Raw genomic sequence first — 57,383 nt, 5'->3', positions numbered from 1 at the left:
CGTCCACGTCGAGTGAGTCGTGGTCGACCCCGCCGAGCATCGCCCCGACCACCGTCACCGTGCGTCCGCCCCGCTGGTAGGTCGCGGCGAAGAGCAGACAGGCGCCGGCCTCGTCCAGGGTGCCGGTCTTGATGCCCTCCACCCCGTCCATGCCGAGCAACTTGTTCGAGTTCTCGATGTCGCCGACACCCGGGACGGTCACGGACGCGGTGCCGACGACCTCCTTGACCAGGGGATCCGCCAGCGCGAGTTCGCCGAGGTCGACCAGGTCGGTCGCCGTGCTCTGGTTCCGGGGGTCGAGGCCCGTCGGCTCCATGATCGTGGTGTCGTCCAGACCGTGGTCGTCGAGCCAGGTCGCCGCGGCCTTGCGGTAGCCGTCCATCGACCCGAACGCCCAGAGCGCCAGCGAGCCGGCGTAGTTGTTGGCCGACTTCATGAGCATCACCTGGAACGCGCGGTACTCCGACAGCCGCAGGTCGGCCGGCAGTGGCGCCACCTCGCCGTTCTGCGCCGCGTACTGCCCGTACAGCGCCTCCATCTCCGGGGTGAAGTGCACGGTGGGCCCTTGGCGCCCCGGCTCGAGCGGCTTCTGTTCGAGCACCACGAGCGCGGTGACGACCTTGGAGATGCTCGCGATCGACCGCGGCTTCCGGTCGCCGCTGGTCGTCAGGCTCTCCGGGAACCCGTCGGCCTCCACCGCGGTCGCGCCGTAGTCCGGGAACCGGACGTCCGCCGCGCTGGCCGTCGGCGGCCGGTAGGTGGTGGTGCTGGCGGTCGCCGGCGCGAAGGGCACCACCGCGGCGGCCACCAGGAACGCGACGGCGAGCAGGAGCACCGCGATGACGGCGACCGTCACGGGCCTCCGGATCGCGGAGCGGGGACGGCGGACGACGTTCGGCACGAGACCGGATCGTACTGGAGGCGCGGGGCGGGTCCCTGGGTCCGGTGCGGCTCGGCCGCCACTGCAGACGGCGGGGCGCCGGCCTCGGTCGGCCGGGACCTCGAAGACGACCTCGCGGGTCAGTCGTCCGGGTGCAGGCTCGCGTCGGCCGCCCCGGTCCGCCAGGCGGTGAAGTGCACGGTGAGGTCGTCCCGCGACGGCGCGCAGCACATCGGCCCGGCGCCGACCTCGGCGTCCGGGTCCAGCGGTGCCACGCGGACCAGACGCCACGGCTCGTCGTCGACCCGGGCTCGGACGGTCAGGGCATCGCCGGAGCGGCTGGCGCGGATCGTGACGAGGCGGCCGTGCCACTCGGGGACGGGCGCGAGCGACCAGTCGGAGACGCCGCGGGTGACGACGGCGCCGAGGCTGTCCTGGTCGTCACTGCGTTCGACGCCAGCCTTGGTCCAGGTGCTGTCGTCGACCTTGACGAAGATGCCGGCCTGGTCGAACTGGGCGGAGAAGTCCAGGTGGAACGACACCTCCATCGCGGTGTCCTGGGCGAACGGGGCGAGGAGGGCGTGCTCGGTGTCGTGCACGAAGCCGTACGAGGTGGTCCGCCAGGCGTCGCTCTCCTCGACCGCGGTGACGCGCATCCCGTCGTCGGCGACCGACACGGCGGCGGGCGGGTTCGTCCAGGTGCCGATGGACCAGTCGATGTCGCTCATGGCACCGAATCTACGGCCTGACCGAACGACGTCCGGAAGCCGTACCGGGCGGCAAGAGCCACGTCGGGTACCGCCACGAACCCGACAAGCTCCGCTCCGTCGGCCTGCACGGCCGCCCCGGGGACACGGTGCGTGCGGAACGGATCGACGAGTGCCCCGTCAACCTGGAAGCACGGGTCGTGCACGCCCGGCCGCTCGCGCAGGACGGGCCGGACGACGACGCGACCTTCCTGTTCGAGGCCACGGTGACGCGGGTCCACGTCCATCACTCGATCCGCATGGCAGGAACGGCGAACCGAGTCGACCCCGACCGTTGGCGTCCGCTCATCATGAGCTTCCAGCGCTTCTACGGTCTCCTCGGTGAGGTGCACCCGTCCCGACTCGCCAGCATCCCCGAGGAGTGGTACCGCTGACCGTGCCGCCGACTCCGTCAGGACCCAGTCCGGCTACGACCTGGTGTCCACCAGCGCGACGAACCGGCTGCCGACGCCCTCGACCTCGTGCCGGACGAAGCCCACCGTCGGCTCGGGCGCCTGGTACGGCGCGTGGTAGTCGCACATCAGGTGGTCCCAGTCCGGCCACCACTTCTTCGGGCGCGCGTCCTCGGAGTACCCGCAGACCACGCACTTCAGGTGCACCCAGACCTTCTTCGCACCGGTCCGGTTCGCCCGGGACTGCACGAGCCACGCCGGCGGGTCCTGTTCGATCGCGGTGAGCTCGGCCTCGCTGAGGCGCGTCGGGATGCCGTGGTGGGTCGCCATCTCGAGGGGGATGTCGAGCCGGATGGCCGCGTCGCGTCGGGAGAGCATCCGACCAGCCTAGGTCAGCGGACCGGCGCGGCGCGGCAGGTCAGCGTGCCCGCTGTGCGTGGGCGACCGCCCAGAGGCCGACGGCGCTCGCCGCGGCCACGTTGAGCGAGTCGACGCCGTGGTGCATCGGGATCCGCACGGTCGTGTCGGCGGCCGCGACCGCGGCGGGTGTGAGGCCCTGTCCCTCCGTGCCCATGACCAGGGCGACCCGCTCCGGCACGTCGGCGACGAACGCCTCCAGGTCGACCGAGCGGTCGGTGAGCGCCATGGCGGCGACGTGGAAGCCCTGCGCACGGAGGTCCTCCCCCGCGGCCGGCCACTCCCCGATGCGCGTCCAGGGGACCTGCAGCACGGTGCCCATGCTCACCCGGACGCTCCGACGGTAGAGCGGGTCGGCGCAGCGCGGGCTGACCAGGACGGCGTCGGCACCGAGACCGGCGACGCTCCGGAACACCGCTCCCACGTTCGTGTGGTCGACGATGTCCTCGAGCACGACGACGAGCCGGGCGTCGCGCACGACGTCGGCGACCGACGGCAGCTCCGGACGGTGCATCGCCGCGATGGCGCCGCGGTGCATCCGGAAGCCGGTGAGCTCCTCGAGCAGGGCGTCCGACCCGACGAAGACCGGGCCGTCGTGGTCGGCGACGAGCGGCAGCACGCTGTCCAGCCACTTCTCCTGCACCAGCACGCTCCGCGGGGTGTGACCCGCACGGACGGCCCGTTCGATGACCGTGTTCGACTCGGCGATGTACAGCCCGCCCTCGGGTTCCGTGACGCGGCGGAGCGCCACGTCGGTGAGCCGGGCGAAGTCGTCCAGGCGCGGGTCGTCGAGGGAGTCGATGCGGACGGGGTGCACGGTGCTCGTTCCGGTCGGGAGGATCGTGGTCGGTCGCCGACGTCGGCCCGGGGAAGGACCGGGGACGCTCGGCGGTTGAGGGTACCGTGGACACGATGGCGACGAGCGACGGCACAGGGACCACCGCGGGGACCGACGGGACCGTGACGGACGCGAGCGTCACCGACGTCGACCGGGCGGTCGCGGTCCTCCGCGGCAAGCGCGTCGCCGTCCTGACCGGCGCCGGCGTCAGCACCGACTCCGGCATCCCCGACTACCGCGGCGCGGGCCGGGTCGTCCGGAAGCCGATGACCTTCCAGGAGTTCCTCGCCGACCCCGCCAAGCGCCAGCGCTACTGGGCCGGCTCCCACCTGGGCTGGCGGACCTTCGCGGCCGCCCGTCCGAACGACGGACACCGCGCGCTCGCCGCACTCGAGTCCGCCGGGGTCGTCAGCGGGATCGTCACCCAGAACGTCGACGGCCTGCACCTGCGCGCCGGGTCCCGCCGGGTGGTCGAGATCCACGGTTCGATGGACCGTGCCGTCTGCCTGACCTGCGGGCAGGTGTTCTCCCGTGCGGACCTGGCTGCCGTGCTGGACCGCGAGAACCCGTGGATCGACGAACCGGGGTCCGTGCAACTGCAGCCGGACGGGGACGTCGAGATCACCGACGTCGAGCGCTTCCGGGTGCCCGACTGCACGGTCTGCGGCGGCGTGCTGAAGCCCGACGTGGTGTTCTTCGGCGAGTTCGTGCCGGCCGAGAAGTTCCGCGAGGCCGTCTCCATCGTCGCCGAGGCCGACGCCCTGCTCGTGGTCGGGTCCTCGCTCACCGTGAACTCCGGCGTCCGTCTGCTCGATCACGCGACCCGCCGGAAGCACCCGGTCGTCATCGTGAACCGTGGCGGGACGCGCAGCGACCGCCGTGCCGCCGTGAAGATCGACGCCGGCACGACCGAGACGCTGGTCGAACTCGCAGCGCGGCTCACCGCGTCTGCGATGATCGACGGGTGACGACGCTCCTCTACCTGGTCCGGCACGGCGAGACCGACTGGAACCGGCAACGACGCATCCAGGGGTCGACCGACGTGCCGCTCAACGAGACCGGACGACGCCAGGCTGCCGAGACCGCCGTGCTCCTGACGCGTCGGCGGTTCGACGCCGTCGTGTCCTCGCCGCTGTCCCGGGCGCTCGAGACCGGCACGATCATCGCGACGCGACTCGGCCTGCCCGAGCCGTCGACGTACGACGGACTCCGCGAACGCTCCTACGGCGACGCCGAGGGTCTCACGCACCCGGAGATCGAGGCACGATGGCCGCACGACGCGGTGCCGGGCCGCGAGTCCCGCGCCGCCCTGCTCGACCGGGTCACCGAGACGCTCGCCGAGATCGCGGTCCGCTTCGACGCCGGGTCGGTCGTCGTCGCGACCCACGGCGCGGTCATCCGGACCGTCGTGGACGCGGCGGCTCCGGGCACCATCGAGCGTTCGACCGTGCCGATCCGGAACGGTTCGGTGCACTCGTTCCGCTGGGACCCGGAGCGGTTCCGCGCCGAGCTCGTCCGCTCCGACGACCCCATCGAGGACGTCTCGGACGCACCGGGGCGCTACGCCTTCGAGTACCAGAACCCGCTGGAACGCCGGGGCTGACCGCGACCGGTCAGATGCCGGATCCGCCCGTGTAGCCGGTCCCACCGGCGGTCCGTGCGGCCTGCGCCTCGGCGACGCGGAGGTCGTGGTCGCTCGCACCGGAACCGTGCGGCACGCCGGTGTCCGGCAGGTCGCGGAGTGCCCGGGCACGTCGGCGGTCAGCGATCGCCATGGCGGCGCAGACCGCCGCGATCACGGCGATGACGGCGATGAAGACGGCGACGATCATGGTTCCCCCGTTCGACGGGAGGCACGTGCCCCCGTCCGGCTCCACCGTAGCGTGACCGAGAGCGTCCGACCAGGGCGCGGACTACGCTCCGGTGGACGGCGCGGTCCGACGCACGGTCCCGCCCTGCGAGGTGACCCTGTGAGCGCTGCTGGACGGCACACCGACGGACCGGACCGGCGCGGACCGTGGGACGACGACGACGACCTCGATGCCGCGTTCGGACCGGACACCGCCGCCACCAGGGCCTTGACCCGTCCCGAACGCGTGCGCGCCGGGACCGCGGTCGTCGTCGGTGTGGTCGCGGTCGCGGTGGTGCTCGTCGTGGTGCTCGCTGTCATCCTGTCCGGCGTGCAGCGTGGCGTGGGAGGGGTGTTCCCGCAGCCCGAGGCCGATCGTCGCCGCTTCGTCGCCGCCGCGTCGGTCCTGCCCGGCGTCAGCGGCGTCGACAGCGCACGGACGGAGAAGACCTCGTTCGCGGGGTACGACGTCACCGCAGTCGTGCACGCTGAACGGGACCTCGGTGCCGAGGACCGACGGGCACTCGTCACGGCACTGAGCAACGTTGCCGCCGACTCCTCGGGCTCGGGCGTCCGCATCTGGGCGGAACTCGACCTCGGCGTCCTCCGGGTCGGCGTGTCCGACTCGCCCGAGACGAGCCAGCGCCGCCTCCGGATGGCCGACCGGCTCGCGGCGATCGGTGGCGTCGTCGCCGTCCGCTGCACCTTCCTGGACGAGGCGGACGGACGCTCCGACGAACCGTCGGGGCAGCAGGTGATCGTCCGGACGCCTGGCGTCGGGGTCGCCCTCGCGGCGGTCGCGGCGGCCGCGGAGGCAGTCGGGAAGGACGCGTTCCCCGGCGTCCACGTGCAGACGCTCGGCCCCTGACCGGGACACCGTCGCGCGTGCCCTGACGAGCCTCCGGACGTGTCAGCGGCGCCGTGCCGAGCGGTCCGCGACGGCGCGCTCGACGGCCCGGACGACCTGTTCGGCCGAGTCCTGCCACCGGAACCGGGCCGCCTGCGCGACCGACGCCCGCGAGGCGGCGTCCCACCGTGCCTCCAGTCGGCGGACGGCAGCCGCGACGGCGGAGGGCGACGACGGGTCGAAGTACTCGGCGACGTCGCCACCGATCTCGCGGAAGATCGGGATGTCGCTGACCACGACCGGGGTCCCGAGCCCCATCGCCTCGACCAGCGGGATCCCGAAGCCCTCGTCGTACGAGGCGGTGGCCAGGGCGGTCGCGGACCGGAGCACCGCGCGGTACTCCTCGTCGCTCGCACCGTCGTGGAAGACGACGGCTCCCGCCGGTGCCAGTCGGGCGAGGCGGTCCCGGTCCGCATCCGACACGCGGGACATGCAGCGCAGCGTCCAGTCGGGCCCGAGCAGGGGCAGTGCGGCCGCGAGCGTCTCGACGTTCTTGTACGGCATGAACGAGCCCATGTAGACGAGCGTCTTCCGCCGGGGCGCGTCGGGGTCCCGGGGCTCGGCGGGGTCAGCCGCGTTGTACGCGACCGTGACCGGACGGTCGGTCAGCCGGTGCTCGGTGATGAGCCCGGCCGTCGTCTCGGACACGGTGACGACCCCGTCGGCACCGTTGAGCAGCAGCCGTTGCGGCCACCAGGCGAGGTGGAACGCGCGCCACCCCAGCCGGAGCGGCCAGGAGAACTCCCGCGGCGGGGTGCGGTTCCGGTAGTAGATGAGGTCGTGCAACGTCAGCACGAGGGCGTACCGGCGGCCGCGGGAACCCATCGTCTGCATCGGCGAGAAAACGGCGTCGAGACCCAGACGGTTGACCCGACGAGCCACCAGGGGCTCCCCCGCGTCGGTCGGTGCCGGGACGAGCTCCCACGGGAGGCCGGACGGGAGCGACTCGAGCTGGCGTTCGTCGGAGACGAGCAGCACGTGGTCGTGCCGGTCCGGCAGGTGGGCGGCGATGCCGGCGGTGAACCGGCTGATCCCGTCGTGTCGGCCGATGCGGACGTACCGGCAGTCGATGCCGATCCGGAGGCGGGTCACGAGGTCGCCATCCGTCGGAGGACCGCGGCTGCGGCAGCGGCCGGGGTCTCGTAGTGCACGAGGTGTCCGACCCCGGGGACGACGACGAGCTCGGCGTCGGCCAACCGGTCGGCCAGGGCGCGCTGCTCCGGCACGGCCGTGATGTCGTCGTGCTCGGCAGCCACGAGCAGGACCGGCACGGCGATGCGGTCGGCGAACTGTGCGACGTCGTGCGTGACGGAGGTCCGGAACGCCTCGAGCACGCTCGTGCGGTTCGCGAAGGCCGAGAAGTAGCGGTCGTGCTGGTCGTGCACCCACCGACGGAGCGAGGGGCGTCGGGACTTCAGCATCGCGATGCTCATCGCCCGGACGATCACGCGGTTCCGCAGCAGACCCAGTCCGAGCGGGCGTGGGAGCCAGGCACCGAGCCGGTAGTAGGCGATGGCGATGCCGGTGCCGACCGCGCGCGGACCCTGCAGCGCCGGAGCGGCGATCGGGTTCACGAGGACGAGCAGGCGGGTGTCGAGCCCCGCGGCCACAGCGGCCGACACGACGATCGAGCCGAACGAGTGGCCGAGGACGACGGTCCGGCGGTCGAGTCCGAGTGCTGCCCGGAAGCCCTCGAGCCAGTGCACGTAGCCGTCGAGGTCGGACGTCGGCAGCGGGTCGGACACGCCGAACCCGGGCAGGTCCGGCACGATCACCCGGACTCCGCTCGGGTGACCGGCCACCAGGTGCGCGGCGATCGACTCGAGGCCGTGGTGGTCGCCACGGAAGCCGTGCACGGCGAGCACGGTGGCCGGGGTGCCGGCGGACGTGCCGGCAGCGGGGCCGTACTCCCAGAAGTGCGTGGTGCGGTCCGCGACCTGGACCGTGCGGTGCACGACGGGGGTGGCCGCCATCAGCGACTGGTACGGGGACAGCACGGGCGGTTGCATCCGCGCCAGTCTAGGGAACGCGCTCGCGGACGCGGTGTGCGCGTCGGGGGTGGCGCGGCTAGCGTGTCCGGGGCGGCCCTCCTGCTCTGGAGAGGCCGACGACCGACGAGGAGCACGGTGTCCTTCACAGCCCCGATCCAGCAGCCCGGACTGACCCTCGACCCGCTCTGGTACAAGCGCTCGGTGTTCTACGAGTGCATGATCCGCTCGTTCGTCGACTCGAACGGTGACGGCACCGGCGACCTGCAGGGCCTGATCAGCCGGCTCGACTACCTGCAGTGGCTCGGCGTCGACGCGCTCTGGCTGCCGCCGTTCTTCCGCTCACCGTTGCGTGACGGTGGCTACGACATCTCCGACTACAAGGCGATCCTGCCCGAGTTCGGCACCCTCGACGAGTTCCGCGAGCTCGTGACGAAGGCGCACGAACGGAACATGCGCATCGTCATCGACATGGTCATCAACCACACGAGCGACCAGCACGAGTGGTTCCAGCAGTCGCGCGAGGACCCGGACGGGCCCTACGGCGACTTCTACGTGTGGCGGGACACCGACGAGGAGTACTCGAACATCCGGGTGATCTTCGTCGACACCGAAGAGTCGAACTGGACCTTCGACCCCGTCCGTCGGCAGTTCTTCTTCCACCGGTTCTTCTCCCACCAGCCCGACCTCAACTACGAGAACCCGGCCGTGGTCGAGGCCGTCTACGACGTCGTCCGGCACTGGCTGGACCTCGGTGTCGACGGGCTGCGGCTCGACGCGATCCCGTACCTGTTCCAGTCGGAGGAGGGCAACGGCGAGGGCGAGCCGGAGACGCACGAGTGGATCAAGAAGCTCCGCACGATGGTCGACGACGAGTACCCGGGGCGCGTGCTCATCGCCGAGGCGAACCAGTGGCCCCGCGAGACGGCTGCGTTCCTCGGGACGGACGAGGAGCCCGAGTGCCACATGGCGTTCGACTTCCCCGTGATGCCGCGCATCTTCTACTCGCTCCGCGCCCAGCACGCGAAGGAGCTGCAGGCGATCCTCTCCGAGACGCTGGACGTCCCCGAGACCGCCGCCTGGGGGGTGTTCCTCCGCAACCACGACGAGTTGACGCTCGAGATGGTGAGCGAGGAGTACCGGCAGGCGATGTACGGCTGGTACGGCTACGACCCGCGGATGCGCTCGAACATCGGCATCCGACGTCGTCTGGCGCCGCTGCTCGACAACTCCCGCGCCGAGCTGGAGCTCGTGCACGCGCTGCTGTTCTCGCTGCCCGGCTCACCGTTCCTGTACTACGGCGACGAGATCGGGATGGGCGACAACATCTGGCTGCCGGACCGCGACTCGTCCCGCACGCCGATGCAGTGGACGCCGGACCGCAACGCCGGGTTCTCGTCCGCCGACCCGGGCAAGCTGTTCCTGCCGGTCGTCCAGTCCCTGGTGTTCAACTACGCCCAGGTGAACGTCGAAGCCCAGCTGGCGCAGTCCCGGTCCCTGCTGCACTGGATCCGCAACGTCATCCACGTGCGGAAGGCGCACCCGGTGTTCGGCATGGGGTCGATCGCCGTGCAGCAGACCTCGAACGACAGCGTGCTCGCGTTCGTCCGGTCCTGGGCGGGTTCCGGCACCGACCAGCAGTTCGGGCCGAGCGCCGAGGACGTGCTCTGCGTGTTCTCGTTCGCGCACAACCCGACCTCCGTCACGATCACCGCGCCCGAGTACGCCGGACGGCCGCTCGTCGACCTCTTCGGTGGCGGTGCCTTCCCGTCCTTCGACGCCGACGGCTCCGTGACCCTCACCCTCGGCACGCAGGCGTTCTACTGGCTGCACGTCGGCCGGGGTCCGGAGAACGCGAGCGCGCCTCGCGGGGCTGTCGGTGCCGTTGGCTAGCCTGACCGCGTGACCTCCCCCGCTGCCGCGCTCGACACGGCGACCCGGCCCCCGCAGGACCTGACCAGCCGACCGTGGTGGCACGCACTCGGCGTGTTCGACCTCGAGACGACGGGCATCGACGTCGAGACCGCGCGGATCGTCAGCGCACACGTCGGGCTCATCGACATGACCGGTCGTTCGATCGTCGAGGGTGCCTGGCTCGCCGACCCGGGCGTCGAGATCCCGGAGCAGGCCGCCGCGGTGCACGGCATCACGACCGAGCGTGCCCGGGCCGAGGGACGACCCGCCGGCGAGGTCGTGGCGGAGATCGTCGCCGCGGTCGAGGCCGTGTTCGCCCGCGGCATCCCGCTGGTGGTCTACAACGCCCCGTACGACCTGACGCTGCTCGACCGGGAGGCCAAGCGGCACGGCATCGCCTCCCCCGTGATCGGCAACGTGGTCGACCCGCTCGTGATGGACAAGGCGCTCGACACCTACCGCAAGGGCAAGCGGACGCTCGAGGTCGCCTCGCAGCTCTACGGGGTGCAGCTCGACGACGCGCACGACGCCGGCGCGGACGCGATCGCCGCGGGCCGGGTCGCCCAGGCCATCGCCCTGAAGTACCCCGACGAGCTCGGCATCAGTGCCGAGGAGCTGCACCGCAAGCAGGTCGCGTGGTGCTCCGAACAGGCCGCGTCCTTCCAGGAGTACATGCGGGGCAAGCGCGATCCGTCCTTCACCGCCGACGGTCGCTGGCCCCGTCGGCACTCGGCCCCGAGCATGTAGCATTCCGAGCGGGGGAGGGCCGGACCGCGCCGTCCCCTCGACGACCGCACCGCAGGCACCGCCTGCACCGCACGCTCAAGGGGAGATCCGCGCACGTGTTCCTGAAGACCTTCGGGTGGTCCCTGGCCATCACCGTGCTCGCACTGGCCATCGCGCTGGTCTACGGCGGCTGGAGCGCGGTCATCATCACCGCGATCCTCGGCGTGCTCGAGATCAGCCTCAGCTTCGACAACGCGGTCGTCAACGCCCGCATCCTCGAGCGGATGAACCCGTTCTGGCAGAAGATGTTCCTCACCGTGGGCATCGTCATCGCGGTCTTCGGCATGCGCGTGCTCTTCCCGCTGCTCATCGTCGGCGTCACCGCATCGCTCAACCCGGTCGAGGCCGTGCAGCTCGCGCTCGAGAAGGGCCCGATCGACGAGCCCGGCACGTACGCGTACCTGCTGCACGAAGCGCACCCGCAGATCGCTGCCTTCGGCGGCATGTTCCTGCTGATGATCTTCCTCGACTTCATGTTCGAGGAGCGCGACATCCTGTGGCTGCGCTGGCTCGAACGGCCGCTGCTCTTCATCGGGAAGCTCCCGATGGTCAACGTCATCGTCGCCCTCGTCCTCCTGGCGGTCGCCGGCACCACCGCCGGGGACCACCAGTCGACGGTCCTCGTCGCGGGCATCGCCGGCCTCGTCACGTACTTCCTCGTCACCGGGCTCGGCGGGCTCTTCGACGTCGACGACCCGGAGGACGACGGCAACTCGTTCGAGAGCACCGGCGAGATGGTCGCCGAGGCGAACCGCATCAGCAACAAGCGCCGCGTCGGCAACGTCGCCGGCAAGGCCGCGTTCCTGCTGTTCCTCTACCTCGAGGTCATCGACGCGTCGTTCTCGTTCGACGGCGTGATCGGGGCCTTCGCGATCACCGCGGACCCCATCATCATCGCCCTCGGTCTGGGCCTCATCGGTGCACTGTTCGTGCGGTCTCTCACCGTCTTCCTGGTCCGACAGGGCACGCTGGACGAGTTCGAGTACCTCGACCACGGTGCGCACTGGGCGATCGGTGCACTCGCGGCGATCCTGCTCGTCACGATCACCACCGAGGTGAACGAGGTCGTCACCGGCCTCATCGGCGTCGTCTTCATCCTCGCCGCGTTCATCTCCTCGGTGGTCCGCAACAAGCGCAAGGCCGGCGAACACGAGCCGGCAGACGACCACGCAGCCGTCGCCTCCTGACGGTCGCGACCAGGACTGCACCACCGACGAAGGGTTCACCACAATGGGTCTCAGCCTCCAGAAGGGCCAGGCGCTCTCGCTCACGAAGACCGACGGCAGCGCACTGACGCGCGTCCGTCTCGGTCTCGGGTGGGACGCCGTGGCGACGAAGCGCGGACTGTTCGGCGGGAAGAAGACGGCGGACGTCGACCTCGACGCCTCCGCGGTCTTCTTCGGCGCCGACGGCCAGCCCGTCGACTACGTCTGGTTCAACCAGCTCCGCAGCAAGGACGGTTCGGCGCAGCACACCGGCGACAACCTCACCGGTGAGGGCGACGGCGACGACGAGGTCATCCGCATCGACCTCAGCGCGGTGCACGGCGCCGTGCAGCAGATCGTGTTCGTGATCAGCAGCTACAGCCGACAGACGTTCGACAACGTGCAGAACGCGTTCTGCCGCGTGGTCGACGACTCCACCGCCGGCGCCCCCGAGGTCGCCCGCTACCAGCTGACCGACTCCGGCCAGCACACCGCGATGGTCATGGCGAAGGTGTCCCGCACCGGAGCAGGATGGACCTTCACGGCGATCGGCGAGCGTGCCGACGGCCGGACCGTGCAGGACCTGGTCGGCCCCGCGGCCGCAGCGCTCTGACGGCACGAACCCAGACGGAAGGACGATCGATGGCGACCCTCTCGCTCTCCAAGGGCAACAACCTCTCCCTGACCAAGACCGACCCGGGCCTCCGCCGGGCCATGATCGGCCTGGGCTGGGACCCGCGCACGACGGCGGGCGAGCAGTTCGACCTCGACGCGTCGGCGCTGCTGGTCGGGGCGAACGGCAAGGTCCGCTCGAACGACGACTTCATCTTCTACAACCAGTTGCAGTCGATCGACGGTTCGGTCGTCCACCAGGGCGACAACCGGACCGGTGAGGGTGACGGCGACGACGAGCAGATCCTCATCGACCTGGACCTCGTCTCCGCCGACGTCTCCCGCGTGGTCATCGTCGTCACGATCGACCAGGCCGACGCCCGCCACCAGAACTTCGGCCAGGTCCGCGGCGCCTTCTGCCGGGTCGTCAACGACGAGACCGGCAACGAGGTCGTGCGCTTCGACCTCACCGAGGACGCCGCATCGGAGACCGGCATGATCTTCGCCGAGATCTACCGGTACGACGGCGAGTGGAAGTTCCGCGCCGTCGGCCAGGGCTACGCCACCGGCCTCCGGGGCGTTGCCACCGACTACGGCGTCGTCCTCGACTGACGGTCGCGCCACGCGCCTCCCGTCCCCGACGACGCTCCCCCACAACCGAAAGGACCCGATCATGGCCGGACTCTCCCTCAGCAAGGGCGGCAACCTCTCCCTCACGAAGACGAGCCCCGGGCTCACCGTGGCCACCGTCGGCCTCGGCTGGGACCCGCGCACCACGGCGGGCGAGGCCTTCGACCTCGACGCCTCGGCGCTGCTCGTCGGGCCCGACGGCAAGGTCCGCTCGGACGCCGACTTCATCTTCTACAACCAGCCGAAGAGCGCCGACGGTTCCGTCGAGCACAAGGGCGACAACCGCACGGGTCAGGGTGACGGCGACGACGAGCAGATCGCCATCGACCTGCAGAGCCTGCCGGCGGACGTCGACCGCGTCGTCGTCGTGGTCTCGATCGACCAGGGCGAGGCCCGCCGCCAGAACTTCGGGCAGGTCCGCAGCGCGTACTCGCGGGTGCTCGACCAGGACGGCGCCGAGATCGTCCGCTTCGACCTCTCCGAGGACGCCGCCCCGGAGACCGCGATGATCTTCTCGGAGATCTACCGGAGCGGTGCGGAGTGGAAGTTCCGCGCGGTCGGCCAGGGCTACCAGTCCGGTCTCGCCGGCGTCGCGACGGACTTCGGCGTCAACCTCAGCTGACCGGCGCCCCGTCGGCGCCAGCACCACTCGGCAGCACCCGCACCACCCAGCAGGACCCAGCAGTTCCACCTCGTCACAGGAGACCACCGATGCCCGGACCGCTCGCTCCGCCGGAGCCCACCGACCCGTCGCAGGACGCCCTCGTCCTGCGTGCTGCCGACGCCGCCGAGGTCGTCACCCCGGACGACGCTCCGGGGATGGTGCCGGTGGACGCCGACCGGCAGGCACAGATCGCGGCGCAGGCGCGGGAGTTCGTGGAGGAGGTCGCGAGCCTCGACCCGCGCTCCCCCGCCTTCACCGAGAAGGTGGACGGCATCAACGCCATCGCCGGCTCGGAGATCGCGCGCTCCGGCGGGTTCTCGTCGCGGATGCTCGAGCGGTCGCAGTCGTCCGTCGCCGGCGCCAAGCGCTCCGGTGACGACGCGCAGGTGAAGGTCGCCACGACCCTCGGTGACCTCCGCTCCACGGTCGAGGACCTCACGCCGAACCAGGCCGACCTCAGCACCGGTCGGAAGATCCTCGGCATGATCCCGGGCGGCAACAAGCTGGCGAAGTACTTCCAGCGGTACGAGTCCGCGCAGACCCAGCTCGACAAGATCATCAAGTCGCTGATGGCCGGTCAGGACGAGCTCCGCAAGGACAACGCCACGCTCGCGGACGAGAAGGTCCAGCTGTGGGAGACCATGCAGCAGCTGAGCGAGTACGCGGTGTTCGCGAAGGCCCTGGACGCGGCGACGGTCACCAAGGTCGAGAGCCTGCGGAACGGCGGCCGCGTCGACGAGGCGCAGAAGCTCGAGTCCGACGTGCTGTTCCCGGTGCGGCAGCGACACCAGGACATCCTGACCCAGCTGGCCGTGTCGGTGCAGGGCTACCTGGCGATGGACCTGGTCCGCAAGAACAACACCGAGCTCATCAAGGGCGTCGAACGGGCGCGCACGACGACGATCGCTGCGCTCCGCACGGCGGTCGTGGTGGCGCAGGCGCTGGCGAACCAGAAGATGGTCCTCGACCAGATCGACGCGGTGAACAACACCACGAACGCGATGATCCTGCAGACCAGCGAGATGCTGCGCGACCAGACGACGCGGATCCACGAGCAGGCGACGAACTCCGGCGTCAGCGTCGAGACCTTGCAGAAGGCCTTCGACAACGTGTTCCAGACGATGGACGCGATCGACTCCTTCCGGTCCCAGGCCGCGCAGAACATGTCCTCGACGGTCGCGGCGCTCGAGTCCGGCATCCAGCGTGCCAAGCCGTACCTCGAGCGTGCCCGCCAGACCGACGACGACCCCCGATCGGTGACGCGATGACGCCTGCGGTCGACTGCCGTGCGTGATCGCCTGCGCGCACTGTTCGGCCGCGACGACGACGACCCGGAGCGACGGGTCCCGGATCCGGACGCCGAGACCCCGGCGTCGGCCGCGGCCGCTGCGGCGGCGCGGATCGACGTCCGCGGTTCGGGCGGCGCGGCCGACGACGCTGCGGCGGCAGCCGGGCTCGACGACCTCCGGACGATCGTGCGCGCGGCCGGAGCCGACCTGCCGACCGTCGTGTCCTCGCGCGTCCGACACGTCGAGGACCTCCTCCGGGAGGCCGCCGGCACCGTGATCGCACGTGGCGCCTCGACCGAGCAGCGCTACCTCTTCCAGGCGATCGTGAACGACTACCTGCCCACGCCCGTCCGGACCTACCGTTCCCTGCCCGCAGCGGACCGGACCCCGGAGAGCGCCGCCACGGCGACCCTCGCCGGCCAACTCGACGTCGTCGCGGAGACGGTGGAGGACATGCACGAACAGATCAGGAGCGGTGCCATCGCCGAACTCTCCTCGCACGGCCGGTTCCTCCGCGACCGCCTGGGCAACGGTGACGAGGTCCTGCGCCTCCGCGGAGCCGACTCGTGACCGGGCAGCTCGTCCCGGGCGCGAACGCTGCGCTGACCGCCGAGAACCCCGGCCTCAGCGCGGTCGTCGTCGGGATCCACTGGGACCAGATCGCCAGCCGCGGCCCCTCCGCTGAACTCGTCCCGGTCGCCATCGTCTGCGGCCCCGACGGCCACGTGCTCTCCGACGAGGACCTCGTGTTCTTCAACCAGATCGAGAGTGCCGACGCCTCCGTCCGGTACCTGGACGAGTCCGACCAGGAGGAGATCGACGTCGACTTCGCCTCGGTGCCGGACGCCGTCGACAAGATCGTCTTCGCGGTCTACCTCGACCCCGACCCGCGGTCCCCGAAGGACCTCGGCTCGGTCCGCTCGATGTCGGTCCGCGTCTGCGCGCCGGACGGTCGGGAGCTCATCGCGTTCCCGCTGCCGCCGGAGCGGAACCACCTCATCGACGCGGTGATCCTGGGTGAGCTGTACCGCCACCGCTCGGAGTGGAAGTTCCGCGCCGTCGGTCAGGGCTACACGACCGGCCTGACCGGCCTCCGCGCCGACCACGGCATCGGCCGAGCGCGATGACGACGGGGCACCCGTTCCTCCGCCGTCGCGTCCGTCCGACCCCGCCCGGCCAGGAGGCACACCCGACCGCCGCCTCGCACGGCACCGCCGCCTCGTCGGGCACCAGCGCCGCCCACGGCGTACCGATCTCCCGCCCGGCCGCGCCGGCAGCTCCGGCACCCGCCGCGCCGGCGAGCTCCGGTGGCGGGCTGAGCCTGTCCTTCGGCCGTCAGCCCGCGCCGTCGTCGGACCGGACCCCGGCACCACGCACCTCCGCGGCGCCGACGTCTGGCGCAGCCCGCGTGCCCGCGCCGGGCACCACCGCGCCCGCCCAGCCCCGTCCCGACCGCATCGCGCGTCGGCTGGCGGAGCGTGCCTCCCGGATCCGCCCCTTCCCCGCACCCGACCCGCGCGACGTCCGTGTCCTCGGCCCCGAGGACCCCGTGGTCCGCATCGACCGCCGGCGCTCGGCCGTCGGTGCCCTCCGCGTGACCGGTTCGACGAGCGCAGCGTGGGAGTCGGTCGTCCACGTCGTCGGTGGCGCGACCGCGGACGGCGCGACCGCCGGGCGCACCGTCACCACACGGGGCAACCGCCCGCTGGTCGGCTACGACGGCGCCGACGTCCTGGTCGCCCTCCGCCACGTCCGCGAGCTCCGCCGGGCACTCGTGATGGGCCGCGGGCCGGACCGGCTCGTCGTCGCCCTGCACGACGGCACCACCCTCGCGGTCGACCCCGGGGACGCCGACACCATCACGATCCTGGCGCTCTCCGTCATCGACGGCGAACTCGAGCTCCGCGCCGAGCCGTTCCCCAGGGCGACCCACGACGGCGACGTGTTCGCCGCGTTCGGCTTCGTCCTGTCCGCCCCGACCGTCGGAGTCTGATCCGTGCGCCACTTCGCCAACATCGCCGACCAGGAACCGCTGTTCCTCCGACCGCCCGAGGACGTCACACGGGACAGCCCCCAGGACCTCCGCGCGGTGGCCCTCGGCGCCACCCTGTACACGCCGGGGATCCGTCCGGACCTGGTGCGGGACGTCCGCCGGCAGACCGAGCTCGGCGCCGGGTCGATCGTGCTCTGCCTGGAGGACTCCGTCGCCGACGACGACCTGCCCACGGCCGAGGCGAACGTCGAGGCCGCACTCCGCACCCTGACCGAGGAACTCGACTCGGCGACCCTGCCCCAGCTGTTCCTGCGGGTGCGGACGCCGGAGCACTTTGCACGACTGCTCGACCGCTTCGGCAGCCGGGCACTCGATGTCCTGGCCGGGATCGTCCTGCCGAAGTTCGAGAACCCCGACGGTGCCGGTGCCCAGTGGTTCGAGGTGCTCGACGCCGCGAACGAGGGACGAGCCACCGGCCGACGTCTCCTCGTGATGCCGATCCTCGAGTCCCCCGCGATCATGCACCGGGAGTCGCGCACCGAGGCCCTCGCGGACGTCCACGACCTGCTGCTGGAACGGCGGGACGACGTGCTGGCCGTTCGGATCGGCGCGACCGACCTGTCGAGCGTGTACGGCCTCCGCCGGCCCTCGCACCTGACCGTGTACGACGTGCAGGTGCTCGCGTCCGTGATCGGCGACGTGGTGAACGTCCTCGGTCGTGCCCGTGACGGCTTCGTCGTCGCCGGGCCGGTGTGGGAGCACTACCCCGACTCGGACCGGGTGTTCCGCACGCAGCTGCGCACGACGCCGTTCCAGGAGGCCGGGGACCTCAAGCTCCGCCGGCAGCTGCTCCTGGAGGGCTTCGACGGACTCCTCCGCGAGGTCACCCTCGACCGCGCGAACGGACTCACCGGCAAGACGGTCATCCACCCGCGCCACGTGCCGCTCGTGCACGCGATGTCGGTCGTCAGCGACGAGGAGTTCTCGGACGCCTCCGACGTGCTCGCCAACGCGACGGGCGGTGTCGCCGCCTCCCGGTACGGCAACAAGATGAACGAGATGAAACCGCACCACGCGTGGGCGGAGCGCACGATGCTCCGGGCCCGGGCGTTCGGTGTGGCCACCCCGGACGTGACCTACGTCGACCTGCTCGAGCGGAGCCTCCCGTGACCACGACCACCCCCACGGCCGCGCTGCCGACCCCGGACGAGTTGGGCGTGGTCCTCACCGACGCGCCCGCCGTCCCCGGGGCCGCGCCCGGCGTGCCGCTGTCGTCCCTCGTCCGCGTGGCGCTCCGACGGAACCCCCGACGCGCGCACCTGCTCGTGTCCACCGTGCTCGCGAAGCACGTCCCGACCGTGCCCGCCGTCGCGCTCCTGGCCGGTGAGGCCCTCGGTGCCCGGGTCGCCGACGTCCTCGACGGTGGCGCGCGCCTCGACGGTGCGGCCGCCGCGCGACTCGGGGCCGTCCTCGACCTGCAGCAGCAGACCGACACGGCCACCGGAGCCGGCGACGAGTCCCCGGCACACGACGGCTCCGACGCCGTCCACCGGGCCGCGACGACGCTCCGCACCGACCTGGCCGCCGTCCGACCGACCCTGCCGGACGTGCTCGTCCTCGGGTTCGCCGAGACCGCGACCGCCCTCGGCGCGACCGTCGCCGAGGCCCTCGGTGCCGGGTACCTGCACTCGACGCGCCACGACCCGGCCGGGGCGACGCCCGCCGCCGGCTTCGACGAAGCGCACTCACACGCCACCGCGCACCGCCTGCTGCCCGCCGAGGACGACTGGCTGCCGACCGACGGCACCGTCGTCCTGGTGGACGACGAACTGAGCACCGGCGCGACGGCCCGCGCCACGATCCGTGCGCTGCACGCCGTCGCCCCGCAACGGCAGTGGGTCGTCGCCGCACTGGTCGACCTCCGGTCCGACGCGGACGTCGCCGCCACCGAGGCCCTCGCCACCGAGCTCGGCGCGCCCGTCGTCGTCGTCGCCCTCGGCCGCGGTCGGGTCGCCCTGCCCGACGGACTCACCACCACGGCAGCGGACCTCGTCGTCACGGCCGCCGCGCCGCTCACCACGACCGTCGGCGGACCGACGACGGACGGGAGGCACGCGCCCAGCCCGACAAGCGCCTCCCGTCCCGACACGGTCACCGTCGTGACGGCGCCGCCCACCGCCGTCGACCGCACCGGGACCCCCGCCTCGCGCGTCCGCACCCCGCGGACCGACGTCGAGGGCATCGCCGCCGACCTCGCCCCGGTGCTGACCGACGAGTCGAGCCAGGTGCCGTCGCGCATCCTGGTGCTCGGCACCGAGGAGCACATGGCCACGCCGCTCGCCGTCGCGGACGCACTCCGCCGCCGGACGACCGCGGACGTCCGGTCCTCGACCAGCACCCGCTCCCCCGTCGCCGTGTTCGACGACCCGGCCTGGCCGATCCGCTCCGGCATCCGGCACCGGTCCCACGACGTCACGGTCGACGGCCCCGGCGAGCGGTACGCGTACAACGTGCACGGCTTCGACGCGGTCGTCGTCGTCCCCGAGCCCGGCACTGACCGGGTCGCGCTCGACGGCCCCGACGGCCTGCTCGACGTCCTGACGACGGTGACGCCCCGGGTGGTGCTCGTCGACAGCGCCCTCGAACCCGCGGGTACCGCCGCGTCCTCGCCCCGTCCACTCACCGGTCCGTCGTTCGGGTCCTACGAACCCGACGAGGTGACCTGGTTGCTGCAGGACCTCGCTGACGCCGCACTCGAGGCGGACACCGCCGACCGGGAGCGGGCCATCCAGCTGGAGGGCGCTAACTACGCCGAGTCCCTGCCCGTCGAGTACGTGCCGTCGGAGTCCTACGAGGAGCTGTACCGCGACGCCCTCGGGCGGTCGGCGGACCGGATCGCCGAGGCGGTCGGCATCGTCACGGACCTGGTCCTCCGCGACCGACCGAACGCCGTGCTCGTCTCCCTCGCCCGCGCCGGCACGCCCGTCGGGATCCTCATGCGCCGCTGGGCGGCGGAGCAGCACGGGGTCCGCCTGCAGCACTACACGGCGAGCATCGTCCGTGGGGTCGGCATCGACGAGACGGCGCTCCGCTGGCTCGCGGCGCACCACGACGCGTCCCAGGTCGTCTTCGTCGACGGGTGGACCGGCAAGGGCGCCATCACGCGGGAGCTGACCGACGCGCTCGACCGGTTCGCGGCGACCGACGGTGTCCGCTTCGGCGACGAGCTCGCCGTCCTCGCCGACCCGGCCGGGTGCACCCCGCTGCACGGCACCCGCGACGACTACCTGGTGCCGTCGGCGTGCCTCAACTCGACGGTGTCCGGGCTGGTGTCGCGGACGGTGTTCAACCGCGCGTGGACTCCGGAGGGGACGCTGCACGGGGCGAAGCAGTACCGGGAGCTCGGTGCCCGCGACCACTCCCGCTCGTTCGTCGCCACCATCGCCGAGCGGTTCGCCGCTGTCCGCTCCCGCGTCGACGCGGCCCTGGCTGCCGACGGTGGCCCGGAGTCGCGCGTGGTCGACTGGCGCGGCATGCGGACCGTCGAGGCGATCGGAGCCGAGTACGGCATCACCGACCTGCACCTGGTGAAACCGGGTGTCGGTGAGACCACCCGAGTGCTGCTCCGTCGGGTGCCGTGGCAGGTGCTGGTGCGAGACCCGGAGGACGTCGACATCGCCCACGTCGTCGCCCTCGCCCGCGAGCGGGGCGTGCCGGTCGTCACCCGACCCGACCTGTCCTACAGCTGCGTCGGGCTGATCCACCCGCTCGGCAGCCGGGTGACCGAGACCGGTGTCGACCCGGCCGGTGTCGACCCGGCCGGTGTCGACCCGGCCGGGGCCGCCACGACCGCCACGGGGACCGACGCGTGAGTGCCCTCGTCGGGTTCGACCTCGACCGCACCGTGGTCTACTCCGCCGCCGCGCTCATGCTCGACGGGCCGGACGAGGACGCGCCCTCGCTCGTCGTCACCGAGGTGTACCAGGGCCAGCCGCTGTCGTTCATGACCCGTCGTGCGGAGCGTGCCCTGGAAGCCCTGGCCGAGACCGCCGTCGTGGTCCCGGTGACCACCCGGACGGTCGCCCAGTTCCAGCGCATCCGGCTCCCCCTGCCGACGACGGGGTGGGCCGTGACGACGAACGGCGCCGTCGTCCTGCACGATGGCGTGCCGGACGAGTCCTGGACCGCAACGCTGCGCGAGGAGGTGGCGGCGACGTCGGCACCGCTGCCCGAGGTCGAGCACCGGCTGGCCACGGCGCTGCCCGAGGGGTCCGTCCTCCGCACCCGCCGCGCCGAGGACGTGTTCGTGTACGCCATCGTCGAGCGCTCCGAACTGCCCGACTCCGCCGTCGAGGCCTTCGCCGCCGAACTGGCCGAGCTCGGCTGGCGGGTGTCCGTGCAGGGCCGGAAGCTCTACGCGGTCCCGACGCCCATCCGGAAGGAACGTGCCCTGGCGGCCGTCGCCGACCGCACCGGAGCGACCCGGACCATCGCCGCAGGTGACTCGTTGCTCGACCGCGAGATGCTCGCGTGGGCGGACGTCGCGATCCGGCCCGCGCACGGCGAGTTGCACGCCGTGGGGTGGACGGCGCCGAACCTCGTCGTCACCCGGGCGCAGGGCGTCCTGGCCGGCGAGGAGCTCGTCGGACTCGCTGCCGCCGCGGCCGCCGAGGTCCCGGCGCGGGCCTGACCGGAACGCAGAACGGGCGGTCCTCCCGCAGGAGGACCGCCCGTTCGTGCTCCCGAGGGGAGCGAGCTGCTTACTTGCTGAAGCCCTTGAAGCGCTGGTTGAACTTCTCGACGCGGCCGGCCGAGTCGAGGATGCGCTGCTTGCCCGTGTAGAACGGGTGCGAAGCGGACGAGATCTCGACGTCGATGACCGGGTAGGTCGCACCGTCGAGCTCGATGGTCTTGTCGCTGTTCGCGGTCGAACGCGTCAGGAACGTCTCACCGGAAGCCAGGTCACGGAAGACGATGGCGCGGTACTCGGGGTGGGTTTCGGTCTTCATGGGGATTCCTCGGTGGATCGCGATGACGGAAGATGGGAAGTCGTGTGGCCTACGCCAGCGGACCACGTTACCAGACCGCGGCGCGCATCGGGAGCGCTCGAGGCTGTGTCGTGGCTGCTCAGACGGCTCGGGCGGTCCAGCGTCCGGCGTCCTGCGTCACCGTGAGGTCCACACCGAACGCCGCGGAGAGCGTCTCGGCGGTCAGGACCTCGGCGATCGGACCGGCGGACTGCACGTGGCCGTCGGCGAGGACGAGCGCGTGCGTGAAGCCCGCGGGGATCTCCTCGACGTGGTGGGTGACGATGACGATCGCCGGCGAGTCCGAACTCTGCGCGTAGCCGCCGAGCGTCCGCACCAGACTCTCGCGGGCGCCCAGGTCGAGCGACGCGGCCGGCTCGTCGAGGAACAGCACCTCGGGGTCGGTCATCACCGCACGGGCGATCTGGACGCGCTTCTGCTCGCCGTCGCTGAGCTCCCCGAAGCTGCGCTCGGTGAAGGCACCGAGGCCCCACTCCTCGAGCACCCGCTGGGCACGTCGGACGTCGAGCTCCTCGTACTCCTCGTTCCAGCGCCCGGTGACGGAGTACGCGGCGGTCAGGACCACGTCGATGACCTTCTCGGTCATCGGGATGCGACGCGCCAGGGCGGTCGACGCGAAGCCGATCCGGGGACGGAGTTCGAACAGGTCGGCGCCGCCGAGTTCGGTCCCGAGGACCTCGACGTCACCGGAGGTCGGGAAGGTCTGCGCACCCGCGACCTGCAGCAGCGTGGTCTTGCCGGCACCGTTCGCACCGAGCACCACCCAGCGCTCGTCGTCCTGCACCTCCCACGAGATCCCGTCGAGGATGGTGGACCCGTCACGGACCACGGAGACGTCTGACAAGCGCACGACCGAGGGCATGCCGCCAGCCTAGACGAGCACGGTCGGCTCCCCCGTCAGCGCCGCGCGTCCGGCTGTCCACGGGCGACGGACGGGAGGCCCGGTGCCGGTCTCGGGGACCGGCACCGGGCCTCCAGGCCGTCGGCTCGTGTGCCGCGGTCAGCGACCGGCGAGCACCTCGTCGTAGACGGCACGGGTCTTGGTCGCGATCGCGCCCCAGGTGAACTCGCTCTCGACACGGAGTCGACCGGCACGGCCCATCAGCTTCGCGAGCCCGAGGTCGTCGAGCACCTCGTTGAGGGTCGCGGCGAGGTCGGCCACGTACCGGTCCGGGTCGGTCGGCGTCCCGGTGCCGTCGGTCGCCTGGTCGATCGGCACGATGCGGCCGGTCAGGCCGTCGGCGACGACCTCCGGGATGCCGCCGGTCTTCGTGCCGACCACGGGGATGCCGCAGGCCATGGCCTCGAGGTTCACGATGCCGAGCGGCTCGTAGATCGACGGGCAGACGAACACGGTGGCGCTCGACAGGACGTTGACGATCTCGCGGTGCTCGAGCATCCGGTCGATCCAGATCACGCCGTTCCGGCGGGTCCGCAGGTCCTCGACGAGGCCGGTGACCTCGGCGAGGATCTCGGGTGTGTCGGGAGCGCCGGCGCAGAGGACGACCTGGACGTCCTCGGGCAGCGACGCCACCGCACGGAGCAGGTAGGGCAGCCCCTTCTGCCGGGTGATGCGACCGACGAAGACCACGCTGGGACGGTCCGGGTCGATGCCGAGCGCTCGGACGGCGTCGTCGTCGCGCTGGGGCTTCCAGTCGTCGATGTCGATGCCGTTGTAGACGACCTTCACGCGGGACGGGTCGATCGAGGGGTACGAGCGCAGGATGTCCGCGCGCATCGCCTTCGACACCGCGACGACGCCGTCGGCGTTGGTGAACGCCTCGCGCTCCATCCAGCTGGACAGGCGGTAGCCGCCGCCGAGCTGCTCGGCCTTCCACGGACGGAGCGGCTCGAGGCTGTGGGCCGTGACGACGTGCGGGATGCCGTGCGTCAGCTGCGCCAGGCGTCCGGCGGAGTTGGCGTACCAGGTGTGCGAGTGCACGAGGTCGGCGCCCTCGACGTCGGCGGCGATCTGCACGTCGGTGCCGAGCGCCTGCAGCGCGCCGTTCGCCTGTTCGAGGCCCGCCGGCGTGCGGTAGGCCGACACGCCCTGTTCGTCGCGGAACCCGCCGAACGCCCGGACACGGACGTCGGTGTCCGTCCCGGAGCGCAGCGCCGCGGTCAGCTGGGCAACATGGACACCGGCACCGCCGTAGACCTCCGGCGGATACTCCCTGGTCAGTAGATCGACTCGCACGGGTTCAAGGTAACGGTTTCCCAGTGCTGACGCCTACTGTGAGCGACATGGCAACGAAGAAGGTATTCGGCATCGTCCTGGCCGGCGGCGAGGGCAAACGGCTCATGCCGCTCACCGCGGACCGCGCGAAGCCGGCCGTGCCGTTCGGTGGGAACTTCCGCCTCGTGGACTTCGCGCTGTCGAACCTGGTCAACTCCGGGCTCCAGCGCATCGTCGTCCTGACGCAGTACAAGTCACACTCACTCGACCGGCACGTCTCCCAGACCTGGCGCATGGAGGGGCTGCTCGGCTCCTACGTCGCCTCTGTCCCCGCACAGCAGCGGCTCGGCAAGCGCTGGTTCGCCGGCTCCGCCGACGCGATCCTGCAGTCCCTGAACCTGATGCGTGACGAGCGGCCCGACATCGTCGTCGTGGTCGGCGCGGACCACGTGTACCGGATGGACTTCTCCCAGATGGTGGAGGCGCACATTGCCTCCGGCCGCAGCGCCACCGTCGCGGCGATCCGGCAGCCGATCGAGCTCGCCGACCAGTTCGGTGTCATCAAGGTCGACGACGCGGACCCGACCCGCATCGAGGCGTTCCTCGAGAAGCCGAAGGACGCCACCGGCCTGCCGGACTCGCCGAACGAGGTCCTGGCGTCGATGGGCAACTACGTCTTCGACGCCGACGCCCTGGTGGACGCCGTCCTCCGCGACGGCCAGATCGAGTCGTCCGACCACGACATGGGCGGCGACATCATCCCGGACTTCGTCGCGCGTGGCGACGCCGGCGTGTACGACCTGCAGCGCAACGAGGTCCCCGGGTCGAACGACCGCGACAAGTACTACTGGCGCGACGTGGGCACGATCGACTCGTTCTTCGACGCGCACATGGACCTCATCGCCCCGGTCCCGGTCTTCAACCTGTACAACCAGGACTGGCCGATCTTCAACCAGCAGACGAACCTGCCGCCGGCCAAGTTCGTGCGCGACGCCAACGGCAACACCGGCGCGACGGTCGACTCCATCGTCTCGCTCGGCTGCCTGCTCTCCGGCGCCCAGGTCGAACGCAGCGTCATCGGCCCGTGGGCGACGATCGACTCGCAGGCGAAGGTGCTCGACTCGATCGTCTTCGAGCGCGCGACCATCGGCGCCGGCGCGATCGTGAACCGGGCGATCCTCGACAAGGACGTCGTGCTCGCACCGGGCGCACACGTCGGCGTGGACCGGGAGGCCGACGAGGCCCGCGGCTTCACCGTGACCGACTCCGGCATCACCGTGGTCGGCAAGGGCGTCCGCGTCGAAGCCTGACCCGTTCGCTCCGCGTCGTGACCCCACGACGTCACGGGGCACCCGACCCCGCTACCGTGGTCGGGTGCCCCGTTTCCTCGTCGTCCTCGATGCCGACTCGACGCTGCTCGAGGACGAGGTCATCGAGCTCCTCGCCGACGCGGCGGGGACCCGACCACAGGTCCAGACGGTGACGGAGCGCGCCATGCGCGGGGAGATCGACTTCGCCGAGAGCCTCCGGGAGCGGGTCGCGACGTTGGCGGGCCTCCCGGTCGACACGTTCACGCGCGCCCAGCAGGCCGTCCGCGTCACCCGCGGCGCCGACGAGCTCGTGCGCGGGGTGCACGCGGCCGGCGGCACGGTCGGCGTCGTGTCCGGGGGTTTCCACGAGGTGCTCGACCCGTTCGCCGCCGGGCTCGGCCTCGACCACTGCCGGGCCAACCGGCTCGAGACGCGGGACGGCGTGCTCACCGGGCGGGTCGCCGGCGCGGTCGTCGACGCCCGGGCCAAGGCGGACTCGCTGCGGACGTGGGCTGCCGCCGACGGCGTCCCCCTGACCCGGACGGTCGCCGTCGGGGACGGTGCCAACGACCTGGCGATGATGGCGGTCGCTGCGTTGGCCGTCGCCTTCGACGCGAAGCCGCGCGTCCGGGCCGAGGCGGACGTCGCGGTCGTCGACCGCGACCTGTCCGTCGTCCTGGCCGCGCTCGGTCTGCGCGGCTGACGCCCCGCTGCGCCGCCGCGCCGCCGGCGGCTGACGGCCGCAGGCGGGGCCGGCGACGGCCGGCAGAGCCGGCAGCGGGTCAGGCCGTCAGTGGCCCATGCCGAGGCCGCCGTCGACCGGGATGACCGCGCCGGAGATGTAGCCCGCGCCGTCGCCCGCCAGGAAGAGCGTGGCGTCCGCGACGTCGTCGACGCTGCCGTAGCGCGCCGCCGGGATCGCCTTCTTGAACTCGGCCTGCAGCTCGTCGGAGAGCGCTGCCGTCATGTCGGTCTGGATGAACCCGGGCGCGACGACGTTCGCGGTGATGCCGCGCGACCCGAGTTCGCGCGTGATGGACCGTGCCATGCCGACCAGCGCGGCCTTCGACGACGCGTAGTTGACCTGCCCGATCTGCCCGTACGCCCCGACGACGCTCGACATCAGCACGATGCGGCCGAACTTCGCCTTCATCATCCCCTTCGTCGCACGCTTGACCACGCGGAAGGTGCCCGTCAGGTTCGTGTCGATGACGCTCGTGAAGTCCTCTTCCGACATCCGGAGCAGCAGCTGGTCGTTCGTGATCCCGGCGTTGGCGACCAGGACCTCGATCGGACCGAGCGCGGACTCGACCTCGGTGAACGCCCGGTCGACGGACGCGGTGTCGGTGATGTCGGCCTGCACGGTGAGCGCACCCTCGGGGCCGCCCTGCCCTTTCCGCGACGTGACGGCGACCCGGTGTCCGGCGTCGACGAAGCGGGCGGCCAGCGCGTGGCCGATGCCGCGGTTGCCGCCGGTGATGAGGACGGTACGGGGGGTGGTCATGGTCGCTCCGTTCGCTGGTGGTCGCTGGCACGCCGGGACCTCGGGTGTCCGGACACGCCCGGACGAGCCTACCGGTGCACTCCCCGACGGCCGGTCTCCGCACGACCGGCCGGATGTCGTACCCCGGGCGTAAACTGGAGTCCGGCAGACGGAGACCCCACCGCATGAACCGCAAGAACCCGCAGAACCCGAGCGGCCCGCGCATCCAGCTCCAGCGTTCGGCGCCGGAACACGTGACCGCGGAGCCGATGTCGTCGCAGAACATCACGACACTCCCGGACAACCCGGATATCGACCGTGCCCACCGGCTCTCCCGCTACGTGTGGCAGATGGCGTTCCGTGTCGTCTGCTTCGTCGGTGCCGTGCTGATCTGGAGCGCCTGGCACTCCTGGATCGCCGTGCTGCCGATCGTCGCCGCAGCCGTGGTCCCGTGGGTCGCGGTCGTGCTGGCGAACGCGGGCAACCGGACCGGTGGTGACGTCGTCCGACCGGGTGGTGCGATCGAGCTCTACGACGCCGTCGACCCACGTCTCCGTGACGAGCAGGAAGAAGCGCGCGCCCAGGCCTACCGCGCCGAGCAGGAGCGTCTGCGCGACCAGGCCCAGCGGGCGCAGGAGGACTGGCAGCGCAACGGCGACCGCTCGCGCGTCTGGACGGCACGGAACGGCGGCCGCCGCTGATGGGATCGACCTTCGACCTGTTCACCGAACCCGGCGCGACGCCGGTGTGTTCGCGGGCCGGTTGTTCGTCGACGGCAGCGTGGCGGGTGAACTGGCGGAACCCGCGCATCCACGCCGAGGACCGCGTGAAGATCTGGGCCGCCTGCGACGACCACTGCGACTTCCTCGCCGACTACCTGCGCTCGCGCTCGTTCCCGGTGCGCGTCACCGGCATCGACGACGACGTGAAGAACCTCGACGACACCACCGCGCGCGTCGCGGGTGACGGGCGATGACCGAGGGCTTCGACCCCGGTTCCCGGTACGGCCGGCGCCACGCGGCCCGGATCCGGCAGGCCGGAACGACGACCTCGAGCAACGGCATCGGCTCCCCGGCCGACGGCCCCACCGCACCGGTCCGCGGCGACGACCCCACCGAGCCCTTCGTCGGCTGGCACTTCGTCCGCAGCCGCCGCTGGCTCGGCTACTTCGCGATCGCCGTGGCGTTCGCGGTCGTCTGCACCCTGTTCGGCATGTGGCAGTGGGACCGTCGGAACGAAGCGGTCCGCCAGAACGACCAGATCGCTGCGAACTACGACCACGCACCGGTGCCGGTCGATCAGGTCCTCCCCCGGGCCGGCACGTGGAGCAACGACCTGACCTGGCTGCGTGCGAGCGTCACCGGCCGGTACGACACCGACCACCAGCTCCTCGTCCGCAACCGCGTGCACAACGGCCAGCCCGGGTTCGAGGTCCTCACCCCCCTGGTCACCGCTGAGGGCCGCGCCTTCGTCGTCGACCGCGGCTGGGTGCCGACCGGCAACCGGCAGGACGCCCCGGACAGCGTGCCGGCTCCCCCGACCGGCACCGTCACCGTCGTCGTGCGTCTGCAGCAGTCCGAGCCGCGCATCCCCGGCCGCACGGACCCGGCGAACACCGACCAGGTGCAGTCCGTCACACTGCCCGACGTCGCCGACAAGGCCGGTCACCCGATCTGGACCGGTGCGTACGGCCAGCTCGACAGCGAGACGCCCGCGCCGACCGAGCGCGCACCGCTCGGCTGGGACCGTCCGAGCGCCGACACCGGCCTGCACCTCAGCTACTTCATCCAGTGGTTCCTGTTCGCCGTCGGGGGCTTCGGCTTCCTGGCGTACGTGATGGTGCAGGAGTACCGGAACCTCAACCAGGACGACCCGGAGGAGCGCGAGCGCGCCCTCGACCGGCAGCGCCGCAAGGACGCGAAGCCGAAGTCGGACGCCGAGATCGAGGACGAACTGCTCACGTCAGGACGCTGACGGGCCGGCGGCCGAGGCGTCCGTACCGACGGACGGGAGGCCCGTGGCGATGTCGCCACGGGCCTCCCGTCCGTCGTGTGTCCTGCTCCGCGATCCGATGCGGACCCGGGTCAGGCGAGCTCGATGAGCTCCGCGTAGTCCTTGTTCCAGTGGTCCTCGGTGCCGTCCGGCAGCAGCAGCACACGCTCGGGGTTCAGCGCCTCGACCGCGCCGGCGTCGTGCGACACCAGGACGACCGCACCCTCGAAGCCGGCCAGGGCGTTGAGGATCTCCTCGCGCGACGCCGGGTCCAGGTTGTTCGTCGGCTCGTCGAGCAGCAGGACGTTCGCACCCGAGACGACGATCATCGCGAGCGACAGGCGGGTCTTCTCGCCACCGGACAGGACTCCGGCCTTCTTGTAGCCGTCGTCACCGGTGAACAGGAACGACCCGAGCACCCGACGGGCCTCGGTCTCGTTGAGGTCGGTCGACGCCGACACCATGTTCTCGATCACCGTGCGGTTGATGTCGATGTTCTCGTGCTCCTGCGCGTAGTAGCCGATGCGCAGACCGTGGCCGGGCTGGATCTCACCCGTGTCCGGCTGGTCCGCACCCGCCAGGATGCGCAGCAGCGTCGTCTTGCCCGCACCGTTGAAGCCGAGGATGACCACGCGGGAACCACGGTCGATCGCCAGGTCGACACCCGCGAAGATCTCGAGCGACCCGTACGACTTCGACAGCCCCTCGGCCATCAGGGGGGTGCGGCCACACGGAGCCGGGGTCGGGAAGCGGATCTTCGCCACCCGGTCGGCGACGCGCTCGTCCTCGAGACCCGCGAGCAGCTTGTCGGCGCGCGCGACCATCTGGTGGGCCGCAGCCGCCTTGGACGCCTTCGCACCGAACCGAGCGGCCTGGTCCTTGAGGGTCGCCGCCTTCTTCTCGGCGCCCGCGCGCTCCTTGCGGCGACGCTCCTCGTCGGCGACACGCTGCCGCTGGTAGAGCTTCCAGCCCATGTTGTAGATGTCGATGGTCTGGCGGTTCGCGTCCAGGTAGAAGACGCGGTTGACGACCTCGTCCACCAGCTCCACGTCGTGGGAGATGACGATGACGCCACCGGCGTAGGTCTTCAGGTGCTCACGGAGCCACACGACCGAGTCGGCGTCGAGGTGGTTCGTCGGCTCGTCGAGGATCATCGTGTCCGCGTCGGAGAACAGGATGCGGGCGAGCTCGATGCGGCGACGCTGACCGCCGGAGAGGGTCTTGAGCTGCTGGTCGAGGATGCGGTCCGGCAGCTTGAGGTTCGACGCGATCGACGCCGCCTCGGCCTCGGCCGCGTAGCCACCCAGCGCGTTGAACTCGTCGTCCAGGCGGGAGTACCGCTTCATCGCCTTCTCGGCGACGGCCGGGTCCGTGCTGGCCATGTCGAGCGTGGCCTTGCGGATGCCGTCGACGAGCTCCCCCAGCCCGCGGGCATCCAGGATGCGCTTGCGCGCGGTGTCCTCGGGGTTGCCCGAGCGCGGGTCCTGCGGCAGGTAGCCGATCTCGCCCGATCGCTCGATCTTGCCGTCGGTCGGGGCGGCTTCCCCCGCCAGGGCCTTGGTCATGGTGGTCTTCCCCGCGCCGTTCCGGCCGACGAGGCCGATCTTGTCACCCCGCTCGACGCGGAAGGACACGTTCTCCATCAGGAGGCGAGCCCCGACGCGGATCTCGAGTTCGTGCACGGCAAGCACAGTGGACGTCCAATCAGTTGGTGGGTTCGCACAACGGTGTGTGCCGGAGGTGCACCGCTACGCTGACGGGACCGATGGTCCTGAGAAGGACCAGCAGTCCATTCTAGGAGAATCCATGACGAACGCCACCGGGTTCGCTCCCCGCGCAGTCCTCGCCGACCGTCTGCGCACCCACGGCCTGGCCACCGACGCCGCTCTGATCGCCGGTGGTGCGCTGTTCACGGCCGCGCTGGCCCAGGTCGAGGTCCCGATGTGGCCGGTCCCCGTGACCGGTCAGACGCTGGCCGTCGTGCTCGTCGGTGCGACGCTCGGTGCGCGACGCGGCGTTCTGTCGATGCTCGTCTACGCGATCGTCGGACTCGCCGGCGCGCCGTTCTTCGCCGACGCCCAGGGCGGCCTGCACGCCCTCACCCTGCCGAGCTTCGGGTACGTCATCGGCTTCATCCCGGCAGCCGGTCTGATCGGCTGGCTCGCGCGTCGCAACTGGGACCGCAAGGTCGGGCGCGCCGCGGTGGCGATGCTGCTCGCGAGTGCGATCCCCTTCGTGACCGGTCTGCCGTACCTCGCGGTCGCCCTCGGCGCGCTGGGCGCCCCGAACGACCTCCAGTCCGTCCTCGCGGCCGGCCTGTACCCGTTCATCGTGGGCGGCATCGCCAAGGCGCTCATCGCAGCAGGCGTGCTGCCCCTGGCCTGGAAGGCACTCGGCCGCCGCTGACTGTCTCCGCACCACAGGACGGACGGGAGGCCCGGTACCAGCTGGTACCGGGCCTCCCGTCCGTCTTGTGGTCGCGTGGCTAGATCGAGAAGCCGAGCGCGCGCATCATCTCGCGGCCGTCGTCGGTGATCCGCTCCGGACCCCACGGCGGCATCCAGACCCAGTTGATGCGGAAGGCGTCGACGATGCCGTCGAGCGCGTTCGCGGTGTCGTTCTCGATCACGTCGGTCAGCGGGCAGCCCGCACTCGTCAGCGTCATGCTGATGATGAGTGCGGTCGCCTCGTCGTCCCAGGCCAGGTCGTAGATGAGGCCGAGGTCGACGATGTTGACGCCGAGCTCCGGGTCCTGGACCTCTTTCAGGCCCTCGACGACCTCGTCGAACTTCTCCGGTGCCAGTGTGGTGATCATCGTCACTCCACCGGTGCGGCAGCAGCGGCCTGCACGTAGCGGTCGTAGCCCTCGTTCTCGAGGCGCTCCGCCAGCTCCGGGCCGCCCTGCTCGGCGATCTTGCCCGCGACGAACACGTGGACGAAGTCCGGCGTGATGTAGCGGAGGATGCGCGTGTAGTGCGTGATGAGGAGCACGCCCAGGCCGGTCGCGCCCTTGGCACGGTTGACGCCCTCGGACACGATCTTCAGCGCATCGACGTCGAGGCCGGAGTCGGTCTCGTCGAGGACGGCGAACTTCGGCTTGAGCAGCTCGAGCTGCATGATCTCGTGGCGCTTCTTCTCGCCACCGGAGAAGCCCTCGTTGACGTTGCGCTCGGCGAAGGCCGGGTCCATCTTGAGGTCCGCCATCGAGGTGCGGAGGTCCTTGATCCAGCCGCGGAGGGCCGGGGCCTCGCCGTCGATCGCCGTCTTGGCGGTGCGGAGGAAGTTCGACACCGTCACGCCGGGGATCTCGACCGGGTACTGCATGGCGAGGAACATGCCGGCGCGCGCACGCTCGTCGACGCTCATCGCCAGGACGTCCTGGCCGTCGAGGGTGATCGAGCCGCCGGTGACGTGGTAGCGCGGGTGCCCGGCGATCGTGTACGCCAGGGTCGACTTGCCGGACCCGTTCGGGCCCATGATCGCGTGGATCTCGCCCTCGTTGATCGTCAGGTCGACGCCCTTGAGGATCTCCTTGACGCCCTGGTCGGTGTCGATGGCGACCTGCAGGTCACGGATTTCGAGAGTGGACATTGCGTTCCTTCGGTTGCAGCTGTGGTGCGGCGTCAGCCGCGGGAAGAGTGAGGGGTCGCGCTCAGTCGACCGGGACCGGCTCGTGCACGTCGACGTAGACGTCGCCGTCACGGACCTCGACCCGGAAGACCGGCACCGGCTCGTACGCCGGGAAGTTCTTCGGCTTGCCCGTGGTCAGCGAGAACTGCGACCCGTGCGCCCAGCACTCGAGCGAGTCGCCCTCGACGAAACCCTCGGACAGTGAGATGTCGCCGTGCGTGCAGGTGTCGCCGATGGCGTGCACCGTGCCGGCCGAGTCCTTCACGATCGCGATCGCGGTGCCGTCGACGACCGCGCGCATCGGGCTGTCCACCGCGATGTCGCTCTCGGCGCAGACCTTCTCGGCCATCAGGCGTCGACCCCGGCGGCAGCCGCCTCGGTGGCGGGCGCGGCGAGGACCGTCCGGCCCTCCAGGAGCTCCTGCTCGACGGCGGCGATGAGACGCTCCTCGAGCTCGGGCGCGCCGATCTTCTGGATGACCTCGACCAGGAAGCCCAGGACGACGAGACGACGTGCCTCTTCCTCCGGGATACCGCGGGCCTGCAGGTAGAAGAGCTGCTCGTCGTCGAAACGACCGGTGGCGCTGGCGTGGCCGGCCCCGGTGATGTCGCCGGTCTCGATCTCGAGGTTCGGGATGCTGTCGGCGCGGGTGCCGTCGGTCAGGACCAGGTTGCGGTTCTGCTCGTACGAGTCCGTGCCGGGGGCGGAGCGTCCGATCAGGACGTCGCCGATCCAGACCGTGTGCGCGCCCTGACCCTGCAACGCGCCCTTGTAGTTCACGCGGCTGCGGGTGTTCGGGGCGTCGTGGTCGACGTAGACCTGCTGCTCGATGTACTGACCGGCGTCCGCGAAGTACACGCCGTACATCTCGACGTCGCCGCCCTGCGCACCGAGGTGCGTGGACGGGTTGACACGGATGACGTCGCCACCGAGCGAGACCACGACGTGCTTGAGGAAGGCGTCGCGGCCGACCTCGGCGAAGTGCGTCGAGACGTGCACCGCGTCGTCGTCCCAGTCCTGGACCGTGACGACGGTGAGCCGTGCGCCGTCGCGGACGACGACCTCGACGTTCTCGCTGAGGAGTGCCGTCCCGCGGTTGTCGATGACGACGATCCCCTGCGCGTGCGGCTCGGCCGTGATGACCGTGTGCGCCGCGCGCGGCTGCGTACCGAAGTCGGAGCGGGTCACGGTGATGGACTCGTACTCGTCCGTGCCCGACACGGTGATCGCCAGGACGGCGTCACGCGCGCTCCAGGCAGCGGCAGCCGCCCGGTCCTCCGGCAGTCCGGCGCCACCGACGCGGGGGTCGTCGCTGCGACCCCACTCGACGTCGGCGCCCGCGGACTGGGTCGCGAGGAAGGGGTAAGCCGAGCCGTCCAGCGGGCCGTCGAGCAGCGGCTGGATCTTGGCGAGCGGCGCGAACTTCCAGTTGACCTCTCGGCCGGTGACGGTGGGGAAGGCGTCGACGTCACCCGAGCGGAACCGCTCGGAACGCGTCTGCACCGGCACCTTGGTGTCCCAGCCGCCGTCGGAGTGCGCCCGGGCGCCGTGCTGGTCCGTACCGCCCGACGAGAGCGTGCTCGCGGGCTCCGTCGGCTGGTCGATGTGGGGAGGAGGGGTGGTGCTGGACATCTAGCCGACGGATCCTTCCATGCTCATCTCGATGAGCTTGTTGAGTTCGAGTGCGTACTCCATCGGGAGTTCGCGGGCGATGGGTTCGATGAATCCGCGCACGATCATCGCCATGGCCTCGTCCTCGGCCATGCCGCGGGACATGAGGTAGAACAGCTGCTCCTCGCTGACGCGGGAGACCGTGGCCTCGTGACCGAGCTGCACGTCGTCGACACGGATGTCGATCGCCGGGTACGTGTCGCTCCGCGAGACGGTGTCGACGAGCAGCGCGTCGCAGCGGACCGTGTTGGCCGAGTGGTGCGCGGCCGGGTCGACACGGACCTCGCCGCGGTAGCCGGCACGACCGCCACCGCGGGCGATCGACTTGGAGACGATCGACGACGTCGTGTACGGCGCCATGTGGATCATCTTCGCGCCGGCGTCCTGGTGCTGACCGGGGCCGGCGAAGGCGACGGACAGGGTCTCGCCCTTCGCGTGCTCACCGGCGAGGTAGATGGACGGGTACTTCATCGTGACCTTGGACCCGATGTTGCCGTCGATCCACTCCATGGTGGCGCCCTCGTGGGCGATCGCACGCTTGGTGACGAGGTTGTAGACGTTGTTCGACCAGTTCTGGATCGTCGTGTAGCGAACGCGGGCGTTCTTCTTCACGATGATCTCGACGACGGCCGAGTGCAGCGAGTCCGACTTGTAGATCGGGGCGGTGCAGCCCTCGATGTAGTGGATGTACGAGTCCTCGTCCGCGATGATCAGCGTCCGCTCGAACTGGCCCATGTTCTCCGTGTTGATGCGGAAGTAGGCCTGCAGCGGGATCTCGACGTGGACGCCCTTCGGGACGTAGACGAACGAGCCGCCGGACCACACGGCCGTGTTCAGCGCGGCGAACTTGTTGTCGCCGGCGGGGATCACGGTGCCGAAGTACTCCTGGAACAGCTCCGGGTGCTCGCGCAGCGCCGTGTCGGTGTCCATGAAGATGACGCCCTGCTGCTCCAGGTCCTCGCGGATCTGGTGGTAGACGACCTCGGACTCGTACTGCGCGGCGACGCCGGCGACGAGGCGCTGACGCTCGGCCTCCGGGATGCCCAGGCGTTCGTAGGTCGTGCGGATGTCCTCGGGGAGGTCCTCCCACGACTCGGCCTGCTTCTCCGTCGACTTCACGAAGTACTTGATGTTGTCGAAGTCGATGTCCGACAGGTCGGCACCCCACGAGGGCATCGGCTTGCGGTCGAAGAGCTTCAGTGCCTTCAGCCGGTTCGCACGCATCCACTCGGGTTCACCCTTGCGGCCGGAGATGTCGGTGACGACCTCTTCCGACAGGCCACGGCGCGCAGAGGCGCCGGCCGCGTCGGAGTCGGCCCAGCCGAATTCGTACTGGCCGAGCCCTTCGAGTTCTGGACGGTCGATGAGCACGTCGGACATGGTCTCCTCGTTTCCTTCTCGCAACAGCGTCTCCGGTACAACCCGGTGGTGTCGGACACCATTCCACCGCAGGCCGCCGACACGGCGGTCCAAGGTGTTGCTGCCTCGCAACGTCGATGCTTCCACGCAGTCGCGGGACCGATCGGCGATCACGGCTCATTCGGAGCCGGCGCCTGCCTAGACTTGACTGCTGCTGAACCCTCGAATCCTACAGGTCCAGGGCCCGGAACAACAGGAAGGCACCACCCTCGTGACTCGCGTCGGCCCCACCGTCGAGCAGGACGTCCGGACTCCGACCACCTGGTGGTCACTCCCCCGCACCGTCGACCCGCGCGTCGTGGTCCTCGCCTGGGCCTCGTTCGTCGTCGAGGTCGTGCTCATCGGCACCGGTGGACTGGTCCGCCTGACGGCTTCCGGCCTCGGGTGCCCCACCTGGCCGAAGTGCACCACCGACTCGCTCGTGTCGACGCCCGAGATGGGCATCCACGGGATCATCGAGTTCGGCAATCGTCTGCTGACCTTCGTGCTGGTCGTCGTCGCGATCGCGATGTTCCTGGCGGTCGTCCGGATGCGCAAGACCCGACCGGAGCTCTTCTGGCTGGCGTTCGCGCAGGGCGCGGCGATCCCGGTCCAGGCCGTCATCGGCGGCGTGTCGGTCATCTCCGGCCTCAACCCGTTCGTCGTCGGCCTGCACTTCGTCGTCTCCGCCGTGCTCACGAGCATCACCGCGGCACTGGTCTACCGCTCGGTGAACGGCCCGCGCGTCCGCGACCGCATCGTGCCGCGCTGGTACTTCGGCGTCGTCCGGGGCACCGTCGTCGCCGTCGCCGTGACCGTCCTGGTCGGCATCCTCACCACCGGCAGTGGTCCGCACGCGGGCGCCAGCGAACGCGTCGACGGCGGCGCGGTGCACCGCACGGGCTTCGACACGCAGCTCATGGAGCACCTGCACGCGATCCCCGCCTACGCCACGTTCGCTCTCACGCTGGCGCTCGTGATCGGCGCCGTCCGGCTCGGCATCTCGAGCAAGAGCGCGGTCCTGCTGCTCGTCGTCGAGTTCGTCCAGATCGCGGTCGGTCTCACCCAGGCGCGCACCGGTCTGCCGGTCGGCCTGGTCGGCACGCACATGGTGCTCGCCGGCCTGCTCGTCGCGGCGATGACCGCGGTGGTCCTCTCGACGCGCTCGAGTGCCGGTCGGGACGCCGTCCGCGCCTGATCCGGCCCGGTCTCGTCCGAGCTGGCCGGCCCGGTCGTCCGCGGGGCCCGGCCCGGCCACGTCGGGACCGCTACGGTCCGCGAGCAGCGATCCGCGCCTCCCGGACAGCACCGCACCGTCCGGTCCAGGAGGCCGACCGGTGCACACGTGCCTGCCGCAGCGACGTGTCGCGTCCGCACACGAGACCGCACGAGACCGCACGGACCGGCCCGACGCCCGAGCCGCAACAGCCCACGGACTACAACGGGCCCGACCTCCGAGGAGGCCGGGCCCGTCGTCACACCGGGTGCGTCAGATCGTGAAGGTGAACACCTGCGGCAGCAGCGGGTCGATGCCGACCGCGATGAAGAGCAGCGTCAGGTAGGTGATCGAGCTGCGGAAGACGCGCATCGGGTGCACCTGCTCCATGTGCTGGATCGCCCGGCTGTACAGCAGGTGCGACTCGACGACGAACCAGATGCCCGCGGCCAGCGCGACGACCGTGTACAGCGGCCCCATGTTCGCGACCGGGATGAGCAGCAGCGAGCAGACGAGCGTCGCCCACGCGTAGAGCACGACCTGCAGCCCGACGACGGTCCGACCGCGGACGACGGCGAGCATCGGGACGTCGGCGGCGTCGTAGTCGTCGCGGTACTTCATCGACAGCGGCCAGTAGTGCGGCGGCGTCCACAGGAAGATCACCATGAAGAGGATGACCGGAGCCCAGGTCAGCGAGCCGGTGACGGCCGCCCACCCGATGAGCACCGGCATGCACCCCGCCGATCCGCCCCAGACGATGTTCTGCGGGGTGCGGCGCTTGAGCCAGAGCGTGTAGACGAACACGTAGATGAGGATCGCGGCGACGCTGAGTGCGGCGGCGAGCCAGTTCACGAACACGACCAGCACCACGGTCGACACGATGCCGAGCAACCACGAGAACACGAGGGCCTCGCGGTCGGACAGCTCGCCCGTGACGAGCGGTCGCGTGCTGGTGCGCTTCATCAGGCGGTCGATGTCGCGGTCGATGTAGCAGTTGAACGCGGACGCCGACCCGGCCGACATCGCGCCACCGAGCATCGTCCAGAAGACGAGCCACAGGTCGGGCACGCCGCGCTCGGCGAGGAACATCGTCGGCGCGGTGGTGACGAGCAGCAGCTCCATCACCCGCGGCTTGGTGAGCGAGACGTACGCCCGGACCTTGCGGGACAGCATCGACCGACGAACGGTGTCTGGCCTGGTCACGGTGGCAGTCGGCAAGGGAACCTCAGTCTGTTTCGCTGCAGCTCGCACGCTCGGGTGGACGTCACCGTCGGCGTCTGGGCGTGCGTGTCCGCGGAATGATCGCGGACCGCCGTCAGTTTACGCGATCGACGGCGCCACGACGATGTCCCGCCGTTCCCCAGCGGGTCCGGGACACGCCCGGATGACGATCGGCCACCGACCGGTCATCGAGCCCCGCCGGTCACCTGGGCACCTTCTGAGTGCCGGTTCACTATGCTGGAGAGGCCCTCCCGCAGCGTGCCCCGAAGACGTCGGCCGCGATCGAGCCGGTCGGCCGCCGGCAACGGCGCCGCGACGGAGCCCCGGGTGGGCACCATGTCCGTGCGATGGCACGAGCCCTCGCACATGTCGCATCAATGAAGGGTCAACATCCAAGTGGCTGAATTCACCTGGGACGCCATCGACCGGAAGGCCGTCGACACGGCCCGCGTCCTCGCCGCCGACTCTGTCGAGGCGGCCGGCAACGGTCACCCCGGCACCGCGATGAGCCTCGCGCCGCTGGCTCACCTCCTCTTCCAGAAGGTGATGCGTCGCGACCCGAGCGACTCCACGTGGATCGGTCGCGACCGCTTCATCCTGTCGGCGGGTCACGCATCGATCCTGCAGTACGTGCAGTTCTACCTGCACGGCTACGGCCTCGAGCTCGACGACCTCCAGCACCTCCGCAAGTGGGGCTCGAAGACGCCGGGTCACCCGGAGTACGGCCACACCGACGGTGTCGAGATCACCACCGGCCCGCTCGGCCAGGGCCTCGCCTCCGCCGTCGGCTTCGCCTACGCGCAGCGCTTCGAGCGCGGCCTGTTCGACCCGGAGACCCCGGCCGGTCAGTCGCCGTTCGACCACTACACCTACGTGATCGCCGGCGACGGTGACATGCAGGAAGGCGTCACCAACGAGGCCGGTTCGCTCGCGGGTCGCCAGCAGCTCGGCAACCTCATCGCGTTCTACGACTCGAACCAGATCTCGATCGAGGACGACACCGACATCGCGTTCTCCGAGGACGTCCACGCCCGCTACGAGGCGCTCGGTTGGCACGTCCAGGTCGTCGACTGGAAGAAGACCGGCGAGTACCACGAGGACGCCGAAGCACTCTTCGCCGCTGTCGAGGCCGCCAAGCAGGTCCACGACAAGCCGTCGCTCATCGTCATCAAGACGATCATCGGCTGGCCGTCCCCGACCAAGCAGAACTCCGGCAAGATCCACGGCTCCGCCCTCGGCGCCGACGAGCTCAAGGGCCTGAAGGAGGTCCTCGGCTTCGACACCGAGAAGACCTTCGACGTCGACCCCGAGGTCCTCGACTACACCCGCGGCGCGATCGCCAAGGGCCAGGCCGAGCACGCCGAGTGGCAGAAGACCTTCGACGCGTGGGCCGCGGCCAACGCCGACAAGAAGGCGCTGTTCGACCGCGTCCAGGCCAAGCAGCTGCCCGAGGGCCTCGAAGCCGCCCTCCCGGTGTTCAGCACCGAGAAGGCCGTCTCGACCCGTGCCGCCTCCGGCAAGGTCATCAACGCCATCGCGCCGCTGATGCCCGAGTTCTGGGGTGGTTCCGCCGACCTCGCCGAGTCGAACCTCACCACGATCGAGGACGGCAAGTCCTTCGGTCCGGCCGAGGCCTCGACGAAGACCTGGACGACCGACCCGTTCGGCCGCGTGCTGCACTTCGGCATCCGCGAGCACGCGATGGGCTCGATCCTCAACGGCATCGTCCTGCACGGGAACACCCGCCCCTTCGGCGGCACCTTCCTCATCTTCAGCGACTACATGCGCCCGGCGGTCCGTCTCGCCGCGCTCATGAAGGCGCCGGCGATCTACGTCTGGACCCACGACTCCATCGCCCTCGGCGAGGACGGCCCGACGCACCAGCCGATCGAGCAGATCACCGCCCTCCGTGCGATCCCCGGTCTCGACGTCGTCCGCCCCGCGGACGCCAACGAGGTCGCGTACGCCTGGCTCGAGATGCTCAAGCACCAGGACCGCCCGGCCGGCATCGCGCTGAGCCGCCAGAACCTGCCCGTCTTCGAGCGTGGCGACGGCGACGCCTCCGGCGAGGTCTTCGCCTCGGCGAAGAACGTCGGCAAGGGCGCGTACGTCCTCGCCGAGGCGCCGAACGGCACCCCGGACGTCATCCTCATCGGCACCGGTTCCGAGGTCCAGATCGCGGTCGACGCACGCGAGCAGCTCAAGGCCGAGGGCATCAACGCCCGGGTCGTGTCCGCTCCGTCGCTCGAGTGGTTCCACGAGCAGGACGAGGCGTACCGCGAGTCGGTCCTGCCGAAGGCAGTCAAGGCCCGCGTCTCGGTCGAGGCCGGGATCGCGATGAGCTGGCGCGACATCGTCGGTGACGCCGGCCGCAGCGTGTCGATCGAGCACTTCGGTGCCTCGGCCGACTACCAGAAGCTGTTCGAGGAGTTCGGCTTCACCACCGAGCACGTCATCTCGGCGGCCAAGGAATCGATCGCAGCAGCAGCAGCATCCTGACCCGAACGGGCCGGGTCCGGAACGTCGGACCCGGCCCGTCCGCACGGGAGGCCCGTGGCGGTCCCGCCACGCGCCTCCCGTCCCGGGGGTCCGACCCCCGCACACAGACCACGGCTCCCCGGAGCCGACGAACGAAACGAAGCAGAGAAGAAGCGAATGACTGACACCACTCCCACCGAAGCCCTCTCCGCCGTCGGCGTGAGCATCTGGCTCGACGACCTGTCCCGCGAGCTCCTCGAGACCGGCCGCCTGCAGGAGCTCATCGACACCCGCAACGTCGTGGGCGTGACCACGAACCCGACCATCTTCGCGTCCGCGCTCGCCAAGGGTGAGCGCTACGACTCCCAGGTCAAGGAGCTCGCCGCCGCCGGCACCGGGGTGACCGAGGCGATCTTCGAGATCACCACGCAGGACGTCGCGAACGCCTCTGACGTCTTCAAGCCGATCTACGACGCGACCAAGGGCTTCGACGGCCGCGTGTCGATCGAGGTCGAGCCGGGTCTCGCGCACGACACCGCGAAGACCATCGAGCAGGCCAAGTTCCTGTTCGACAAGGTCGGCAAGGAGAACGTCCTCATCAAGATCCCCGCGACCGTCGACGGTCTCGAGGCGATCACCGAGGTCATCGGCGCCGGCATCTCGGTCAACGTCACCCTGATCTTCTCGCTCGAGCGTTACCGCGCCGTCATCGACGCCTACCTCGGTGGTCTCGAGAAGGCCAAGGCCGCCGGACACGACCTGTCGAAGATCCACTCCGTCGCGTCGTTCTTCGTCTCGCGTGTCGACTCCGAGATCGACAAGCGCCTCGACGCCGTGGGCTCCGACGACGCCACCGCCCTGAAGTCCAAGGCCGGCATCGCCAACGCGCAGCTCGCCTACCAGGTCTGGACCGAGGCGTTCGCCACCGAGCGCGCCCTGGGCCTGCTCGAGTCCGGTGCGAACACGCAGCGTCCGCTCTGGGCCTCGACCGGTGTCAAGGACCCGTCGCTCCCCGACACCCTCTACGTGACCGAGCTCGCCGCCCCGAACACCGTCAACACCATGCCGGGCAAGACCCTCGAGGCCACGTTCGACCACGGTGAGATCCACGGCGACGCCATCGCCGGCACGTTCGACGACGCGAACAAGGTCATGGACCAGCTCGCCGCCGTCGGCATCGACTACGACGACGTCGTCGACCTCCTCGAGAAGGAGGCCGTCGATAAGTTCAACGTCTCGTGGGGCGAGCTCGTCGACACCGTCAAGACGGCCCTCGAGAACGCCAAGTAAGAGTGACCGTCTCCATCGCCGCCAGCGGTGACGCGGCGCGGGCCATCGACACGGTGGTCCCGCGCCTCGTCACCGACCTGGTGGCGTCCGGGATCACGGCCCAGGACGCCGCGCTCTGGGGCCCCGCGGCCGAAGCCGAGGCAGCGAACCGTCTCGGCTGGGTCGAGGCCGTCTCGGTCTCGCGCCCGCTCGTCCTCGAGGTCGTGGCGCTCCGCGACCAGCTGCACGAGCAGGGCGTCGACCGCGTGGTCCTCGCAGGCATGGGCGGCTCGTCGCTCGCGCCGGAGGTCATCACGCGGACCGCTGGCGTGCCCCTGGTCGTCCTCGACTCCACCGATCCCGCGCAGGTCCGTGCGGCGCTGAGCGACCTCGATCGCACCGTGCTCGTCGTGTCGTCGAAGTCGGGCTCCACCGTCGAGACCGACTCGCAGCGCCGGGTGTTCGAGCAGGCGTTCCAGGACGCCGGCATCGACCCCGCCGGACGCATCGTCGTCGTGACGGATCCGGGCTCGGCGCTCGAGTCCGCCGCCCACCAGGCGGGGTACCGCGTCTTCACCGCCGACCCGACCGTCGGCGGCCGCTACTCGGCCCTGACCGCCTTCGGGCTGGTCCCGGCCGGACTCGCGGGCGCGGACATCGCCGAGCTGCTCGACGAGGCCGACGCCATCAGCGTGCTGCTGGCCGTCGACACGGACGAGAACCCGGGCCTCGTGCTCGGCGCGGTCCTCGGCGGTACCGCTCCCCTGCGCGACAAGATCGGCATCGTCGCGGACGGGACGCACATCCTCGGCTTCGGCGACTGGGTCGAACAGCTCATCGCCGAGTCGACGGGCAAGGACGGCCGCGGTCTCCTGCCGGTCGTCCTCGACGTCGACGCACCCGAACTCAGCGCCGACCTGCCCGACCTGCAGGTCGTCCGACTCGTCGGTTCCCGCGACGACGAGCGCCACGTCGCCGACGGCGAACTCGAGATCACCGGCACGCTCGGTGGTCAGTTCCTCGTCTGGGAGTACGCGGTCGCGGTCGCGGGGCGGCTGCTCGGCATCAACCCCTTCGACCAGCCCGACGTGGAGGCCGCCAAGGTCGCCGCTCGCGCGCTGCTCGACGGCCCCGCGACGGACGAGGTCGCATCCGGTCCCGTGTTCGAGGAGCACGGCATCGCCGTGTCCGCGACGGGTGGACTGGATGTCGGCACGACCCTCACCCAGGCCGTGTCGGGCCTCCTGGCCGGTGTCGACGCCGACGGGTACGTGGCCGTCCAGGCCTACGTCGACCGCTCCGCGTCGACGGAGCTCGAAGCGCTCCGCGGCCTGCTGGCCGAACGGACCGGGCGACCCGTCACCTTCGGGTACGGACCCCGGTTCCTGCACTCCACGGGCCAGTACCACAAGGGCGGCCCCGCGAACGGGGTGTTCCTGCAGATCGTCTCCGACGAGCAGGAGGACCTCGCCGTCCCCGGCCGCCCGTTCACGTTCGGTCGGCTCATCCGAGCCCAGGCCGCCGGCGACGCGAGTGTCCTCGCGCAGCACGGCCGCCCGGTGTTGACCCTGTCGACGCGGGACGTCCCCGCAGCGGCAGCCGTCATCGCGGCCGCACTCACCACCTGATTCAAAGGAGTTCACCGACATGTCACCGGTGGCGATCACCCCGGAGCACAACCCGCTCCGGCTGCCCACGGACCGTCGACTGAACCGGATCGCGGGTCCCAGCACCCTCATCATCTTCGGGGTGACGGGAGACCTCTCCCGCAAGAAGCTGATGCCCGCGGTCTACGACCTCGCGAACCGGGGGCTCCTGCCCCCGGGGTTCGCGCTGGTCGGGTTCGCTCGACGTGACTGGGAGGACCAGGACTTCTCCCAGCTCGTCCACGATGCCGTCAAGGAGCACTCGCGGACTCCGTTCGACGAGGACGTCTGGCGTCAGCTCGAACAGGGCATCCGCTTCGTCCAGGGTTCGTTCGACGACCCCGAGGCGTTCCGGCTGCTCAAGGAGACGGTCGACACGCTGGACGACGAGCGTGGGACGCTCGGCAACCACGCGTTCTACCTGTCCATCCCGCCGAAGATGTTCCCCGTCGTCACGGAGCAGCTCAAGGTCTCCGGTCTGACCGAGAAGCGCGACGGCTCCTGGAGCCGCGTGGTGGTCGAGAAGCCGTTCGGCTCCGACCTCCGCACCGCGCGCGAGCTGAACGCCATCGTCGAGAGCGTCTTCGCTCCGGACGACGTGTTCCGCATCGACCACTACCTCGGCAAGGAGACCGTCCAGAACCTCCTGACGCTGCGGTTCGCGAACCAGATGTACGAACCCATCTGGAACTCGAACTACGTCGACCACGTGCAGATCACGATGGCCGAGGACATCGGCGTCGCCGGACGTGCCGCGTACTACGACGGCATCGGTGCGGCGCGCGACGTCATCCAGAACCACCTGCTGCAGCTCCTCGCCCTCACCGCGATGGAGGAGCCCGTGTCGTTCAAGGCCGGACACCTCCGCGCCGAGAAGGAGAAGGTGCTCTCCGCGGTCCGCCTGCCCGAGGACCTCTCGACGGCGACCAGCCGCGGGCAGTACGCCGGCGGTTGGCAGGGCGGCGAGAAGGTGCTCGGGTTCCTCGAGGAAGCGGGCATGAACCCCGAGTCCACGACCGAGACCTTCGCGGCGATCCGACTCGACATCGCGACCCGACGGTGGCAGGGCGTGCCCTTCTACCTGCGGGCCGGCAAGCGACTCGGCCGTCGGGTGACCGAGATCGCCATCGTGTTCAAGCGCGTGCCGGAGGACGTGTTCGGCATCGAGCAGTCCCCGCTCGGCCAGAACGCACTCGTCATCCGCGTCCAGCCGGACGAGGGCGTCACGCTCCGCTTCGGCTCGAAGGTCCCCGGCGTCGGGACGCAGGTCCGCGACGTCACGATGGACTTCGGCTACGGCCACGCGTTCACCGAGGCCTCCCCCGAGGCCTACGAACGGCTCATCCTCGACGTGCTCCTCGGTGACCCGCCGCTGTTCCCGCGGCACCAGGAGGTCGAGCTGTCCTGGAAGATCCTCGACCCGATCGAGGAGTTCTGGCGGACACAGGGCCAGCCCGAACAGTACCGTCCCGGCACCTGGGGCCCGGCTTCGGCCGACGAGCTCCTGGCCCGCGACGGCCGGACCTGGAGGCGTCCATGAAGATCGATCTGCCGAACACCACGGTCTCGAAGATCCAGAAGACCCTGGTGCACATCCGCGAAGAGGGCGGCGCCGTCGCCCTGGGCCGCGTCCTCACCCTGATCGTCTCGACCGCACTCGGTCGCGAGGAAGAGGCGATCGAGGCCGCGAACCAGGCGTCCCGTGAGCACCCGATGCGCGTCATCATCGTGTCGAAGAACGAAGGGGACGTCGCATCCCCGGGACGCCTCGACGCACAGATCCGGGTCGGCAGCGACGCGGGCGCCAGCGAGGTCATCGTCCTCCGGGCGTACGGCGAGACCGCGGCGGACGAGGAGAGCCTGGTCACCGGGCTCCTCCTGCCTGACGCGCCCGTCGTCGCATGGTGGCCGGAAGCCGCACCGGAGAAGCCCTCGGCGTCCCCGCTCGGCCGGATCGCGCAGCGCCGCATCACCGACGCTGCCGCGCAGAAGGACCCGAACGCCGCGATCATGGCGTTGGCCGACTCGTACGCACCGGGCGACACCGACTTCGCGTGGACCCGTCTGACCCTCTGGCGGAACCAGCTCGCCGCGGCGCTCGACCAGCCACCGTTCGAGCCGATCACCGCGGTGGAGGTCTCCGGCGCGTTCGACAGCCCCTCGACCGTGCTGCTCGCGGCCTGGCTCGGGCTGCAGCTCAAGGTCCCCGTCGAGGTCACGACCTCACCCCGGGCGACCGGCTCGAGCGGGATCCACGGCGTGACGCTGGTCCGCGACTCCGGGATCATCGAACTCGAACGGTCCCTGGTCGACGTGGCCACACTCTCGATGCCCGGCCAGCCGACGCACGACCTGTCCCTGCCGCGCCGCAACCTGCGCGACTGCCTGGCCGAGGAACTCCGTAGACTCGACCCGGACGTGCTCTTCGGAGACGTCGTCAAGCACGGGGTCGCCAAGCTCCGCGAACGCATCGCGGGCTGAACCACCCCCACGGTCCGGCAGCGACCGCACCACGAACACAGGAGTCACGTGACCAACGAACGGCGGGTGCTCGTGCACCCCGACAAGCAGGCCCTCGGCGCCTCCGTCGCCGCACGCTTCATCACGAAGATCATCGACGTCCTCGACGAGCAGGGACGGGCCGACATCGCGATCAGCGGTGGGTCCGTCTCCACGCTCGTCCTGGCTGCGATCGGTCAGTCGCAGGCGAAGCAGAGCGTCGACTGGTCGAAGGTGCACGTGTGGTGGGTCGACGAGCGCTGGGTGCCGGAGGGCGACGCGGACCGCAACGTCACCGGCACGCAGACCGACTTCCTGGACCACGTGAGCATCCCGGCGGAGAACATCCACCCGATGGCCCCGTCGGACGCCGGCATCAGCATCGACGAGGCAGCGGAACAGTACGAGCGTGAGCTCCTCGCCGCCGCCCCGGACTCCGCTGACGCGCCCCGGTTCGACATCACGCTGCTCGGCGTCGGACCGGACGGCCACACCGCGTCGCTGTTCCCCGAGTTCCCGCAGCTGCGCATCACCGACCGCAAGGTCGTCCCGGTCGACGACTCCCCCAAGCCGCCGGCGCAGCGCCTGACGCTCACCTACCCGGTGATCAACGCGTCGCAGCGTGTCTGGGTGATCCTGTCCGGTGCCGAGAAGGCGTCGGTCCTCGGGCTGGCCCTCGCCGGTGCCTCCGTGGACGAGGTCCCCGTCGGCGGCGTGCAGGGCCGGAAGCGCACGGTGTTCTTCGTCGACCAGGACGCCGCTCGCGACGTCCCGGAGAACCTCATCGCATCGACCTACTGATGCACGAGGCGCGAGACGCGCCGACAAACGGACGGGAGGCCCGGTACCAGCTGGTACCGGGCCTCCCGTCCGTCGTCCGGTCACCCGTCGCCTGTCTGCCCGTCGCTGCCCCGCGTCGCCGGTCGACCGGGAACGGAGCAGGCCCCCACACCATCTGGTGTGGAGGCCTGCGCCGCGAGCTCAGTCGGTTGCCGTGGCTACTTGGCTGCGGTCCCACGGCGCTGACGCAGCTGCTGGAGCGCGTCCTCGAGCAGCTGTGCTGCCTCTTCCTCGGTGCGGCGTTCCTTCACGTACGCGAGGTGCGTCTTGTAGGGCTCGGTCTTCGCGACCTGCGGCGGGTTCTCCTTGTCGCGACCGGCCGGCAGACCCGTGGACGGCGAGTCGACCGTCTCCGGGATCTCTTCGTCGGGCAGGTTCGCCGCGAAGTACCGGACGACCTCGTTGCCCATCGCGTCCCAGTAGGAGATGGCCACACGCTCGGCCTGGACCCCGCGGTCCTGTTCGCCCATCGGGCCGGCGCCGACGCGCGAACCCCGGATTGCGCTTCCTCCGGATGCCATGTCAGCTCCCTGCCGTGAACTTGTTGATGAGACCGAGCACGATGATGCTGGAGATCCAGAGGAGCCCGAGGATCACCGTGATGCGGTTCAGGTTGCGCTCGGCGACACCGGATGCCCCGAGGTTGCTCGTCACACCACCGCCGAACATGTCGGAGAGGCCGCCACCGCGGCCCTTGTGCAGGAGGATGAGGAGCGTGAGCAGGAGGCTCGTGATCGCGAGCAGGACCTGCAGCACGACGGAGAGTATCGCCACGACGTACCTTTCGTGTCAGTCAGCCATCTGAGTATACCGGTCACGCGGAGCGCGCTCGGGACCCGGACGGGTTGGGCGGTGCTGGAGGGGCACAGCACGAGGCGCGACGGGCAGTGCCCGTCGCGCCTCGGCGGTGGTGGTCTAGAGACCGACGTGCTGCTGGAACCGCGCGATCGCGGCGAACTCCTGCACGTCGAGCGAGGCGCCACCGACGAGTGCGCCGTCGACGTCGGGTTCGCGGAGGAAGCCGGCGATGTTGCCCGACTTCACCGAACCGCCGTAGAGCACGCGCGTGTCGGCTGCGGCCTGGTCACCCCAGGCTGCGGCGATCCCGCGACGGAGCGCGGCACATTCGTCCTGCGCCTGCTCAGCCGTTGCGGCCTGGCCGGAGCCGATCGCCCAGACCGGCTCGTACGCGACGACGATCTCGGACGGCTGCACCGCTCCGAGGACGACCTGCAGCTGCTCGACCGGCACGACACCGGCGCCGCGCTGCTCGCGCTGCTCCCCGGTCTCACCCACACAGACGACCGGCACCAGGCCGTGCTTCACGGCGGCGGCGGTCTTCGCAGCGACGATCTCGTCGGTCTCGCCGTGCATGGTGCGACGTTCGGAGTGTCCGACGATGACGTACTTCGCGTCGAGTGCGGCGAGGAAGGCTCCCGAGACGTCACCGGTGTAGGCACCGGAGTCGAACTGCGACAGGTCCTGCGCACCGAACGCCAGCGGCAGCTTGTCCGCCGAGATCAGCGTCTGCACGCTGCGCAGATCGGTGAACGGCGGGAAGACCGCGACCTCGACGTCGGCGTGGTCGTGCCGGGCGTCCTTCAGGGTCCAGGCGAGCTTCTGGACGGTGGCGATGGCCTGGAGGTGGTCCAGATTCATCTTCCAGTTCCCGGCGATGAGCGGCGTGCGGGTCATGCGGACCATCCGAGCGCTTCGAGGCCGGGGAGCGACTTGCCCTCGAGGAACTCGAGGCTCGCTCCGCCACCGGTGGAGATGTGGCCGAACTGGTCGTCGGTGAAGCCGAGCGACCGGACTGCGGCAGCGGAGTCGCCACCGCCGACCACGCCGAGGCCGTCGACCTCGGTCAGCGCCTGGGCGACCGTCTTCGTGCCGGCGGCGAAGGCCGGGAACTCGAACACGCCCATCGGGCCGTTCCAGAACACCGTCTTCGACGCCGAGACCGCGCGGGCGAACCGCTCGGCCGTCCCCGGACCGATGTCGAGGCCGATGCCGTCGGCGCCGAAGGAGGACGACTCGATGGCGTCCGCGGCGACGGTCTCGTGCTCGGCGTCGGCGGCGAACCCGGAGGCCACCACGACGTCGGTCGGCAGGTCGATGGTCACGCCGAGCTCCGTCGCACGGGACAGGTACTCGCGGACGACGTCGAGCTGGTCCTGCTCGAGCAGCGACTTCGCCACCCCGTGGCCCTGGGCCGCGAGGAAGGTGAAGAGCATGCCGCCGCCGATGCAGATCGTGTCGACCCGCGGCAGGAGGTGGTCGATCACGCCGAGCTTGTCGCTGACCTTCGACCCGCCGAGGACGACCGTGTACGGCCGCTCCGGGTCCTTGGTCAGGCGCTCGAGCACGGTCAGTTCCTGCTCGATGAGCTGACCGGCCGCGCTGGGGAGCGCCGCAGCCAGCTCGTACACGGAGGCCTGCTTGCGGTGCACGACGCCGAACCCGTCGGAGACGAAGGCGTCCCCGAGCGCGGCGATGCGCTCCGCGAAGGCAGTGCGGTCGGCAGCGTCCTTCGAGGTCTCCTCCGGGTTGAAGCGGAGGTTCTCGAGCAGCAGGACGTCGCCGTCCTCGAGGGCCTCGGCAGCCGCGGTCGCCCCGTCGCCGACGGTCTCGTCGACGAAGGCGACCGGCTTGCCGAGCAGCTCGGACAGCCGCTGGGCGACGGGCGCGAGCGAGTACTCGGGCTTCCGTTCGCCGTCGGGTCGACCGAGGTGGGACACCACGATCACCCGCGCGCCGGCGGTGATCAGGGTGTTCAGGGTGGTGAGCGACGCCCGCACGCGGCCGTCGTCCGTGATCGTGCCGTCCTTGAGCGGGACGTTCAGGTCACAGCGGACGACGACACGCTTGCCGGCGAGGTCGCCGAGGTCCTCGAGGGTGCGGAGAGCCATCAGGTCAGAGCTTCTCGCCCACGAACTCGGTCAGGTCGACCAGGCGGTTCGAGTAGCCCCACTCGTTGTCGTACCACGAGGTGATCTTGACGAGGTTGCCCATGACCTTGGTCAGGCCGGAGTCGTAGATCGAGGAGTGCGGGTCCGTCGTGATGTCGGTCGACACCAGCGGGTCCTCGCTGTAGAGCAGGATGCCCTTCATCGGGCCCTCGGCTGCGGCCTTGTAGGCGGCGTTGATCTCGTCGACGGTGACGTCCGACTTCGTCTCGAGGGTGAGGTCGGTGATCGAACCGGTCGGGACCGGGACGCGCAACGCGAAGCCGTCGAGCTTGCCGGCGAGCTCCGGCATGACCAGGCCGATGGCCTTGGCGGCACCGGTCGAGGTCGGGACGATGTTCAGCGCGGCGGCACGGGCACGACGCGGGTCCTTGTGCGGGCCGTCCTGCAGGTTCTGGTCCGCGGTGTAGGCGTGCACGGTCGTCATGAGGCCACGCTCGATGCCGAACGCGTCGTGGAACACCTTGGCGAGCGGCGCGAGGCTGTTCGTGGTGCACGAGGCGTTCGAGATGATGTGGTGGTTCGCGGCGTCGTAGGTGTCCTCGTTCACGCCGAGCACGATGGTGACGTCGTCACCGGTGGCCGGGGCGGAGATGATGACCTTCTTGGCGCCGGCGTCGATGTGCTTCTGCGCATCGGCGGCCTTGGTGAAGAAGCCGGTCGACTCGATGACGATGTCGACGCCCAGCTCGCCCCAGGGCAGGTTGGCGGGGTCGCGCTCCGCGAGGACCTTGATGGGCTTGCCGTCGACGACGATGTTGTCGCTGTCGAGCTCGACCGAGACGCCGAGGCGACCCGTGATCGAGTCGAACTTGAGCAGGTTCGCGAGTGCGGCGTTGTCGGTGAGGTCGTTCACCGCCACGATCTCGAGGTCGCTGCCCTTGGCCAGAGCGGCGCGGAAGAAGTTACGGCCGATCCGGCCGAAGCCGTTGATGCCGATCTTGACGGTCAATGGATCTCCTGTTGGGTGTGGAGCGCCTCGGGAGACGCTGCTTTTTCGGAGTGTGGAGGCGTCGTCATGGACGACGGCCGACCCACGCACGTGGACGATACGCCCCGTGACGTCGCCGTACCGACCCTAGCAGTCGGACCCCCGCGGACCGCCTGCATGACGCCGTCACGAGGACGGATCGGATGCGGCGACCACGGGGGTCCGACAGCCGGTCAGCGCACTGACCGGCGGGGGCTCTGCTCAGGCGCCCTCGAGCTCTTCCGGCACGCTGGCCTCGGTGCCCGGGATGCCGAGGTCGCTGGCGCGCTTGTCGGCCATCGCGAGCAGGCGGCGGATGCGCCCGGCGATGGCGTCCTTCGTCATGGGCGGGTCCGCGTGCTGCCCGAGCTCGTCCAGCGACGCGTCGCGGTGCTCCAGGCGGAGGGAGCCGGCGTACTGCAGGTGGTCGGGGACTTCGTCGCCGAGGATCTCGAGCGCACGCTCGACCCGGGCACATGCGGCGACGGCGGCCTGCGCGGAGCGTCGGAGGTTCGCGTCGTCGAAGTTGACGAGGCGGTTGGCGGTGGCACGGACCTCGCGGCGCTGGCGCATCTCCTCCCAGTCCGCAGTCGTGCGGGCGGCACCCATCGCGGTGAGCATCTGGCCGATGGCCTCGCCGTCCCGGATGACGACGCGGTGCACCCCGCGGACCTCACGGCCCTTCGCGGCGATGCCGAGGCGGGACGCTGCCCCGACGAGTGCCATCGCGGCCTCGTTGCCCGGGCAGGTGACCTCGAGGGCCGCGGCACGACCCGGGTCGGTCAGGGTGCCGGAGGCGAGGAAGGCACCGCGCCAGATGGCGGCGAGGTCCTCGCGGTTGCCGGTGGTGAGGCGGTTCGGGAGGCCGCGCACCGGACGCCGGCGGGCGTCCATCAGGCCGGTCTGGCGGGCGAGCGTCTCGCCGGCCTCGAGCACACGCACGAGGTAGCGGGTGCCGCGACGGGAGGACGCGGTCGATCCGACGGACGCCTCGCTCCGGACGCCGTACAGCTCGGCGAGGTCCTTGCGGACGCGGTGCACGATGATCCGGGTGTCGAGCTCGACCTCGACCGCGATGCGGCCGGAGATGACGTGCAGGCCCCCGGCGAAGCGCAGGACGGTCGCGAGTTCGGCGGCGCGGACCGTGTTCCGGTTGACGACGACCCTGGCCAGCTCGTCCTTCACCTCGGCAGTCAACGGCACGGCATCATTCCTTACGTTCTTCGGGGTGGGGTTCTGCGGTCCCGGGGCGCGCACGTGTGGAGGCGGCCGGTGGGACGGTCACTCCCGGCCGAGATCTCGGTTCTTCACACGCACGGCGACGTTGGGCATCCCGCGGAGGAGGCTCGCCAACTCGGCGACGATGGCGACCGAACGGTGCTTGCCGCCGGTACAGCCGATGGCGATCGTAGCGTGTCTTTTGTTCTCGCGCTGGTACCCCTCGAAGACCGGCTCCAGCACGGAGGTGTAGCGGTCGACGAACGGACGGGCTCCGGACTGCTCCATGACGTAGTCCGAGACGGGCTTGTCGAGGCCCGTGTGCGGCCGGAGTTCCGGCACCCAGTAGGGGTTCGGGATGAAGCGCACGTCGGCCACCATGTCGGCGTCCGCGGGCAGCCCGTACTTGAAACCGAAGCTCATCAGCGTGACCTGGACCCCGACGAACCGGTCCTCGGCGAACCGCTCGGTGACCGAATTCGCGAGCTGGTGGATGTTCAGGTCGGACGTGTCGATGATCAGGTCGGACGCTTCACGCAGCCCGAGCAACCGGGTGCGCTCCCGGGCGATGCCGTCGAGCAGCGTGTCCTCGCCCTGCAGGGGGTGCGGCCGACGCACCTGCTCGAAGCGTCGCACCAGGACCTGGTCGGTCGCCTCGAGGAACAGCACCCGGACGCGGGCACTCGTGCTCTCGCGCAGCGACTGGACAGCGCGCTCCGGGTCCGTGAAGAACCGGCCGCCGCGGACGTCGACGACGGTGGCGATCTTCGGGATCGACTCCCCCGCGCGGTCGGCCAGGTCGGTGAGCGGGCCGAGCATCTGGGTCGGCAGGTTGTCGACGACGTACCAGCCGAGGTCCTCCAGCGCCTTGCCGACCGTCGACCGCCCCGCACCGGACATGCCCGTCACGATGAGGACGTCGTGCTGTTGCTGCGGGGTGGTGTCGGTCATCTGCGAAGGGGCTCCATCGTGGTGTGGCCGGGCGGGTCGCCCGTCGTGGCCGGGCGCGGCGCGCTCGACCGGGTGGGCCCGCGGACCGTCGGGCTGCACCCTCCGGTCCGCGTCCAGGCTACCGTCCGGTCGGGAGGCCCGTACCGGGTCAGACAGGCAGGTGCGGCCCGTCCGGGGTCGTCTCGGGGACGCGCACCGTGCCTCCCGGCTCGGGTGCGCTGCTCGGCTCGGGTGCGCTGCCCGGCTCGGGCGCGCTGCCCGGCTCGGGTACGCTGGCCGGCTCGGGCGCGCTGCCCGGCTCGGGTGCGCTGGCCGACTCGGGTGCGCTGGTCGGCACCGTCGTGAGCTTCCGCACGACCGCGGCAGCGGTCGCGGGACCGACGCCCGGCACCTCGGCGACCTCCTCCGCCGTCGCCTGCCGGAGGCGGGCGACCGACCCGAAGTGCTTGAGCAGCGCCGAGACGCGGTTCGGTCCGAGTCCGGGGATCTCGGACAGCTGCGAGCGGACGTCACGCTTCCGGCGCGTGCGCTGGTGCGTGATCGCGAACCGGTGCGCCTCGTCGCGGAGGCGCTGGATGAGGAAGAGCGCCTCCGAGTTGCGCGGCAGGATCACCGGGAAGTCGTCGTCCGGCAGCCAGAGCTCCTCGAGTCGCTTCGCGATCCCGACCAGGGCGATGTCCCGGACACCGGCCTCGTCGAGCGCGCGTTTCGCCGCGGCGACCTGGGGTTGCCCACCGTCGACGACGAGCAGCTGCGGACGGTACGCGAACCGCTTCGAGGGCTTCGACCCCTCGACCACTCCGTCGCCGGTGACGTCCGGGACGTCCGGCACGGCGGCGTCCTCGTCGAGCCGGGCCAGGCGCCGGGTGAGCACCTGGTACATGCTGTCGGTGTCGTCGGTGGTCTCGGCGATCGTGTAGCGGCGGTACTGGTCCTTCCGCGGCAGACCGTCCTCGAACACCACCATCGACGCGACGACGTTCGTGCCCTGCAGGTGCGAGATGTCGTAGCACTCCATCCGCAGCGGGGCCTCGGTCATGCCCAGGGCCTCCTGGATGTCGGCCAGGGCCGCGGCACGCGTGGTGTAGTCGGCCGAGCGCTTGGTCTTGTAGAGCATCAGCGCCTGCTGGGCGTTCTGTGACGCCGTCCGGGCCAGGCCGGCGCGGTCGCCGCGCTGCGCCGTGCTGAGCTTCGTGCCACGACCACCGCGGCGGTCGCTCAGCCACTGCTGCAACGCGTCGGCGTCGTCCGGCAGCACCGGGACCACGATCTCCCGGGGCGGACCGTCGTTCGCGACACCCGGCGTCGGGTCGGCACTCGCCTGGGTGAGCAGGGCACCGTCGGCGCCCGTCGAGAGACCGTCGTCGGCGTACACGCCCTGCACGATCTGTTCGACGAGGTCACCCGTGCTGATGTCGAGCTCCTTGTCGACGACCCACCCCCGGACACCCCGGATGCGGCCGCCGCGGACCGAGAACAGCTGCACGGCGGCGGCCAGCTCGTCCTCGGCGATGCCGAACAGGTCGAGGTCGACCGAGTCCTTGAGGACCACGGCGGACTTCTCGAGGACCGCTTCGAGCGCTTCGACCTGGTCGCGGAAGCGCGCCGCCTGCTCGTACTGCATGGCGTCCGCCGAGGCGGCCATCCGCTGTCGGAGCTGCGTGATGACCCGACGGTCGTAGCTGCCCATGAACCGGACGAACTCCTCGACGAGCGCCCGGTGCTCCTCGATCGTCACGCGCTGCGAGCACGGCCCGCCGCACTTGCCGATCTGGCCCGGGAAGCAGGGCTTGCCGGTCTGCATCGCCCGCTTGTACGAGGACTCCGAGCAGGTGCGGATCGGGAACACCTTGATCATCAGGTCGATGGTGTCGTGCACCGCCCAGATCTTCGGGTACGGCCCGAAGTACTTGGCGCCCTTGATCTTCCGGTTCCGGGTCACCATCACCCGGGGTGCTTCGTCCGCCATGGTGATCGCCATGTACGGGTACGACTTGTCGTCCCGGAACTTGACGTTGAACGGCGGGTCGAACTCCTTGATCCACGTGTACTCGAGCTGCAGCGCCTCGATCTCGGACCCGACGGTGGTCCACTCGACGCTCTTCGCCGTCAGCACCATGCGTCGGGTGCGCTCGTGCAGGGTCGGCAGCGGCGCGAAGTAGTTGCTCAGTCGGGCGCGGAGGTTCTTCGCCTTGCCGACGTAGAGCACCCGACCGCTGCCGTCGCGCCATCGGTAGACGCCCGGGTCGGTCGGGATCTCCCCCGCCTTGGGCCGCCAGGAGACGGTGTCGGCCACCTAGCGAGCACCCGCCTTCTGTGCACCTGCTCGACGTGCGCCGACCGATCGCTGCTTGCCCACGCGGGCGTCCTGCGCCTCGAGGATCTCGCGGAGGAAGACGCCGGTGTGGCTCTCGGGGACGTCGGCGACGTGTTCCGGGGTGCCGGTCGCGAGGACCGTGCCGCCGCCGGAACCACCCTCGGGACCCATGTCGATGACCCAGTCCGCGGACTTGATGACGTCGAGGTTGTGCTCGATGGTGATGACGGTGTTGCCCTTGTCGACGAGCGACTGCAGCACGAGCAGGAGCTTCCGGACGTCCTCGAAGTGCAGACCCGTCGTCGGCTCGTCGAGCACGTACACGGTGCGACCGTTCGAACGGCGCTGCAGCTCGGTCGCGAGCTTGACGCGCTGCGCCTCGCCCCCGGACAGGGTCGTCGCGCTCTGCCCGAGCCGGACGTAGCCGAGCCCGACGTCGACGAGCGTCGCCATGTACCGGTGGATCGCGGAGATCGGCTCGAAGAACTCGGCCGCTTCGCTGATCGGCATGTCCAGGACCTCGGAGATGCTCTTGCCCTTGTAGTGGACCTGCAGCGTCTCTCGGTTGTACCGCGCCCCGCCGCAGACCTCGCACGCGACGTAGACGTCGGGCAGGAAGTTCATCTCGATCTTGATCGTGCCGTCACCGGAGCAGTTCTCGCAGCGACCGCCCTTGACGTTGAAGCTGAACCGTCCGGGCTGGTAGCCGCGGGTCTTGGCCTCCTGCGTCTCGGCGAAGAGCTGGCGGATGCGGTCGAAGACGCCGGTGTAGGTCGCGGGATTCGAGCGCGGGGTGCGACCGATCGGCGCCTGGTCGACGTGCACGACCTTGTCCAGCTGGTCGAGGCCCTTCACGCGGGTGTGCTTGCCCGCGATGTGCCGGGCACCGTTGAGCTGGTTGGCGAGCACCTTGTACAGGATGTCGTTCACCAGGGTCGACTTGCCGGATCCGCTCACACCGGTGACCGCCGTGAACACCCCGAGCGGGAAGTCGACGTCCACGTCCTTGAGGTTGTTCGCCCGGGCTCCCTGCACGGTGATCACGCGCTTGCGGTTCACCGTCCGGCGCTCGGACGGCATCTCGATCGAGCGACGGCCGGCGAGGTAGTCGCCCGTGATCGACTCGCGGTTCTCGATCATGTCGGCGTAGGAGCCGGAGTGCACGACCTTGCCACCGTTGACGCCGGCACCCGGGCCGATGTCGACCACCCAGTCGGCGGTGCGGATGGTGTCCTCGTCGTGCTCGACGACGATCAAGGTGTTGCCGAGGTCCTTCAGCTTGACCAGGGTGTCGATCAGGCGGCGGTTGTCACGCTGGTGCAGGCCGATGCTCGGCTCGTCGAGGACGTAGAGCACGCCGGTCAGGCCGGAGCCGATCTGCGTGGCGAGACGGATGCGCTGCGCTTCGCCACCGGAGAGCCCACCGGCACCGCGCGCGAGCGTCAGGTAGTTGAGGCCGACCTCGAGCAGGAACTCGAGGCGCGCCCGGATCTCGCGGAGGACCGCGGCCGCGATGTGTGCTTCACGCTTGGTCAGCGCGATGTCCGCCATGAACGCGTAGGCCTCGTCGAGCGCCATGCCCGTCACGTCCGCGATGCTGCGGCCGTCGACGGTCACGCCGAGCACCTCGGGCTTGAGGCGGGTGCCGTCGCAGACGGGGCAGGGGACCTCGCGCAGGTAGCCCTGGAACCGCTGGCGCTGCGCGTCGGTCTCGGCTTCGGCGAACTTCCGCTCGATGTAGGGCATGACGCCCTCGAACCCGCTGGTGTACCGCATCTCGCGGCCGAAGCGGTTCCGCCACGACACCGAGACCTCGAAGTCCTTGCCCGTCAGGATCGCCGCCTGCACGGACGACGGCAGCTGGCTCCACGGCGTGTCCATGCGGAAGCCGAGCTCCTTGCCGAGTCCCGCGAGCAGCTTCTCGAAGTACGAGTAGAGGCCGCTCGTGCCGGT

57 protein-coding genes (2 of these 57 running past the window's edge) are annotated in these 57,383 nt (G+C 70.6%); 30 read left to right on the top strand and 27 right to left on the bottom strand.

Annotated features, from left to right (window positions below):
- Both E9228_RS01875 and E9228_RS01870 read right to left on the bottom strand, forming a co-directional pair.
- Positions 1-901 carry the 5' portion of a D-alanyl-D-alanine carboxypeptidase gene (locus E9228_RS01875; protein ID WP_166778903.1) on the bottom strand. It extends 356 nt beyond the left edge of the window, so only the first 901 of its 1,257 coding nucleotides appear in the window; it begins with the start codon at positions 899-901; its stop codon lies off the left edge, out of view.
- A gap of 119 nt (positions 902-1,020) precedes the next feature.
- Positions 1,021-1,608 carry a DUF1349 domain-containing protein gene (locus tag E9228_RS01870; protein ID WP_166778902.1) on the bottom strand — a complete coding sequence of 196 codons (588 nt, stop codon included), beginning with the start codon at positions 1,606-1,608 and terminating at the stop codon, positions 1,021-1,023.
- 128 nt (positions 1,609-1,736) lie between these two features.
- Between E9228_RS01870 and E9228_RS16740 the strand changes: the two genes are divergently transcribed.
- Positions 1,737-2,021 carry a hypothetical protein gene (locus E9228_RS16740; RefSeq protein WP_208385443.1) on the top strand — a complete coding sequence of 95 codons (285 nt, stop codon included), beginning with the start codon at positions 1,737-1,739 and terminating at the stop codon, positions 2,019-2,021.
- Between the two features lie 33 nt (positions 2,022-2,054).
- Here E9228_RS16740 and E9228_RS01860 read toward each other — a convergent pair whose 3' ends face one another.
- Both E9228_RS01860 and E9228_RS01855 read right to left on the bottom strand, forming a co-directional pair.
- Positions 2,055-2,417, bottom strand: a complete 363-nt coding sequence (locus E9228_RS01860; RefSeq protein WP_166778901.1) for a hypothetical protein — start codon at positions 2,415-2,417, stop codon at positions 2,055-2,057.
- Between the two features lie 40 nt (positions 2,418-2,457).
- Positions 2,458-3,273: a TrmH family RNA methyltransferase gene (locus E9228_RS01855; protein ID WP_166778900.1), complete on the bottom strand. Its 816-nt coding sequence runs from the start codon at positions 3,271-3,273 to the stop codon at positions 2,458-2,460.
- 95 nt (positions 3,274-3,368) lie between these two features.
- On the opposite strand from E9228_RS01855, the gene E9228_RS01850 reads away from it, so the two are divergent.
- Both E9228_RS01850 and E9228_RS01845 read left to right on the top strand, forming a co-directional pair.
- Positions 3,369-4,262: an NAD-dependent protein deacetylase gene (locus E9228_RS01850; RefSeq protein ID WP_166778899.1), complete on the top strand. Its 894-nt coding sequence runs from the start codon at positions 3,369-3,371 to the stop codon at positions 4,260-4,262.
- Entirely contained in the window at positions 4,259-4,897 is a 639-nt protein-coding gene (locus E9228_RS01845) for a histidine phosphatase family protein (RefSeq protein ID WP_166778898.1), read from the top strand. The genes E9228_RS01850 and E9228_RS01845 overlap by 4 nt, the downstream gene beginning before the upstream one ends.
- Before the next feature lie 10 nt (positions 4,898-4,907).
- On the opposite strand, the gene E9228_RS01840 is transcribed toward E9228_RS01845, so the two are convergent.
- Entirely contained in the window at positions 4,908-5,126 is a 219-nt protein-coding gene (locus E9228_RS01840; RefSeq protein ID WP_166778897.1) for a hypothetical protein, read from the bottom strand.
- 138 nt (positions 5,127-5,264) lie between these two features.
- On the opposite strand from E9228_RS01840, the gene E9228_RS01835 reads away from it, so the two are divergent.
- Positions 5,265-6,011 (top strand): hypothetical protein, encoded by a 747-nt coding sequence (locus E9228_RS01835; protein WP_166778896.1) that lies wholly within the window; start codon positions 5,265-5,267, stop codon positions 6,009-6,011.
- A gap of 42 nt (positions 6,012-6,053) precedes the next feature.
- Here E9228_RS01835 and E9228_RS01830 read toward each other — a convergent pair whose 3' ends face one another.
- Positions 6,054-7,142: a glycosyltransferase gene (locus E9228_RS01830; RefSeq protein ID WP_166778895.1), complete on the bottom strand. Its 1,089-nt coding sequence runs from the start codon at positions 7,140-7,142 to the stop codon at positions 6,054-6,056.
- A complete protein-coding gene (locus tag E9228_RS01825) occupies positions 7,139-8,059 on the bottom strand; it encodes an alpha/beta fold hydrolase (RefSeq protein ID WP_208385442.1) in 921 nt (306 codons plus the stop codon). The genes E9228_RS01830 and E9228_RS01825 overlap by 4 nt, the downstream gene beginning before the upstream one ends.
- A 117-nt stretch (positions 8,060-8,176) precedes the next feature.
- Here E9228_RS01825 and treS point away from each other — a divergent pair, with 117 nt between their 5' ends.
- The 13 genes from treS (at position 8,177) to E9228_RS01760 (ending at position 21,821) form a co-directional block, all read left to right on the top strand.
- Positions 8,177-9,931 carry a maltose alpha-D-glucosyltransferase gene (gene treS, locus E9228_RS01820; RefSeq protein WP_166778894.1) on the top strand — a complete coding sequence of 585 codons (1,755 nt, stop codon included), beginning with the start codon at positions 8,177-8,179 and terminating at the stop codon, positions 9,929-9,931.
- 9 nt (positions 9,932-9,940) lie between these two features.
- A complete protein-coding gene (locus E9228_RS01815) occupies positions 9,941-10,699 on the top strand; it encodes a 3'-5' exonuclease (protein WP_425248362.1) in 759 nt (252 codons plus the stop codon).
- A 95-nt stretch (positions 10,700-10,794) separates the two neighbouring features.
- Positions 10,795-11,925 carry a DUF475 domain-containing protein gene (locus E9228_RS01810; RefSeq protein WP_166778893.1) on the top strand — a complete coding sequence of 377 codons (1,131 nt, stop codon included), beginning with the start codon at positions 10,795-10,797 and terminating at the stop codon, positions 11,923-11,925.
- Between the two features lie 43 nt (positions 11,926-11,968).
- On the top strand, positions 11,969-12,556 hold the full coding sequence (locus E9228_RS01805; RefSeq protein WP_166778892.1) for a TerD family protein: 588 nt from the start codon (positions 11,969-11,971) through the stop codon (positions 12,554-12,556).
- Between the two features lie 29 nt (positions 12,557-12,585).
- A complete protein-coding gene (locus tag E9228_RS01800) occupies positions 12,586-13,167 on the top strand; it encodes a TerD family protein (RefSeq protein ID WP_166778891.1) in 582 nt (193 codons plus the stop codon).
- Positions 13,168-13,228: 61 nt separating this feature from the next.
- Entirely contained in the window at positions 13,229-13,807 is a 579-nt protein-coding gene (locus E9228_RS01795; protein WP_110902253.1) for a TerD family protein, read from the top strand.
- Between the two features lie 89 nt (positions 13,808-13,896).
- Complete coding sequence (locus E9228_RS01790; RefSeq protein ID WP_166778890.1) at positions 13,897-15,117, top strand: toxic anion resistance protein; 1,221 nt, start codon at positions 13,897-13,899, stop codon at positions 15,115-15,117.
- Between the two features lie 18 nt (positions 15,118-15,135).
- Positions 15,136-15,708, top strand: a complete 573-nt coding sequence (locus E9228_RS01785; RefSeq protein ID WP_166778889.1) for a hypothetical protein — start codon at positions 15,136-15,138, stop codon at positions 15,706-15,708.
- A complete protein-coding gene (locus E9228_RS01780) occupies positions 15,705-16,265 on the top strand; it encodes a TerD family protein (RefSeq protein ID WP_166778888.1) in 561 nt (186 codons plus the stop codon). The genes E9228_RS01785 and E9228_RS01780 overlap by 4 nt, the downstream gene beginning before the upstream one ends.
- Complete coding sequence (locus tag E9228_RS01775) at positions 16,262-17,131, top strand: hypothetical protein (RefSeq protein ID WP_166778887.1); 870 nt, start codon at positions 16,262-16,264, stop codon at positions 17,129-17,131. Before E9228_RS01780 ends, E9228_RS01775 begins: the two co-directional genes overlap by 4 nt.
- A 3-nt stretch (positions 17,132-17,134) precedes the next feature.
- A complete protein-coding gene (locus E9228_RS01770; RefSeq protein WP_166778886.1) occupies positions 17,135-18,301 on the top strand; it encodes an HpcH/HpaI aldolase/citrate lyase family protein in 1,167 nt (388 codons plus the stop codon).
- Positions 18,298-21,003, top strand: coding sequence for a phosphoribosyltransferase domain-containing protein (locus E9228_RS01765; RefSeq protein WP_208385441.1), 2,706 nt, complete (start codon positions 18,298-18,300; stop codon positions 21,001-21,003). The genes E9228_RS01770 and E9228_RS01765 overlap by 4 nt, the downstream gene beginning before the upstream one ends.
- The gene (locus E9228_RS01760) at positions 21,000-21,821 is read left to right on the top strand and encodes an HAD family hydrolase (RefSeq protein ID WP_166778884.1); all 822 of its coding nucleotides are present in this window, start codon (positions 21,000-21,002) and stop codon (positions 21,819-21,821) included. Before E9228_RS01765 ends, E9228_RS01760 begins: the two co-directional genes overlap by 4 nt.
- A 70-nt stretch (positions 21,822-21,891) precedes the next feature.
- On the opposite strand, the gene E9228_RS01755 is transcribed toward E9228_RS01760, so the two are convergent.
- The 3 genes from E9228_RS01755 to glgA form a co-directional block, all read right to left on the bottom strand.
- Entirely contained in the window at positions 21,892-22,140 is a 249-nt protein-coding gene (locus tag E9228_RS01755) for a type B 50S ribosomal protein L31 (RefSeq protein ID WP_071275272.1), read from the bottom strand.
- Between the two features lie 118 nt (positions 22,141-22,258).
- Entirely contained in the window at positions 22,259-23,041 is a 783-nt protein-coding gene (locus E9228_RS01750) for an ABC transporter ATP-binding protein (RefSeq protein ID WP_166778883.1), read from the bottom strand.
- A gap of 138 nt (positions 23,042-23,179) precedes the next feature.
- Positions 23,180-24,376: a glycogen synthase gene (gene glgA / locus E9228_RS01745; RefSeq protein WP_166778882.1), complete on the bottom strand. Its 1,197-nt coding sequence runs from the start codon at positions 24,374-24,376 to the stop codon at positions 23,180-23,182.
- Between the two features lie 47 nt (positions 24,377-24,423).
- Between glgA and glgC the strand changes: the two genes are divergently transcribed.
- Together glgC and serB are read left to right on the top strand one after the other, a co-directional pair.
- On the top strand, positions 24,424-25,665 hold the full coding sequence (gene glgC / locus E9228_RS01740) for a glucose-1-phosphate adenylyltransferase (protein ID WP_110902493.1): 1,242 nt from the start codon (positions 24,424-24,426) through the stop codon (positions 25,663-25,665).
- Between the two features lie 64 nt (positions 25,666-25,729).
- Entirely contained in the window at positions 25,730-26,368 is a 639-nt protein-coding gene (serB, locus tag E9228_RS01735; protein WP_166778881.1) for a phosphoserine phosphatase SerB, read from the top strand.
- Between the two features lie 87 nt (positions 26,369-26,455).
- On the opposite strand, the gene fabG is transcribed toward serB, so the two are convergent.
- Positions 26,456-27,169 carry a 3-oxoacyl-ACP reductase FabG gene (fabG, locus tag E9228_RS01730; protein WP_166778880.1) on the bottom strand — a complete coding sequence of 238 codons (714 nt, stop codon included), beginning with the start codon at positions 27,167-27,169 and terminating at the stop codon, positions 26,456-26,458.
- A gap of 164 nt (positions 27,170-27,333) precedes the next feature.
- Between fabG and E9228_RS01725 the strand changes: the two genes are divergently transcribed.
- The 3 genes from E9228_RS01725 to E9228_RS01715 are packed head-to-tail and all read left to right on the top strand — an operon-like array spanning position 27,334 to position 29,122.
- The gene (locus E9228_RS01725; protein WP_208385440.1) at positions 27,334-27,849 is read left to right on the top strand and encodes a DUF3099 domain-containing protein; all 516 of its coding nucleotides are present in this window, start codon (positions 27,334-27,336) and stop codon (positions 27,847-27,849) included.
- Entirely contained in the window at positions 27,849-28,124 is a 276-nt protein-coding gene (locus tag E9228_RS01720; protein ID WP_166778879.1) for a hypothetical protein, read from the top strand. The genes E9228_RS01725 and E9228_RS01720 overlap by 1 nt, the downstream gene beginning before the upstream one ends.
- Positions 28,121-29,122, top strand: a complete 1,002-nt coding sequence (locus E9228_RS01715) for an SURF1 family cytochrome oxidase biogenesis protein (RefSeq protein WP_166778878.1) — start codon at positions 28,121-28,123, stop codon at positions 29,120-29,122. The genes E9228_RS01720 and E9228_RS01715 overlap by 4 nt, the downstream gene beginning before the upstream one ends.
- Before the next feature lie 110 nt (positions 29,123-29,232).
- On the opposite strand, the gene E9228_RS01710 is transcribed toward E9228_RS01715, so the two are convergent.
- Positions 29,233-30,831 carry an ATP-binding cassette domain-containing protein gene (locus E9228_RS01710; RefSeq protein ID WP_166778877.1) on the bottom strand — a complete coding sequence of 533 codons (1,599 nt, stop codon included), beginning with the start codon at positions 30,829-30,831 and terminating at the stop codon, positions 29,233-29,235.
- Positions 30,832-30,946: 115 nt separating this feature from the next.
- On the opposite strand from E9228_RS01710, the gene E9228_RS01705 reads away from it, so the two are divergent.
- Positions 30,947-31,546: a biotin transporter BioY gene (locus E9228_RS01705; RefSeq protein ID WP_166778876.1), complete on the top strand. Its 600-nt coding sequence runs from the start codon at positions 30,947-30,949 to the stop codon at positions 31,544-31,546.
- 79 nt (positions 31,547-31,625) lie between these two features.
- Here E9228_RS01705 and E9228_RS01700 read toward each other — a convergent pair whose 3' ends face one another.
- The 5 genes from E9228_RS01700 to sufB form a co-directional block, all read right to left on the bottom strand.
- The gene (locus E9228_RS01700; protein WP_111073528.1) at positions 31,626-31,955 is read right to left on the bottom strand and encodes a metal-sulfur cluster assembly factor; all 330 of its coding nucleotides are present in this window, start codon (positions 31,953-31,955) and stop codon (positions 31,626-31,628) included.
- Positions 31,956-31,957: 2 nt separating this feature from the next.
- Positions 31,958-32,731, bottom strand: coding sequence for a Fe-S cluster assembly ATPase SufC (gene sufC, locus E9228_RS01695; RefSeq protein WP_166778875.1), 774 nt, complete (start codon positions 32,729-32,731; stop codon positions 31,958-31,960).
- A gap of 61 nt (positions 32,732-32,792) precedes the next feature.
- Complete coding sequence (locus E9228_RS01690) at positions 32,793-33,119, bottom strand: non-heme iron oxygenase ferredoxin subunit (protein ID WP_372377828.1); 327 nt, start codon at positions 33,117-33,119, stop codon at positions 32,793-32,795.
- Positions 33,119-34,402, bottom strand: coding sequence for a Fe-S cluster assembly protein SufD (gene sufD / locus E9228_RS01685; protein WP_166778874.1), 1,284 nt, complete (start codon positions 34,400-34,402; stop codon positions 33,119-33,121). Before sufD ends, E9228_RS01690 begins: the two co-directional genes overlap by 1 nt.
- Complete coding sequence (gene sufB, locus E9228_RS01680) at positions 34,403-35,821, bottom strand: Fe-S cluster assembly protein SufB (RefSeq protein ID WP_166778873.1); 1,419 nt, start codon at positions 35,819-35,821, stop codon at positions 34,403-34,405.
- A 250-nt stretch (positions 35,822-36,071) separates the two neighbouring features.
- Between sufB and E9228_RS01675 the strand changes: the two genes are divergently transcribed.
- Positions 36,072-37,037, top strand: coding sequence for a COX15/CtaA family protein (locus tag E9228_RS01675; RefSeq protein ID WP_166778872.1), 966 nt, complete (start codon positions 36,072-36,074; stop codon positions 37,035-37,037).
- Between the two features lie 291 nt (positions 37,038-37,328).
- Here E9228_RS01675 and E9228_RS01670 read toward each other — a convergent pair whose 3' ends face one another.
- The gene (locus E9228_RS01670) at positions 37,329-38,258 is read right to left on the bottom strand and encodes a heme o synthase (protein ID WP_341849729.1); all 930 of its coding nucleotides are present in this window, start codon (positions 38,256-38,258) and stop codon (positions 37,329-37,331) included.
- Between the two features lie 414 nt (positions 38,259-38,672).
- On the opposite strand from E9228_RS01670, the gene tkt reads away from it, so the two are divergent.
- The 6 genes from tkt (at position 38,673) to pgl (ending at position 46,969) form a co-directional block, all read left to right on the top strand.
- Positions 38,673-40,775, top strand: coding sequence for a transketolase (gene tkt / locus E9228_RS01665; protein WP_166778870.1), 2,103 nt, complete (start codon positions 38,673-38,675; stop codon positions 40,773-40,775).
- Between the two features lie 156 nt (positions 40,776-40,931).
- Positions 40,932-42,044 (top strand): transaldolase, encoded by a 1,113-nt coding sequence (gene tal / locus E9228_RS01660; RefSeq protein ID WP_166778869.1) that lies wholly within the window; start codon positions 40,932-40,934, stop codon positions 42,042-42,044.
- Between the two features lie 2 nt (positions 42,045-42,046).
- Entirely contained in the window at positions 42,047-43,651 is a 1,605-nt protein-coding gene (locus E9228_RS01655; RefSeq protein ID WP_166778868.1) for a glucose-6-phosphate isomerase, read from the top strand.
- A 19-nt stretch (positions 43,652-43,670) separates the two neighbouring features.
- Positions 43,671-45,209: a glucose-6-phosphate dehydrogenase gene (gene zwf / locus E9228_RS01650; protein ID WP_166778867.1), complete on the top strand. Its 1,539-nt coding sequence runs from the start codon at positions 43,671-43,673 to the stop codon at positions 45,207-45,209.
- Positions 45,206-46,150: a glucose-6-phosphate dehydrogenase assembly protein OpcA gene (locus E9228_RS01645; protein WP_166778866.1), complete on the top strand. Its 945-nt coding sequence runs from the start codon at positions 45,206-45,208 to the stop codon at positions 46,148-46,150. Before zwf ends, E9228_RS01645 begins: the two co-directional genes overlap by 4 nt.
- A 48-nt stretch (positions 46,151-46,198) precedes the next feature.
- Complete coding sequence (gene pgl, locus E9228_RS01640) at positions 46,199-46,969, top strand: 6-phosphogluconolactonase (RefSeq protein ID WP_166778865.1); 771 nt, start codon at positions 46,199-46,201, stop codon at positions 46,967-46,969.
- Between the two features lie 197 nt (positions 46,970-47,166).
- Here pgl and E9228_RS01635 read toward each other — a convergent pair whose 3' ends face one another.
- The 9 genes from E9228_RS01635 to uvrA form a co-directional block, all read right to left on the bottom strand.
- Positions 47,167-47,529, bottom strand: coding sequence for an RNA polymerase-binding protein RbpA (locus E9228_RS01635; protein WP_110825022.1), 363 nt, complete (start codon positions 47,527-47,529; stop codon positions 47,167-47,169).
- A 1-nt stretch (position 47,530) separates the two neighbouring features.
- Positions 47,531-47,782, bottom strand: coding sequence for a preprotein translocase subunit SecG (secG, locus tag E9228_RS01630; protein ID WP_110825023.1), 252 nt, complete (start codon positions 47,780-47,782; stop codon positions 47,531-47,533).
- A gap of 141 nt (positions 47,783-47,923) precedes the next feature.
- Positions 47,924-48,712, bottom strand: coding sequence for a triose-phosphate isomerase (gene tpiA, locus E9228_RS01625; RefSeq protein ID WP_166778864.1), 789 nt, complete (start codon positions 48,710-48,712; stop codon positions 47,924-47,926).
- Complete coding sequence (locus E9228_RS01620; RefSeq protein ID WP_166778863.1) at positions 48,700-49,917, bottom strand: phosphoglycerate kinase; 1,218 nt, start codon at positions 49,915-49,917, stop codon at positions 48,700-48,702. The genes tpiA and E9228_RS01620 overlap by 13 nt, the downstream gene beginning before the upstream one ends.
- A gap of 4 nt (positions 49,918-49,921) precedes the next feature.
- Positions 49,922-50,926: a type I glyceraldehyde-3-phosphate dehydrogenase gene (gene gap / locus E9228_RS01615; RefSeq protein ID WP_166778862.1), complete on the bottom strand. Its 1,005-nt coding sequence runs from the start codon at positions 50,924-50,926 to the stop codon at positions 49,922-49,924.
- A 240-nt stretch (positions 50,927-51,166) separates the two neighbouring features.
- Positions 51,167-52,147, bottom strand: coding sequence for a DNA-binding protein WhiA (gene whiA, locus E9228_RS01610; RefSeq protein WP_166778861.1), 981 nt, complete (start codon positions 52,145-52,147; stop codon positions 51,167-51,169).
- 78 nt (positions 52,148-52,225) lie between these two features.
- Positions 52,226-53,113: an RNase adapter RapZ gene (rapZ, locus tag E9228_RS01605; protein ID WP_166778860.1), complete on the bottom strand. Its 888-nt coding sequence runs from the start codon at positions 53,111-53,113 to the stop codon at positions 52,226-52,228.
- Positions 53,114-53,261: 148 nt separating this feature from the next.
- Positions 53,262-55,409: an excinuclease ABC subunit UvrC gene (gene uvrC / locus E9228_RS01600; protein ID WP_166778859.1), complete on the bottom strand. Its 2,148-nt coding sequence runs from the start codon at positions 55,407-55,409 to the stop codon at positions 53,262-53,264.
- Positions 55,410-57,383: the 3' portion of an excinuclease ABC subunit UvrA gene (uvrA, locus tag E9228_RS01595; protein WP_252727493.1), read on the bottom strand. Its footprint extends 1,035 nt past the window's final position; only the last 1,974 of its 3,009 coding nucleotides appear in the window; its start codon lies off the right edge, out of view; its stop codon occupies positions 55,410-55,412.

This window comes from Curtobacterium salicis (assembly GCF_011759505.1).
Classification (GTDB): domain Bacteria; phylum Actinomycetota; class Actinomycetes; order Actinomycetales; family Microbacteriaceae; genus Curtobacterium; species Curtobacterium salicis.
This window is presented reverse-complemented; position numbering and strand designations above follow the sequence as displayed.

What these genes read in the sequence shown, in the direction of transcription:
- E9228_RS01870 (WP_166778902.1), bottom strand. Translation starts at nt 1,608, where the DNA reads ATGAGCGACATCGACTGGTCCATCGGCACCTGGACGAACCCGCCCGCC.
- E9228_RS01860 (WP_166778901.1), bottom strand. Translation starts at nt 2,417, where the DNA reads ATGCTCTCCCGACGCGACGCGGCCATCCGGCTCGACATCCCCCTCGAG.
- E9228_RS01850 (WP_166778899.1), top strand. Translation starts at nt 3,369, where the DNA reads ATGGCGACGAGCGACGGCACAGGGACCACCGCGGGGACCGACGGGACC.
- E9228_RS01840 (WP_166778897.1), bottom strand. Translation starts at nt 5,126, where the DNA reads ATGATCGTCGCCGTCTTCATCGCCGTCATCGCCGTGATCGCGGCGGTC.
- E9228_RS01825 (WP_208385442.1), bottom strand. Translation starts at nt 8,059, where the DNA reads ATGCAACCGCCCGTGCTGTCCCCGTACCAGTCGCTGATGGCGGCCACC.
- E9228_RS01805 (WP_166778892.1), top strand. Translation starts at nt 11,969, where the DNA reads ATGGGTCTCAGCCTCCAGAAGGGCCAGGCGCTCTCGCTCACGAAGACC.
- E9228_RS01800 (WP_166778891.1), top strand. Translation starts at nt 12,586, where the DNA reads ATGGCGACCCTCTCGCTCTCCAAGGGCAACAACCTCTCCCTGACCAAG.
- E9228_RS01795 (WP_110902253.1), top strand. Translation starts at nt 13,229, where the DNA reads ATGGCCGGACTCTCCCTCAGCAAGGGCGGCAACCTCTCCCTCACGAAG.
- E9228_RS01790 (WP_166778890.1), top strand. Translation starts at nt 13,897, where the DNA reads ATGCCCGGACCGCTCGCTCCGCCGGAGCCCACCGACCCGTCGCAGGAC.
- E9228_RS01775 (WP_166778887.1), top strand. Translation starts at nt 16,262, where the DNA reads ATGACGACGGGGCACCCGTTCCTCCGCCGTCGCGTCCGTCCGACCCCG.
- E9228_RS01755 (WP_071275272.1), bottom strand. Translation starts at nt 22,140, where the DNA reads ATGAAGACCGAAACCCACCCCGAGTACCGCGCCATCGTCTTCCGTGAC.
- E9228_RS01750 (WP_166778883.1), bottom strand. Translation starts at nt 23,041, where the DNA reads ATGCCCTCGGTCGTGCGCTTGTCAGACGTCTCCGTGGTCCGTGACGGG.
- glgC (WP_110902493.1), top strand. Translation starts at nt 24,424, where the DNA reads ATGGCAACGAAGAAGGTATTCGGCATCGTCCTGGCCGGCGGCGAGGGC.
- fabG (WP_166778880.1), bottom strand. Translation starts at nt 27,169, where the DNA reads ATGACCACCCCCCGTACCGTCCTCATCACCGGCGGCAACCGCGGCATC.
- E9228_RS01725 (WP_208385440.1), top strand. Translation starts at nt 27,334, where the DNA reads ATGAACCGCAAGAACCCGCAGAACCCGAGCGGCCCGCGCATCCAGCTC.
- E9228_RS01720 (WP_166778879.1), top strand. Translation starts at nt 27,849, where the DNA reads ATGGGATCGACCTTCGACCTGTTCACCGAACCCGGCGCGACGCCGGTG.
- E9228_RS01715 (WP_166778878.1), top strand. Translation starts at nt 28,121, where the DNA reads ATGACCGAGGGCTTCGACCCCGGTTCCCGGTACGGCCGGCGCCACGCG.
- E9228_RS01705 (WP_166778876.1), top strand. Translation starts at nt 30,947, where the DNA reads ATGACGAACGCCACCGGGTTCGCTCCCCGCGCAGTCCTCGCCGACCGT.
- E9228_RS01700 (WP_111073528.1), bottom strand. Translation starts at nt 31,955, where the DNA reads ATGATCACCACACTGGCACCGGAGAAGTTCGACGAGGTCGTCGAGGGC.
- sufC (WP_166778875.1), bottom strand. Translation starts at nt 32,731, where the DNA reads ATGTCCACTCTCGAAATCCGTGACCTGCAGGTCGCCATCGACACCGAC.
- E9228_RS01690 (WP_372377828.1), bottom strand. Translation starts at nt 33,119, where the DNA reads ATGGCCGAGAAGGTCTGCGCCGAGAGCGACATCGCGGTGGACAGCCCG.
- sufD (WP_166778874.1), bottom strand. Translation starts at nt 34,402, where the DNA reads ATGTCCAGCACCACCCCTCCTCCCCACATCGACCAGCCGACGGAGCCC.
- sufB (WP_166778873.1), bottom strand. Translation starts at nt 35,821, where the DNA reads ATGTCCGACGTGCTCATCGACCGTCCAGAACTCGAAGGGCTCGGCCAG.
- tal (WP_166778869.1), top strand. Translation starts at nt 40,932, where the DNA reads ATGACTGACACCACTCCCACCGAAGCCCTCTCCGCCGTCGGCGTGAGC.
- zwf (WP_166778867.1), top strand. Translation starts at nt 43,671, where the DNA reads ATGTCACCGGTGGCGATCACCCCGGAGCACAACCCGCTCCGGCTGCCC.
- E9228_RS01645 (WP_166778866.1), top strand. Translation starts at nt 45,206, where the DNA reads ATGAAGATCGATCTGCCGAACACCACGGTCTCGAAGATCCAGAAGACC.
- E9228_RS01635 (WP_110825022.1), bottom strand. Translation starts at nt 47,529, where the DNA reads ATGGCATCCGGAGGAAGCGCAATCCGGGGTTCGCGCGTCGGCGCCGGC.
- tpiA (WP_166778864.1), bottom strand. Translation starts at nt 48,712, where the DNA reads ATGGTCCGCATGACCCGCACGCCGCTCATCGCCGGGAACTGGAAGATG.
- E9228_RS01620 (WP_166778863.1), bottom strand. Translation starts at nt 49,917, where the DNA reads ATGGCTCTCCGCACCCTCGAGGACCTCGGCGACCTCGCCGGCAAGCGT.
- rapZ (WP_166778860.1), bottom strand. Translation starts at nt 53,113, where the DNA reads ATGACCGACACCACCCCGCAGCAACAGCACGACGTCCTCATCGTGACG.